At 65.8% G+C, this 56,014-nt stretch carries 56 protein-coding genes and 3 pseudogenes; 30 read left to right on the top strand and 29 right to left on the bottom strand.

The annotated features are described in order from the left end of the window. Positions 1-1,154: 1,154 nt before the first annotated feature. Genes QM841_RS09505 through QM841_RS09485 form a run of 5 tightly spaced genes read left to right on the top strand, consistent with a single transcriptional unit; the run spans position 1,155 to position 4,747 of the window. On the top strand, positions 1,155-1,805 hold the full coding sequence (locus QM841_RS09505; RefSeq protein WP_283331807.1) for a hypothetical protein: 651 nt from the start codon (positions 1,155-1,157) through the stop codon (positions 1,803-1,805). 6 nt (positions 1,806-1,811) lie between these two features. Further along, positions 1,812-3,344: an SRPBCC family protein gene (locus tag QM841_RS09500; RefSeq protein ID WP_283331805.1), complete on the top strand. Its 1,533-nt coding sequence runs from the start codon at positions 1,812-1,814 to the stop codon at positions 3,342-3,344. Then, complete coding sequence (gene gvpJ / locus QM841_RS09495; RefSeq protein ID WP_280783769.1) at positions 3,341-3,724, top strand: gas vesicle protein GvpJ; 384 nt, start codon at positions 3,341-3,343, stop codon at positions 3,722-3,724. Before QM841_RS09500 ends, gvpJ begins: the two co-directional genes overlap by 4 nt. Next, positions 3,724-4,500 carry a GvpL/GvpF family gas vesicle protein gene (locus tag QM841_RS09490; RefSeq protein WP_283331804.1) on the top strand — a complete coding sequence of 259 codons (777 nt, stop codon included), beginning with the start codon at positions 3,724-3,726 and terminating at the stop codon, positions 4,498-4,500. The genes gvpJ and QM841_RS09490 overlap by 1 nt, the downstream gene beginning before the upstream one ends. 4 nt (positions 4,501-4,504) lie before the next feature. Then, positions 4,505-4,747 (top strand): gas vesicle protein GvpG, encoded by a 243-nt coding sequence (locus QM841_RS09485; protein ID WP_283331803.1) that lies wholly within the window; start codon positions 4,505-4,507, stop codon positions 4,745-4,747. A 553-nt stretch (positions 4,748-5,300) separates the two neighbouring features. Here QM841_RS09485 and QM841_RS09480 read toward each other — a convergent pair. The 11 genes from QM841_RS09480 to QM841_RS09430 form a co-directional block, all read right to left on the bottom strand. Then, positions 5,301-6,101, bottom strand: coding sequence for an SDR family NAD(P)-dependent oxidoreductase (locus QM841_RS09480; RefSeq protein ID WP_283331801.1), 801 nt, complete (start codon positions 6,099-6,101; stop codon positions 5,301-5,303). A 25-nt stretch (positions 6,102-6,126) separates the two neighbouring features. After that, positions 6,127-7,149: a sugar ABC transporter substrate-binding protein gene (locus QM841_RS09475; RefSeq protein WP_283331800.1), complete on the bottom strand. Its 1,023-nt coding sequence runs from the start codon at positions 7,147-7,149 to the stop codon at positions 6,127-6,129. Beyond that, positions 7,146-8,159: an ABC transporter permease gene (locus tag QM841_RS09470; protein WP_283331799.1), complete on the bottom strand. Its 1,014-nt coding sequence runs from the start codon at positions 8,157-8,159 to the stop codon at positions 7,146-7,148. The genes QM841_RS09475 and QM841_RS09470 overlap by 4 nt, the downstream gene beginning before the upstream one ends. Next, complete coding sequence (locus tag QM841_RS09465) at positions 8,156-9,154, bottom strand: ABC transporter permease (protein WP_283331797.1); 999 nt, start codon at positions 9,152-9,154, stop codon at positions 8,156-8,158. The genes QM841_RS09470 and QM841_RS09465 overlap by 4 nt, the downstream gene beginning before the upstream one ends. Beyond that, on the bottom strand, positions 9,147-10,700 hold the full coding sequence (locus QM841_RS09460) for a sugar ABC transporter ATP-binding protein (protein WP_283331795.1): 1,554 nt from the start codon (positions 10,698-10,700) through the stop codon (positions 9,147-9,149). Before QM841_RS09460 ends, QM841_RS09465 begins: the two co-directional genes overlap by 8 nt. 258 nt (positions 10,701-10,958) lie before the next feature. Next, positions 10,959-11,741, bottom strand: a complete 783-nt coding sequence (locus QM841_RS09455; protein ID WP_120661805.1) for an SDR family NAD(P)-dependent oxidoreductase — start codon at positions 11,739-11,741, stop codon at positions 10,959-10,961. Between the two features lie 76 nt (positions 11,742-11,817). Next, positions 11,818-12,207, bottom strand: coding sequence for a nuclear transport factor 2 family protein (locus QM841_RS09450; RefSeq protein WP_159922185.1), 390 nt, complete (start codon positions 12,205-12,207; stop codon positions 11,818-11,820). Between the two features lie 49 nt (positions 12,208-12,256). After that, a complete protein-coding gene (locus tag QM841_RS09445; RefSeq protein ID WP_283331793.1) occupies positions 12,257-13,333 on the bottom strand; it encodes a maleylacetate reductase in 1,077 nt (358 codons plus the stop codon). Continuing rightward, entirely contained in the window at positions 13,330-14,226 is an 897-nt protein-coding gene (locus tag QM841_RS09440; RefSeq protein ID WP_283331792.1) for an intradiol ring-cleavage dioxygenase, read from the bottom strand. The genes QM841_RS09445 and QM841_RS09440 overlap by 4 nt, the downstream gene beginning before the upstream one ends. Positions 14,227-14,240: 14 nt before the next feature. Continuing rightward, positions 14,241-14,966 carry an SDR family NAD(P)-dependent oxidoreductase gene (locus tag QM841_RS09435; RefSeq protein WP_283331791.1) on the bottom strand — a complete coding sequence of 242 codons (726 nt, stop codon included), beginning with the start codon at positions 14,964-14,966 and terminating at the stop codon, positions 14,241-14,243. Between the two features lie 44 nt (positions 14,967-15,010). Further along, positions 15,011-15,862, bottom strand: coding sequence for a sugar phosphate isomerase/epimerase family protein (locus tag QM841_RS09430; RefSeq protein WP_283331790.1), 852 nt, complete (start codon positions 15,860-15,862; stop codon positions 15,011-15,013). Positions 15,863-16,118: 256 nt separating this feature from the next. On the opposite strand from QM841_RS09430, the gene QM841_RS09425 reads away from it, so the two are divergent. From QM841_RS09425 to QM841_RS09415, 3 genes are all read left to right on the top strand, one after another. After that, a complete protein-coding gene (locus tag QM841_RS09425; protein WP_283331789.1) occupies positions 16,119-16,769 on the top strand; it encodes a helix-turn-helix domain-containing protein in 651 nt (216 codons plus the stop codon). A 176-nt stretch (positions 16,770-16,945) separates the two neighbouring features. Beyond that, complete coding sequence (locus QM841_RS09420; protein WP_283331788.1) at positions 16,946-17,929, top strand: MFS transporter; 984 nt, start codon at positions 16,946-16,948, stop codon at positions 17,927-17,929. Next, on the top strand, positions 17,926-18,150 hold the full coding sequence (locus QM841_RS09415) for an MFS transporter (RefSeq protein ID WP_283331787.1): 225 nt from the start codon (positions 17,926-17,928) through the stop codon (positions 18,148-18,150). Before QM841_RS09420 ends, QM841_RS09415 begins: the two co-directional genes overlap by 4 nt. A gap of 90 nt (positions 18,151-18,240) precedes the next feature. On the opposite strand, the gene QM841_RS09410 is transcribed toward QM841_RS09415, so the two are convergent. From QM841_RS09410 to QM841_RS09395, 3 genes are all read right to left on the bottom strand, one after another. Next, complete coding sequence (locus QM841_RS09410; protein WP_283331785.1) at positions 18,241-18,921, bottom strand: class I SAM-dependent methyltransferase; 681 nt, start codon at positions 18,919-18,921, stop codon at positions 18,241-18,243. Positions 18,922-19,693: 772 nt separating this feature from the next. Continuing rightward, positions 19,694-19,894, bottom strand: a complete 201-nt coding sequence (locus QM841_RS09400; protein ID WP_280783754.1) for a hypothetical protein — start codon at positions 19,892-19,894, stop codon at positions 19,694-19,696. Between the two features lie 166 nt (positions 19,895-20,060). After that, the gene (locus QM841_RS09395) at positions 20,061-20,609 is read right to left on the bottom strand and encodes an STAS domain-containing protein (protein WP_283331783.1); all 549 of its coding nucleotides are present in this window, start codon (positions 20,607-20,609) and stop codon (positions 20,061-20,063) included. A gap of 394 nt (positions 20,610-21,003) precedes the next feature. On the opposite strand from QM841_RS09395, the gene QM841_RS09390 reads away from it, so the two are divergent. From QM841_RS09390 to QM841_RS09380, 3 genes are all read left to right on the top strand, one after another. Continuing rightward, positions 21,004-21,522 (top strand): MarR family winged helix-turn-helix transcriptional regulator, encoded by a 519-nt coding sequence (locus QM841_RS09390; protein WP_283331782.1) that lies wholly within the window; start codon positions 21,004-21,006, stop codon positions 21,520-21,522. A gap of 5 nt (positions 21,523-21,527) precedes the next feature. Continuing rightward, on the top strand, positions 21,528-22,370 hold the full coding sequence (locus tag QM841_RS09385; RefSeq protein ID WP_283331781.1) for an EamA family transporter: 843 nt from the start codon (positions 21,528-21,530) through the stop codon (positions 22,368-22,370). Between the two features lie 120 nt (positions 22,371-22,490). Then, entirely contained in the window at positions 22,491-22,739 is a 249-nt protein-coding gene (locus tag QM841_RS09380) for a DUF6480 family protein (RefSeq protein WP_005256658.1), read from the top strand. Positions 22,740-22,771: 32 nt separating this feature from the next. Here QM841_RS09380 and QM841_RS09375 read toward each other — a convergent pair whose 3' ends face one another. After that, positions 22,772-25,126, bottom strand: a complete 2,355-nt coding sequence (locus tag QM841_RS09375; RefSeq protein ID WP_283331779.1) for an ATP-dependent DNA ligase — start codon at positions 25,124-25,126, stop codon at positions 22,772-22,774. Positions 25,127-25,719: 593 nt separating this feature from the next. Between QM841_RS09375 and QM841_RS09370 the strand changes: the two genes are divergently transcribed. Continuing rightward, a complete protein-coding gene (locus QM841_RS09370) occupies positions 25,720-26,367 on the top strand; it encodes a superoxide dismutase family protein (protein ID WP_283331778.1) in 648 nt (215 codons plus the stop codon). Positions 26,368-26,554: 187 nt separating this feature from the next. On the opposite strand, the gene QM841_RS09365 is transcribed toward QM841_RS09370, so the two are convergent. Genes QM841_RS09365 through QM841_RS09350 form a run of 4 tightly spaced genes read right to left on the bottom strand, consistent with a single transcriptional unit; the run spans position 26,555 to position 30,550 of the window. Continuing rightward, positions 26,555-27,385 carry a glycosyltransferase family 2 protein gene (locus QM841_RS09365; RefSeq protein ID WP_283331777.1) on the bottom strand — a complete coding sequence of 277 codons (831 nt, stop codon included), beginning with the start codon at positions 27,383-27,385 and terminating at the stop codon, positions 26,555-26,557. After that, positions 27,382-28,386 (bottom strand): glycosyltransferase, encoded by a 1,005-nt coding sequence (locus tag QM841_RS09360; protein WP_283331776.1) that lies wholly within the window; start codon positions 28,384-28,386, stop codon positions 27,382-27,384. Before QM841_RS09360 ends, QM841_RS09365 begins: the two co-directional genes overlap by 4 nt. Beyond that, positions 28,383-29,501 (bottom strand): glycosyltransferase family 4 protein, encoded by a 1,119-nt coding sequence (locus QM841_RS09355; RefSeq protein WP_283331775.1) that lies wholly within the window; start codon positions 29,499-29,501, stop codon positions 28,383-28,385. Before QM841_RS09355 ends, QM841_RS09360 begins: the two co-directional genes overlap by 4 nt. After that, positions 29,498-30,550, bottom strand: a complete 1,053-nt coding sequence (locus tag QM841_RS09350) for a glycosyltransferase family protein (RefSeq protein WP_283331774.1) — start codon at positions 30,548-30,550, stop codon at positions 29,498-29,500. Before QM841_RS09350 ends, QM841_RS09355 begins: the two co-directional genes overlap by 4 nt. A gap of 726 nt (positions 30,551-31,276) precedes the next feature. Here QM841_RS09350 and QM841_RS09345 point away from each other — a divergent pair. From QM841_RS09345 to QM841_RS09335, 3 genes are all read left to right on the top strand, one after another. Next, a complete protein-coding gene (locus tag QM841_RS09345) occupies positions 31,277-31,726 on the top strand; it encodes a hypothetical protein (protein ID WP_280783742.1) in 450 nt (149 codons plus the stop codon). 159 nt (positions 31,727-31,885) lie between these two features. Continuing rightward, positions 31,886-33,160 (top strand): ATP-grasp domain-containing protein, encoded by a 1,275-nt coding sequence (locus QM841_RS09340; RefSeq protein WP_283331773.1) that lies wholly within the window; start codon positions 31,886-31,888, stop codon positions 33,158-33,160. Further along, positions 33,160-35,184 carry a CocE/NonD family hydrolase gene (locus QM841_RS09335; protein ID WP_283331772.1) on the top strand — a complete coding sequence of 675 codons (2,025 nt, stop codon included), beginning with the start codon at positions 33,160-33,162 and terminating at the stop codon, positions 35,182-35,184. The genes QM841_RS09340 and QM841_RS09335 overlap by 1 nt, the downstream gene beginning before the upstream one ends. A 391-nt stretch (positions 35,185-35,575) precedes the next feature. Here QM841_RS09335 and QM841_RS09330 read toward each other — a convergent pair whose 3' ends face one another. Then, positions 35,576-36,508, bottom strand: a complete 933-nt coding sequence (locus tag QM841_RS09330; RefSeq protein ID WP_283331771.1) for an NADP-dependent oxidoreductase — start codon at positions 36,506-36,508, stop codon at positions 35,576-35,578. A 297-nt stretch (positions 36,509-36,805) separates the two neighbouring features. Between QM841_RS09330 and QM841_RS43375 the strand changes: the two are divergent. Continuing rightward, positions 36,806-37,619, top strand: a pseudogene (locus tag QM841_RS43375) (SDR family NAD(P)-dependent oxidoreductase). A gap of 104 nt (positions 37,620-37,723) precedes the next feature. On the opposite strand, the gene QM841_RS09320 reads toward QM841_RS43375, so the two are convergent. Further along, complete coding sequence (locus QM841_RS09320; protein ID WP_280783738.1) at positions 37,724-38,080, bottom strand: glutamate--cysteine ligase family protein; 357 nt, start codon at positions 38,078-38,080, stop codon at positions 37,724-37,726. A 383-nt stretch (positions 38,081-38,463) separates the two neighbouring features. Here QM841_RS09320 and QM841_RS09315 point away from each other — a divergent pair, with 383 nt between their 5' ends. Both QM841_RS09315 and QM841_RS09310 read left to right on the top strand, forming a co-directional pair. Continuing rightward, positions 38,464-38,793: a helix-turn-helix domain-containing protein gene (locus QM841_RS09315; RefSeq protein WP_283331770.1), complete on the top strand. Its 330-nt coding sequence runs from the start codon at positions 38,464-38,466 to the stop codon at positions 38,791-38,793. Positions 38,794-38,923: 130 nt separating this feature from the next. Beyond that, positions 38,924-39,712: a GAF and ANTAR domain-containing protein gene (locus tag QM841_RS09310; protein WP_283331768.1), complete on the top strand. Its 789-nt coding sequence runs from the start codon at positions 38,924-38,926 to the stop codon at positions 39,710-39,712. Positions 39,713-39,767: 55 nt separating this feature from the next. Here the strand turns inward: QM841_RS09310 and QM841_RS09305 are convergent, their stop codons facing one another. Together QM841_RS09305 and QM841_RS43370 are read right to left on the bottom strand one after the other, a co-directional pair. Further along, entirely contained in the window at positions 39,768-40,181 is a 414-nt protein-coding gene (locus tag QM841_RS09305; RefSeq protein WP_280783735.1) for a DUF6292 family protein, read from the bottom strand. Positions 40,182-40,395: 214 nt separating this feature from the next. Continuing rightward, a pseudogene (locus QM841_RS43370) lies at positions 40,396-40,483 on the bottom strand (Hsp70 family protein); the annotation flags it as partial. A gap of 352 nt (positions 40,484-40,835) precedes the next feature. On the opposite strand from QM841_RS43370, the gene QM841_RS09300 reads away from it, so the two are divergent. Both QM841_RS09300 and QM841_RS09295 read left to right on the top strand, forming a co-directional pair. After that, positions 40,836-41,030 carry a hypothetical protein gene (locus QM841_RS09300; RefSeq protein ID WP_283331766.1) on the top strand — a complete coding sequence of 65 codons (195 nt, stop codon included), beginning with the start codon at positions 40,836-40,838 and terminating at the stop codon, positions 41,028-41,030. An 89-nt stretch (positions 41,031-41,119) separates the two neighbouring features. Next, positions 41,120-41,398, top strand: coding sequence for a hypothetical protein (locus QM841_RS09295; protein WP_283331765.1), 279 nt, complete (start codon positions 41,120-41,122; stop codon positions 41,396-41,398). A gap of 200 nt (positions 41,399-41,598) precedes the next feature. Here QM841_RS09295 and QM841_RS09290 read toward each other — a convergent pair whose 3' ends face one another. Next, entirely contained in the window at positions 41,599-42,120 is a 522-nt protein-coding gene (locus tag QM841_RS09290) for a MerR family transcriptional regulator (RefSeq protein WP_280783732.1), read from the bottom strand. 127 nt (positions 42,121-42,247) lie between these two features. On the opposite strand from QM841_RS09290, the gene QM841_RS09285 reads away from it, so the two are divergent. The 6 genes from QM841_RS09285 to QM841_RS09260 all read left to right on the top strand — a co-directional run bounded on the left by QM841_RS09285 (position 42,248) and on the right by QM841_RS09260 (position 46,675). Further along, positions 42,248-42,670, top strand: a complete 423-nt coding sequence (locus QM841_RS09285) for an Hsp20/alpha crystallin family protein (RefSeq protein WP_105419949.1) — start codon at positions 42,248-42,250, stop codon at positions 42,668-42,670. A gap of 67 nt (positions 42,671-42,737) precedes the next feature. Then, entirely contained in the window at positions 42,738-43,061 is a 324-nt protein-coding gene (locus QM841_RS09280; RefSeq protein ID WP_283331764.1) for a hypothetical protein, read from the top strand. Positions 43,062-43,466: 405 nt separating this feature from the next. After that, positions 43,467-43,856 carry a J domain-containing protein gene (locus QM841_RS09275; RefSeq protein ID WP_283331763.1) on the top strand — a complete coding sequence of 130 codons (390 nt, stop codon included), beginning with the start codon at positions 43,467-43,469 and terminating at the stop codon, positions 43,854-43,856. 762 nt (positions 43,857-44,618) lie between these two features. Continuing rightward, the gene (locus QM841_RS09270; RefSeq protein WP_283331762.1) at positions 44,619-45,005 is read left to right on the top strand and encodes a MerR family transcriptional regulator; all 387 of its coding nucleotides are present in this window, start codon (positions 44,619-44,621) and stop codon (positions 45,003-45,005) included. Between the two features lie 426 nt (positions 45,006-45,431). Next, a complete protein-coding gene (locus QM841_RS09265; protein WP_283331761.1) occupies positions 45,432-45,932 on the top strand; it encodes a hemerythrin domain-containing protein in 501 nt (166 codons plus the stop codon). Between the two features lie 32 nt (positions 45,933-45,964). After that, the gene (locus QM841_RS09260) at positions 45,965-46,675 is read left to right on the top strand and encodes a hypothetical protein (RefSeq protein WP_280783835.1); all 711 of its coding nucleotides are present in this window, start codon (positions 45,965-45,967) and stop codon (positions 46,673-46,675) included. Between the two features lie 31 nt (positions 46,676-46,706). Here QM841_RS09260 and QM841_RS43365 read toward each other — a convergent pair whose 3' ends face one another. The 4 genes from QM841_RS43365 to QM841_RS09240 all read right to left on the bottom strand — a co-directional run bounded on the left by QM841_RS43365 (position 46,707) and on the right by QM841_RS09240 (position 49,272). Further along, the gene (locus tag QM841_RS43365) at positions 46,707-46,871 is read right to left on the bottom strand and encodes a class I SAM-dependent methyltransferase (RefSeq protein ID WP_477956192.1); all 165 of its coding nucleotides are present in this window, start codon (positions 46,869-46,871) and stop codon (positions 46,707-46,709) included. A 455-nt stretch (positions 46,872-47,326) separates the two neighbouring features. Continuing rightward, complete coding sequence (locus tag QM841_RS09250) at positions 47,327-47,788, bottom strand: CinA family protein (protein WP_280783834.1); 462 nt, start codon at positions 47,786-47,788, stop codon at positions 47,327-47,329. Positions 47,789-48,419: 631 nt separating this feature from the next. Further along, positions 48,420-48,749 (bottom strand): hypothetical protein, encoded by a 330-nt coding sequence (locus QM841_RS09245; protein ID WP_283331759.1) that lies wholly within the window; start codon positions 48,747-48,749, stop codon positions 48,420-48,422. 100 nt (positions 48,750-48,849) lie between these two features. Beyond that, positions 48,850-49,272 carry an Hsp20/alpha crystallin family protein gene (locus QM841_RS09240; protein WP_283331758.1) on the bottom strand — a complete coding sequence of 141 codons (423 nt, stop codon included), beginning with the start codon at positions 49,270-49,272 and terminating at the stop codon, positions 48,850-48,852. A gap of 834 nt (positions 49,273-50,106) precedes the next feature. On the opposite strand from QM841_RS09240, the gene QM841_RS09230 reads away from it, so the two are divergent. From QM841_RS09230 to QM841_RS09220, 3 genes are all read left to right on the top strand, one after another. Then, the gene (locus QM841_RS09230; RefSeq protein WP_283331965.1) at positions 50,107-51,162 is read left to right on the top strand and encodes an FUSC family protein; all 1,056 of its coding nucleotides are present in this window, start codon (positions 50,107-50,109) and stop codon (positions 51,160-51,162) included. Between the two features lie 896 nt (positions 51,163-52,058). Continuing rightward, positions 52,059-52,205, top strand: coding sequence for a hypothetical protein (locus QM841_RS09225; protein ID WP_283331757.1), 147 nt, complete (start codon positions 52,059-52,061; stop codon positions 52,203-52,205). A gap of 138 nt (positions 52,206-52,343) precedes the next feature. Further along, a complete protein-coding gene (locus tag QM841_RS09220) occupies positions 52,344-53,747 on the top strand; it encodes a diguanylate cyclase domain-containing protein (RefSeq protein WP_283331755.1) in 1,404 nt (467 codons plus the stop codon). A 258-nt stretch (positions 53,748-54,005) separates the two neighbouring features. Here QM841_RS09220 and QM841_RS09215 read toward each other — a convergent pair whose 3' ends face one another. Further along, positions 54,006-54,368 carry a cupin domain-containing protein gene (locus QM841_RS09215; RefSeq protein WP_283331753.1) on the bottom strand — a complete coding sequence of 121 codons (363 nt, stop codon included), beginning with the start codon at positions 54,366-54,368 and terminating at the stop codon, positions 54,006-54,008. A 1,128-nt stretch (positions 54,369-55,496) separates the two neighbouring features. Between QM841_RS09215 and QM841_RS09210 the strand changes: the two are divergent. Next, positions 55,497-56,014: pseudogene (locus QM841_RS09210) on the top strand (nucleoid-structuring protein H-NS); the annotation flags it as partial.

The raw sequence follows: 56,014 nt of genomic DNA, 5'->3' as shown, positions 1-56,014 counted from the left end.
GAAGGATCTCCGGCGTGCAGGATTCGAAGAGTCGGTGTTCACCTCCTTTGTCCATGCGGCCGGGAATTTCCGAGACCGGTCACTCTCGTGCACGGTGAGATGAATATGCAGACACGGGACTCTCGGATATCCGATGTTGGCAAAACTTGTGTAGACATTAGGAGGCCCACCTTCTCGAACCACGCTTCGCGCAAGGCTATTCCGTGTTCGACCGGCCCGATTTCGGGGAGGCAATGTCGACTCGACTGCCCGGTCGCCCGCCGACCGAGCACCCCCCGCAGACCGAGCCCCATCTCACGGCCTAGGATGGCGGTCAGGACAGGGGGACCTGGCCGGTGATCGTGCTGATCAGGGCGGTGGCCCGGACGCCCTCAGGTGAGCCGGGCCACCGCGGCCTGATTACTCGGTCCGATGCCGTCGCCGAAGGCGGCGCTCAGCCACCTACCTCGAACGGGACGATGAAGTCGATTCCTGCAAACCCATAAGAATCCGCGCCTTTCCTGGTGCTGAATCCACGGGATCGTCGATCCCCGCTTGCGATGCCTATCGCGCTCAGAACGAGGAGCGTTTCGCGAAAAGCGAATTTATCACATTATGAATTTAACAACCGCCCATGATGTTCCTGGGCAATCGATTTAGGAAATGGGGGTGACTTCAAAAGTCGGCGCATGTGCTTCTCGCGTGTATTTGCGTGATCCACGACGTGAGAGGGCCGTGGCCGCGCGCGGCCGAGGTCGGGGTGGGCGAGCACTCGACCTCGGTCCGCTCGCGACGGGGCGCCCCGCCGGCCGAAGGGGTTCGGCGGCCGGAGCGGGGCTGGCTGCCCGGTCCGCCTTCGCGGCGCGGGCAGCGTATTCAGCGGGTACCCACAGACAACCGCGGTACACGGGTATCCCGAGGACCGGCAGATCCCACGGTCATTCGGTGCGGTCCTGTCCGATCGTGACGCGGTGACGAAACGAACTGCTCGCCGAACACGACGGCGCGTTCGCCTCCGCCCTCCCGGAACTCGAGGGCTTCGCGCAGATTGAGTGTCGCCAGCCCGGGGTAGTCGGCGGGAACGAAGGCACCACCCACCGACCACGGCCCCCATCCTTTTCGCCGACGCCGGCGCCGAGGTGCACCACATCTTCTCGACAACAAGGGGTTGGGCGATGACAGGCAAGGGTCAGATGGCTATGGCGGTGGGTGCCGGTTACATGCTGGGCCGTACGCACAAGATGAAGCTGGCGTTGATGCTCGCCGGGTTCGGAGCCAGCAGACGTTTTCCCACCGGGTCGCTGGGTGTTCTCAACGAGGGCCGCAAGCTGCTCGCCGATTCTCCCGAGGTCGCCAAGCTCGGTGTGACGGTGCGCAAGGAGTTGATGAACGCGGTGAAGGCGGCCGCGGTGACTGCGGCCAGCCAGCGCATCGACTCGCTCAACACCCGGCTGGAGTCGGGTGAGGACCTGGTCGGCGGCCTCGGCAAGGCTGTGGGCGGGAAGAAGAAGTCCAAGCGGGCCCGTGTCGAGGAACCCGAGGACGAGTACGAGGGCGAGGCGTACGCGGAAGACGAAGGCGAACCCGATGACGAGGGCGACAACGAGACCGGTGACGACGATTCCGAACAGGCGCCCCGCGGCCGGAGGCGGCCGGCCCCGCGCCGCCGCTCGTCGAGTGGCGGTAGTTCCCGGCCCACCCGGTCCCGGTCGCGGTCGTCGAAGGACGACGACGAGGAAGACGATCTGGCCCGAGCCAGGGCCCGCAGGACGCGCGCGAAGGCGACGACCGATTCTGTACCCGTACGACGACGCACCCGGAAGTGATCAGCGATGACCTCGAATCTCGACAGCGCGGCGAAGAAGCTGCGCCAGAACGTGTCCGGTGCGTCCGGTGAGGCCGCATCGCTGTCACCGCTGAAGAAGGCGGCGCAGGGCCTGCTCGGCACCGTGACCGACAAGGCGATGTCCACCGTGTCCGACAAGGTGCAGGGTGCGTCCGGCCGGCTCACCGACTACGCCGAGGGCGGCGGCGGCAGCCTGCTGTCCGCGGTCACCGGCAAAGAGCAGCAGGGTGACGGCAACGGGGACGAGAAGGGCGACGGCAAGTCACTGTTCTCCGGGCTGACCGACAAGGTGAAGGAGACGGCGTCGGATGTGAAGGACGCGGTCACCGGTGGTGGCGGTGGCGGTAAGGGCAAGAAGCTCAAGTTGACCAATATCGTCGAAACGATCGATGTCGGTGTCCCGGTCCAACTGGCGTATAACCAGTGGACCCAATTCGCCGACTTTCCCTCCTTCATGAAGAAGGTCGAGCGGGTGGAGCAGGAGGCGGACGAGAAGCTCGAGTGGAAGGCTCAGATCTTCTTGTCGCACCGGACCTGGGAAGCGTCGATCATCGAGCAGGTCCCGGATGAGCGGATCGTGTGGCGTTCGAAGGGTGCCAAGGGTTTCATCGACGGGGCGGTGACGTTCCACGAGGTGACTCCCGATCTCACCCGCATCGTTCTGATCCTCGAGTATCACCCGAAGGGATTGTTCGAGAAGACGGGAAACCTGTGGCGTGCACAGGGGCGACGAGCACGGCTGGAATTGAAACACTTTGCACGCCATGTCATGACGCAGGCCGTTCTCCATCCTGACGAGGTGGAGGGCTGGCGCGGGGAGATCCGGGACGGCAAGGTAGTCGAACCCGAGGATGCCGAGGACAACAACGAGGAACCAGCTGACGACGAGACCGACGAGTACGAGGAGGAGGAGCCGGAGGAGGAGACCGGCGAGGACGAGGAGGAGGAGGAGCCGGAGGACGAGACCGGCGAGTACGAGGAAGACACCGCCGAGGCGGAGGAGGAGCCGGAGGACGAGACCGGCGAGTACGAGGACGAGGAGGAGCCCGAGGAAGACACCACCGAGGCGGAGGAGGAGCCGGAGGAAGACACCGCCGAGTACGAGGAGGAGGAACCCGAGGACGAGACCGACGAGTACGAGGACGAACCCGAGGAAGACACCGCCGAGGCGGAGGAGGAGCCGGAGGACGAGGAGGAGGAGCCGGAGGACGAGACCGGAGAGGACGAGGACGAGGAGCCGGAGGAAGAGACCGCCGAGGACGAGGAGGAAGAACCCGAGGAGGAGCCCGCGCCGCGCCGGCGTCCCGAGCCGCGGCGGCGTCGTCCCCGGAAGGCCGCAGCAAAGAAGGCCCCCGCGAAGAAGGCCCCCGCGAAGAAGGCCCCCGCAAAGAAGGCCCCCGCAAAGAAGACCACAGCGAAGAAGACCGCAGCGAAGAAGACCACAGCGAAGAAGACCCCTGCAAAGAAGACCGCAGCGAAGAAGGCAACGCCGCGGCGTAGGAGAGGAGCACGCGCATGACCACGGCCGGTGGACCCAGCTCGAGCAGTCTCGCCGACGTCATCGACACCATCCTCGACAAGGGTCTGGTGATCGACGCGTACGTGCGGGTCTCGCTGGTCGGCATCGAACTGCTGACGATCGACGCCCGCGTTGTCGTCGCCAGCGTCGACACCTACCTGCGGTTCGCGGAGGCGGTGAACCGGCTCGAGATCGGCAGCGAGCCGAAGGGGCTGTCCGAGATCGTCTCGGGTGCCACCGAGGGCGGTGCCAAGCACAAGACGAAGGGGGCGCTCGAATCGGCGGGGGAGAAGCTCGGCGGCCTCCTCGGGGGCGGGGAGGAAGAGGAAGAACCAGAGCGAGAACGAGTGTCGCGCAGGTCGACGCGAGGTGACCGGTGATGGCCACCTCGGAGCAGACGAAGAAGACGACCGGCGTGTATGTCTACGGCATCGTCCCGGCCGACGTCGAGGTCGCCGAGGATGCGACCGGGGTCGCGGACGGCACCGTGGAGGTGATCACTCAGGGTGACATTGCCGCCCTGGTGAGCGGCCTGTCGGTGGATCGGGCGCTCGGGGCGCCCGGGGACCTGCGGGCGCATGCGGACCTGCTGGACGGGGTGGCCGGGGTGGCACCGGTGCTACCGCTGCGGTTCGGTGCGGTGCTCAGTGGCGCCGACGCCGTGCAGGAGGAACTGCTCTCGGCGCACGCGGACGAGTTCAGTTCTGCGCTCGAGCAATTGGCGGGCAAGGCCCAGTACATCGTGAAGGGCCGGTACGTGGAGAAGGCGATCCTGCGGGAGATCCTCGACGAGGACGATCAGGCGGCGGCGCTGCGCGAGGAGATCCGCGACAAGTCGGAGGACGCGGGCCGGCAGGCACGGATGGCCTTGGGGGAACTGGTGAGCAACGCGATCGCAGCCAAACGCGAACAGGACACCCGCAGGGTCGTCGAGGCGCTCGACGACCTCGCCTCTTCCGTGAACGTGCGCGAACCCACGCACGAGGAGGAGGCCGTGCAGGTGGCGCTGCTCGCCGACGTCGAGCGTCAGGACGAGCTCGAACAGGTGCTCAGTGAGCTGGTCCAGGAGTGGGACGGGCGGGTGGAGATGAAACTGCTCGGACCGCAAGCGGCATACGACTTCGTGGTCACCCCGAAGCCTGAGGGGCAGGGCTGAAGGCATGGGTCTGTTCTCATTCATCGTCACCTTGCCGCTGCAACCGGTCAAAGGGGTGATCTCGCTGGCGGAGTTGATCCAGCGGCAGGTCGAGCAGGAGTTGCACGATCCGGCGCGTGCCCGCCGGGCGCTCGAGGAACTCGAGGAGGCCCGGGAACGTGGTGAGATCACCGAGGAAGAGGAGATGCAGGCGCAGCAGGCGATCCTCGACCAGATGACGGGCGGTGGTGAATCCATCCCTGACTGAGTAGGGCAAACACGGCAGCACCGAGACCCGATCCGCCGCAACGGCGGAAACGAAAGACGGCTGCCAGCCTTGCCAGAGTGTGAGGGGAAGGCCAGCCGGTTCGGCGCACCGGATCGGTTCCTCGATACTGTCAGGATCGTCACCGCGCGCGAGACCGGTGCTGATGGCGGCGGCAATGGCGCGGGTGCGTCCGTGGTTGTCAACACACTTCTCGTGCAGGTCACGCCTGGCAAGAATCCGACCCTCCCGTCCTCGACCGTCGGTCAGTCGATGCGCTCAGCGAGCCGGTATGGACGAGCAACGTTTGCGTGAACCGTAAATCGTTCAGTCCTGCGGGGTTCCGCGTTCACGCGGACGCGGTCGAAACGACATCGCGGAGTAGCACGGACCGAGCGGACGAGCCGGTTCGCCATGCGCACACAACTTTAGTGAGAGTAGATATCGGGAGGGCGGCGTGGAGCGCAGAACCCAGCCCAGGAAGGTGGCGACACGACGAATCGGGGCCTGTCGATGTTCTGGCAGGCCCCGATTCGGTGCGCGTGTGCGCTGTGGGTCAGGTGATGCTGCGGAATGATCCGCCGTCGACGCCGTACACCGAGGAGGTGACGTACGAGGCGAGGTCGGAGGCGAGGAAGACCACCACGTTGGCCACTTCCTCCGGAGTTCCGATGCGCTGCAAGGGAAGTCCGCGATGTTTCATCTCGACGTCGATGGACTCGTCGCGGTGCACGCCGTGGACGGCGGCGAAGGTGTCGGCGAGGCCGCCCTCCATCAGCCACATCGGCGAGAGGATCGGCCCGGGTGCGACCGCGTTGACTCGCACGAGTGGCCCTTCGCTGATGGCCAGCGAGCTGGTGAACGACAGGATGGCTGCCTTGGACGCGGCGTAGTCCGGTCCGGCGGCGATCGGCTGGCGGCCCAGGTCCGAGGCGTTGTTGACGATGACACCGCGTCCGGCGGCCCGCATGGCCGGCAGCACGTGGGTGGCGGCGCGGACCTGGCTGAGGAAGTTCAGTTCGAGGGTGGAGACCCAGTCGGTGTCGGTGAGGCTGTCGAAGGTTCCCAGGCTGCCGGCGCCGACGTTGTTGAACAATACGTCCACCCGGCCGTCGTAAGGGGCGAGGACCTCGTCGAGGCCGCCGGTCACTCCGGTCTCGGTGCTCAGATCGGCCACGGCGTAGTGCACCTCGGTGACCTGCTCGAGTTCCTTGACGAGGATGTCGAGACCGTGCCGGTCGCGGTCGAGCAGGGCGAGGCGGGCGTTTTCCGCGGCGAAGGCGCGTGCGGATGCGGCTCCGATTCCGGAGCCGGCGCCGGTGATGACGACGACCTTGTCCCCTAGTCCGGTTTCCATCGTGTTTCCTCTCGGGCGTGGGTCGTTAGTTGGTGGCGGGTTCGGAGTACCCCTCGGGCAGGCAGCCGTTGGGGGTGAACTCGTCGAGGTTGTCCTTGGTGACCACCGGCAGCGGCATGTAGCTGACCGGCGGCACGTCCTTGCCTGCGAGGACGTCCATCATGGTGGTCAGGGCGTGGGTGGAGTCCCAGCATGGTGACTGGAACAGTGTCGTCGCCATGGAGCCGTTCTCGAGCAGGGACCGGGCGACCGGGGCATAGTTATGGCCGAGGAGTTTGACCTGTCCGGCCATCCCCGCGGCGTCGAGGGCTTGGGCGGCGCCGGAGGCCATGATGTCGTCCGGGGTGACGAGGGCATCGATCTGGTTGCCGAATCGGCTGATCAGTGAGCTCCCTGCGGTCTGGGCCTGGTTCTTGTCGAAGTTGCCCGGCTGGGAGCCGAGGAGCTTGATGTCGGGGTGGTTGGCCATCTCGCGTTCGAGGCCGATCTGACGGTTGATCGCGGCCGCGTTGCCCGGGGTGCCGCCGATGTAGACGTAGGTTCCCTTGCCGCCGAGCAGCTTCGCGAGTTCCTTGCCCTGGAGTTCGCCGATTCGTTGGTCGTTCGGTCCGGTGAACGCGTGGTACAGGCTGGTGTCGAGGTCCTCGGGGGGCTGGGAGTTGCTGATGTCGACCGGAATTCCTGCCCGCTGGGCCTGGATCAGCATCGGCTGTTCGGCGCCGTAGAGCGCGGGCCAGATGACGATGCCGTCGACCTTCTTGGCGATCGCGATCTTCATCTGCGACGCCTGCACCGAGGCGTCGTAGTTCGAGTTCATCACGAACGCGTTGACGTGGTGTTCTTCGGCTGCCTTCCGCAGGGACGAGACGTAGTTGCGGCCGTACTCGTGGTTGCGGTCCATCGGCACGAGGAAAGCGATGGTCGGCCAGTCCTCGTTGTCGGTTGCCGCGCCGGGAGCGCCGCACGCGGTGCCGGTCAGCACGGTGGCCGCGCAGACGGCGATCGCGAGTGCGGCCCGGCGGAACAGTGAATTCTTGTGCGCCATCATCGTGCCTTTCCTGCTGCGGCAGCTGTGTGGTCCGAGGATGCACCGGTGAGGGGACCGAGCAGCGACGGCAGCCGCAGGGCCCGCACACCCTCCTTGGTCAAGACGATCGCGGCGAACAGGATCGCGCCGATGGCGATGCTCTCGACGCTCGAGTCCAGCCCGCTCATCTGCAGGCCGATGCTGATGCCGCCGAGTGCGACCGCCCCGATGACGGCGCCGATCACGCTGGCGCGGCCACCGGAAAGGCTTGCACCGCCGACGACGGCGGCCGCGATCGCCAGCAGCATCACCGTCGATCCCAGGGTGGGTGAGGCGGCGACCAGGTTGAGGGTGTCGACGACACCGGCGAGGCCGGCAACGCAGCTGCAGATGATGAAGGCGAGGATCTTGCGGGTGTCGATCGAGATCCCACCCGACGCCGCGGCTTCGGCGTTGCCGCCGATGATGTAGAGCTCACGGCCGGTACGCATCTTGGTCATGAAGAACCACAGGGCGGCGGTCGCGGCGACGGCAATGATGATGTCCGGGGTGATCTGCCCGATCAGCGGGACGCTGAATTCCAGGGCCCGGGTGGAGTCCTGCAGCGGCACCGGGGCGCCGTCGGTGATCGCCAGGGCGAGACCTTGCAGGGTGATCAGCATGCCGAGGGTGGTGATGAAGGAGTTGATGCCGACCTTGACGACGAGGAGACCGTTGATCAGTCCCACCACCGCACCGGTGATCAGCGCGAGGGGGATCGAGACGGCGAGGTTGCCGGAGACCTGCGCGGCGACGGCCGCGGTGACGGCCATGGTCGATCCGACGCTGAGGTCGATCTCGCCGAGGACGAGGACCGGGACCAGCGCGATCGCCACCAGCCACACGTCGACGATGCGGGACAGGGCGATGCCGTAGGAGCCGAGTGCGGTTGGCTGTACCGCCAGCAGCACCACGACGACCAGGGCCAGCAGGATCACCGCCCGGAATGCGGTCCAGCTCTTGAACTGGGTCAGAAGAGTGTGGCCGTTCATTTGAGACCTCCACGTCGGCGCAGGATGGCGTCCGCCGCGAGGGTCGCGACGATGATGAAGCCCTGCACGAACTGTTGCCATTGGAACGGCAACCCGGCCAGGGACAGCACACTGAGCAGCACCTGGACGAACGCGACACCGAGGACGGTGCCCAGGATCGACCCGCGGCCGCCGAAGAGGCTGGTGCCACCGATGACAACGGCGGCGAGGGCGTTGAAGTCGTAGCCGGCGGACATCGTCGAGACAGCACTCGAGCTGTAGCCGGCCAGCGCCATGCCCGCCGCGGCGGCCCCGAGCGAGGAGACGGCGAAGGTGAGGGTGAGGGTGAGGGTGGTGTTCAGGCCGGCGATCCGGGCGGCACCGCGGTTGGTGCCGGTGGCCCGCAGCGAGTACCCGAAGCTGGTGGCGGAGAGTAGGTTGTGGGCGAGCACGGCCACGACGGCGAAGATCAGGAACACCACCGGAATGCCGGCGACGGAGGCGTTGCCGATCCACGACAGCAGCGTGGTGTTTCCGGAGTACTGGGCCCCACCGGTGATGTAGTTGAGCACGCCCATGCCGGCGGTGGCGGTGGCCAGGGTGACGATGACTCCGTTGCCGCGCATCAGTCCGGCGCCGATGCCGTTGACGATCGCGAACCCCAGGCACGCCAGGATCACGGCCGGTGCGGCCACGGCGATGCCGTGCGGGCTCAACGCGATCACGACGATGGCGGCGAGGGCGATTTGCGGCACCACCGACAGGTCGATGATCAGGCCCGAGACGACCACGAACGTCATTGCCAGTGCGACGAATCCGAGGAAGGCGCTGTTACGCAGCAGCGTGCCGAGGTTCTGTGCGGACCAGAAACCGTCGAGTCCGACCGCGGCGAACAGCAGTAGTGCGATCAGCGCCCCGGTGACCACGATGGCGGTGGGGTTCTCATCGAATTTGCGCCGCAGGGGCGGCACGTAAGGTGCGACCTTCCCTGCGGGCGCGATCTGGGTGTCAGACATGTGCGGCTTCCTTGCGTTGGTGCGTGGTGTCGTGATGGGTGCCGAGCCGGACGATGGCCTGTTGGTCGGCCTCGGCGGCGGACAGTTCGCCGGTGATCGTGCCGTCACGCAGGACCGCGATCCGGTCCGACAACGACAGCAGTTCCTCGAGGTCGGAGGAGACGACGATGACGGCGGTGCCCTTCGCGGTGAGGTTGCGGACCAGTTCGTGGATTTCGGCCTTGGCTCCGACGTCGACGCCGGCGGTCGGCTCGTCCAGGACGAACAATCGCGGATTGGTGGGCAGCCACCGGCCGAAAGCGACCTTCTGCTGGTTGCCGCCGCTGAGCAGTTTCACGGTGGCCGAGGTGTTGGCGGGGCGCAGGTTGACCTCGCCGGCGAGGCCGGTGGCCATCTTTTTCAGTGCCTTGGTGCGGATCTGTCCGAACCGGCTCAGCGCGGTCAGCGAGGGCAGCGCCAGGTTCTCGCGCACCGACCGGGCCAGCAGCACCCCTTCGGTGCGGCGGTCTTCCGGGACGAAGGCGACGCCGGACCGGACCGCGGAGCGGTAGGAACTGATGGTGCGGCGGTGGCCGTCGTAGCTGAGGGTGACCGATCCGCGGGAGCGGGGTTCGAGGCCGAGGATGGCCCGAACCAGTTCGCTGCGGCCCGAGCCCATCAGACCGCCGAGACCGAGGACCTCGCCGGCACGGACCTCGAGGCTGGTGCCGAACACCCCCGGCGCCCAGAGGTTGTCGACGGACAGCACCACCTCACCGAATGAGTCGGTTTTCTCTTCCCGCTCGTGTTGTTCCTGGTCGAGCAGTTTCTGCCCGACCATGCTTTCGACCAGCCGATCCGTGGTGGTTTCGGCGAGGTCGAGGTGCTCGACCAGGCGGCCGTCGCGGAGCACGGTGGCGCGGCTGCACAGTTCGAAGATCTCCCGCAGCCGGTGCGAGATGTACACGATGGTCACACCCTGATCGCGCAGGGACTCGAGCAGTTCGAGCAGCTGGTCGGTCTCCTGGGGTGTCAGGGAGGCGGTGGGCTCGTCGAGGATGAGGATCTGCGGGTCCAGGCGCAACGCCTTGGCGATCTCGACGAACTGTTGCAGGGTCGCCGGCAGCTGACCGACGAGGGTGTCGGGGTCGATGTTCACGCCCAGCCGCGCGCACAGTGCGGCGGCGATCGAGCGCATGGCTTTGCGGTCGACGAGTCCGTGTTTGGTGGGAGTGGTTCCGACGCAGATGTTCTCGGCAACGGTGAGGTCCGGGCACAGGCTCAGTTCCTGATGGACCAGTGCGATGCCGGCGGCCTTGGACGCTACGGTTCCCCCGGACAGCGGTTGCCCGGAGACCAGCACCTGACCCTCGTTGGGGCTGTAGAGGCCGGCGAGCACCTTCATCAGCGTGGATTTGCCGGCGCCGTTCGCGCCGACGATGGCGTGGCAGGTACCGGAGTCGATGCGGATGCTCACGTCTTTGAGCGCGTGCACACCGCCGAAGTGCTTGCTGACCCCGGTCGCCTCGATGGCAGCGGGTGACGAAGCGGGAATCTGTGAGGTCACGGAGGGCTCCTGATACAGGCTGGGAAATAACGTGGTACTGCGGGGCTCGGGGGTGGAGACGCCCCAGACGGCTTTCATCTTTACTTAAACGTGTGACGCCTACCATAGCATTTAGTTCAGCGTGACTGTCAACACCACGGAATTGCTCGGGTCATATCGATAAATGTTCATTATCGCTAAATACAGACGCGGTGGTAACCGATCGGGTGGATCCCGACCGGTTACCACCGCGGTGTCTGCGCCGAGGCGGCCGCAGGTCTAGAAGAAGACCTGCTCGCCGCCGGTGAGGTTGAGAGCGGAACCGGTGGTGAACGAGGCCTCGTCGGAGGCCAGCCAGGCGACCATCCTGCCCATGTCCTCGAGAGTGCCGAAACGTCCCGTGGGGATCTTGGCGTCGAGGTAGTCCTGCAGCTTCTGCTCGAGCGTAATTCCCTCGCTCTGAGCGATTTCCGCGAACGACTTCTCCATCATCTCGGTGTGCATGCAGCCGGGGCAGATGGCGTTGACGGTGATGTTGTAGGGCGCCAGTTCCAGCCCGAGGGCCTGCGTCATCAAGATGACGGCCGCCTTCGATGCGGAGTAGACCCCCTCGTTGGGGCGGGCGAGCTTGCCGAGCTGGGAGGCGGTGTTGATGATCCGCCCCGACTTTTGCTCTTTCATCACCCGGGCGGCCGCACGGGATCCGTTGAAGACGCCGCCGATGTTGACGTCCATGGTGCGGCGGAAGTCTTCGTCGGTGACGTCGGCGATTGCACCGTAGGTGTAAATGCCGGCGTTGTTGACCATGATGTCCAGGCGCCCGTGCGTCTCGACAGTGGAACCGACCAACTCGTCCACCGACGCCGCGCTGGACACGTCGACCTTGGCGGAGCTGCTCTTCGGGCTGCCGGCGGACTGCAGCGTGGCGGCGGTGTCCTCGGCGCTGTGCAGGTCGGCGCAGACGACGGTGGCCCCGCGCCGGGCGAGTTCGACGGCGATGCCCTCACCGAGTCCGCGGCTGGCTCCGGTGACGATGGCGATCTTGTTCTCGAGGGTGGACATGGGGAATCCAATCTGGTGTTCGGGTGGGGTGAGCTCCGCCGGCACACCGGTGCACGGGGGAGTCGGGTGAGGGGGTTTACGCGGTGGGCACCGGGGTGGGCTGGTAGGCGAGGAATCGCCAGCCCGCATCATCGGTGTACTTCCATACGGCCAGGCACCGGTTACGCAGCTTCTTCTCGCGTCCGCCGGCGGTGATGCTGGCGTTCATCTCACCGATGACGAGCGCGACGTCGTCGACGATCCGGATGAACTCGATCGGGTGGTCGATGTCGTGATAGACGTAGTAGCCCGACCGCACCTTGTCGAGGTAGGAGTCGAGGCTGTCCGTGTCGCCGGAGGAGTGCGAGTAGGCCAGGTCGGGGTGGCTGAGCTCGGCGAACCGGGCCAGGTCCTGGTCGACGATCGCCCGGTACCGGGCGTTTTCGAGATCCCGGATGGTAGTCGTCGCGTCGTGGGTAGCTGTCACGTCGGCTCCTGTGCTGTTCAGGGTGGGTGAGGGTGGGTGTCGTACCGGGTCATCGGCGGGTGGGCCGATCGCCGCGCAGAGCCTGGCCGAGGAGGTGGCGCAGCCCGTCCTCGGTGACCGGGGTCGGGTTCGAGTAGGGGTTGGACAGGACCTCGTCGATGACGGCAGGGAGTTGGGTTTCGCGCACGCCCAGTTCTTCGAGCGAGTGCGGGATCTGCAGTTGCTGTTCGAGGTCCCACAACGCGGTCGACGGATCACCGTCGGTGCCCAGGGCCCGCTGCAAGGCGGCCCGCGCTGCCGGGGCGTGGGATTCGTTGTAGGCCAGCACGTAGGGCAGCACGATCGCGTGCGTCTGGGCGTGCGGCAGGTCGAGGGATCCGCCGAGGACGTGGCAGAGCTTGTGGTGCAGCGACATCGTGGTCGCCCCCAGGCAGGCGCCGCACAGCCATGCTCCGTAGAGGGCTTTCGATCGGGCGTCGAGATCGTTGCCGTCGGCGACTACCGCAGCCAGAGATTCGGCGAAGGCGCGTACTCCCTCTTCGGCCATCAGCGAGATGATCGGCGAGGCGTCCGGGGCATAGAGCGCCTCGACGGCATGCGCGACCGCGTTCAGACCGCTGGCGGCCGAGATCTCCGCCGGCAGCGTGGCGGTCAGCTGTGGGTCGTAGATGACGCTCTGCGGCAGTACCTTCGCGTCGCGCCCGGTCTGCTTGCGCCCGTCGCGGGTCAGACCCCAGATCGGGGTCATCTCCGATCCGGCGTAGGTGGTGGGGATCGCGATGATCGGTAGCCCGTGTTCGAGGGCGATCGCCTTGCCGAGGCCGATCGAGGAACCACCGCCGATCACCACGCAGCTGTCCGCGCCGAGCTCGCGGGCCCGGTCCCGGGCGCGGTCCGCGGTCTCGACCGGCACGTGCATGCGGGCCTGGTCGAAGATGCCGGCACCGCGGTCACCGAGGTGATCCATGACGAGATCGGCCAGGTGGTTCTGCTCGGGGGTGCACAGCACCAGCGCCCGGCTCAGCCCGAGTCGGTCGAGTTCCTCCCCGACCTTGGTCACCGCGCCGACTTCGAAGCTCACCCGCATCGGCAGGGCCTGATAGTGGAAGGAGCTGGTGAAGGTCACAGTCCGGCCGCCTCTCGTACCTCGGATTCGAGCAAGGTCACATCGAAATGGACCGTGCGAAAAGGATTGCCGAACCCGAGCTCGCGGGCCCGTTTCGGGTCATCGACCACCGGGAACTCCCGGATCAGGCTTTCCTTGACCCCGAACACGACATCGGAGTCGATATAGGGGGTGCCGTCGACGAACAGGTGGGTGGTGACCGGTTCGTGGCCGGGTGCGGTGACGATGAAATGCACGTGCGCCGGCCGGTTGGGATGGCGTCCGGTGATCGCCAGCAGTTCCCCCACCGGTCCGTCGTCGGGGATGGGGTAGTACCGGGGAACGATCGAGCGGAACCAGAACTTGCCCTCGTCGTCGGTGGTGAATAACCCGCGCAGGTTCAGTTCCGGCTGGATGCCGGGTTGCTGGACGTCGTAGAAGCCTTCGGCGTTGGCCTGCCACACGTCCACGCTCGCCCCGGCCAAGGGGGTGCCGTCCGCGCTGCGGACCTGCCCGGTCACCAGGCACGGCTCACCACCGTCGTCGAGGGCGATGGTGTCGCCGAGCTCGCGCGGCGGGGAGTCGACCATGTGGAACGGGCCCAGAACGGTCTGCTCGGTGGCGTGATCGAGGGCGCGGTGGTTGATCGTCTCGACCAGCATCGATACCCCGAGGACGTCGGAGAGCAGGATGAATTCCTGACGTACGTCGTTGCAGGTGTGCCCGGTGCGGGTGAGGAACTCGATGCCCTTCTCCCACTCGGACTCGGTGAGCTGGACGTCCTTGACGAAGTCGTGCAGGTGCTGGATCAGGGAGGTCAGAATCTGCCGCAGCCGGGGATCGGTGTCGGCTCCGAGGCTGTCGATCACCACCTCGGCTGAGCGGCCTTCGGTGAACAGTCCACGATCGGTCATCGGTTCAACTCCTTTCACGGTGCGGTGTAGCCGCCGTCGACCGGCAGTTCGATGCCGGTGACGTAGCTGGCCTCGTCGCTGGCGAGGAACAGTGCGCCGTAGGCGATTTCGCGGGGATTGGCGGCACGCTTCATCGGGGTGGCGGCGATCACGTCGGCGGTGATCGCCTCGTCCTGAGCGTCGATCATCGGGGTGCTGGCCAGACCTGGGTGCAGGGAGTTGACCCGGATGCCGTCGTCGACGTACGACAGGGCGGCGTTCTTGCTCATCATCCGCACCGCGGCCTTACTGGCCTGGTAGGCCGAGACTCCGGCGGCGCCGACGATGCCCCAGATCGACGAGACGTTGACGATCGAGCCGGCGTGCTGGGCCTGCATCGTCGGCAGGACCGAGCGCATGCCGTAGAAGACCCCGGTCTGGTTGACCGCGATGATGTTGTGCCAGTCGTTGAGGTCGATCTTGGCGATCGCTTCGTAGGAGCCGACCAGGCCGGCGTTGTTGACCAGGATGTCGATCCGCCCATGCGCGGCGATCACCGAGTCGACGAACCCCTGCCAGCTGTCGAGTTGGGTGACGTCTAGGGGCGTGAAGGTGATGTTCGGGTGATCGAACGGCTCCGGCTCGCGCAGGTCGCCGACCACCACCCTCGCGCCTTCCTCGGCGAACAGTTCCGCCGTGGCGCGGCCGATACCGCGAGCTCCGCCGGTGACGATAGCTACCTTCTGATCCAACCGCGCCATTGCGATGTCCTCTTCTTTCGGTATTCGATCCGTATCAGGCCAGGTCAGCGCAGGTACTTCATCGACGCTTCATAGGCGGCGGGAACGGCCTCGCCGATCGGGAGCTTGCGGTACGCGGCGGACAGGATCTCCACGCCGTAGATTCCGTCGTAGCCGGTCTTACGGATGGCGTCGACGAAGCCTTGGATGTCGAGTTCGCCCTCACCGGGAAGCCGGCGACCGTTGAAGGTGTCGGCGATGAGGTCACCTTCGAACGTCAATGGAGCATCGTCGAGTTCGACGTCGAAGATATACTTCGCCGGGATGTCGGCGAGAGTGTCGAAGTCGACGCCGGCGCGGGCGACGTGCCAAATGTCGATCAACAACCCGCCAGCGGGATGATCGGCCTTGGCGATGAACTCGAGTGCCTGCTGCGGCGTCTTGACGTTCACGAACGGCATCGGCTCGAACACCACCGTGGTACCGGCATTTGCAGCGTCGGTGCAGAGCTTCACGAACTCGGCCGCCATGTGGTCCGCATCGAATTCACCACCGCTGAAGTCGCCGCCGACCTTGATGTGGCGGGCGCCGAGGGCTTCGGCGGCCCGGAACATGTTCGCGCGAATCTCGTCCGCGGCCGCCCGGCGGTCGTCGGTGAGAAACCAGTTCTCCAGGAACTCGAGCTCGAGGTGAGCGATGCCGTTGTCGGCGAGCATGGTCTTGACGGTGGGGAACCCGTACTGCTGCTCGGCGTCTAGAAGATCCAGGTAACCAATGCCCACGCCGGTGAATCCGGCCTTCGCGGCAACCTCGATGCGCTCCTGGAAGCTGTGCGGACTGCGATCGTTCTCAGCGTTGCCGGCGTCGGCGTCACCAGCGGTCGTCCACGTTCCAGCGATCAATTCGATCTTGCTCACTATCAATTCTTCCTTCCAGAGGGGGTTGGATGGGTTGCATCCTGCGACGTAGCGCAGGTTTACGACGATGCCAGACCGACCAACTCAATAATTCATCCTGGCTTAAATCTGTGACTCCAATCATGCAAGTCGTGTAGTGTGAATGTCAACATCGGGCGATGAACTGCGGTGTTGCACCACTGCCGGTGTTAAGCCAGAGTGGATATCGAGCGTCAGACACACAGAACGGGGCACAGTGGTGGAAGAGGAAATCGGCGTGGCCTTGAAGCGGGCCCGCCTGGACAAGAAACTGTCACTGCGCCAGATCGCCGATCAGCTCGGCATCTCCACCAGCCTGCTCTCGCAGGTCGAGAACGGAAAAACCCAGCCGTCGGTGAAAACGCTCTTCGGTCTCGCGACCGTGCTCGAGGTCTCCCTCGACCAAATAGTGTCCGGTCGCAGCGGTCTCGACGTCGAGCTCCCGCAGAACCGCGACGCGGCGGCCGGTATCCAGCGCGCCGCAGACAATCCCGTCCTCGAAATGGAAAACGGGGTCACCTGGCAGCGGCTGGCCACCGGGGGGCGCACCGAGATCGAACCGCTCTACGTCACCTACGAGGTCGGCGCCTCCAGCTCGGTCGACGGCAAACAGATGCGCCACGACGGAGCCGAGTTCGCGTACATCCTCGAAGGCACGCTGCGGCTCCGGCTCGACTTCGACGAACACGATCTGGGCCCCGGCGATTCGTTCTGCTTCGACTCGAGCCGGCCACACCTGTTCTACAACCCGGGCACGGTTCCCGCCCGCGGCGTCTGGTTCGTCTTCGACAGCGCGACCCACACCGCCGACGTCAAATCGCTACTCGACGCGATGCGAACCGCCAACGGCAGCGGCCAGGGCCGCACCCATCTGCCCACGTTCAGGTAAACCCGCCAGCCTGTCCCCCCAACACCCCGGCGATCACCTGCGCCTGATCGCTGCCTGCCGGTGAGTCGCCTGCACCGCCCCCTGAGGGCGACCTCTGGGCTGCGTGGTGCGCGCACCACCTTCCGTGAATAACTGTCCGACGGCGTGCACACCTGTCGCTGCCGAGAGGAACCTCGATGCCCCGAGCCGATACCACCCCGGCCACCGGGACCCGTGCGGCCATGCCGACCTGGCTGGTGCTGCTGATCGCGACTGCCTGCGCAGTGGTGGTCGCCAATCTCTACTACTCGCAGCCCCTGATCGGCGAGATCAGTGCATCGCTAGGCCTACCTGCCCAGTCAGCGGGGCTGATCGTCACACTCACCCAGATCGGCTACGGCGTAGGGCTTCTCCTCGTCGTGCCACTCGGTGATCTCTACGAGAACCGCACCCTGGTAACGGTCCTGCTGGCCGCCGAAACGGTGGTCCTCATCGCAGCGGCCCTCGTGACGGCGCCGATTGTCTTCCTGGTGATCTCCGCACTCATCGGGCTCGCCGCGGTCGCAGTCCAGGTGTTGGTTCCCTTCACCTCGCACTATGCCCCCGAACACCAGCGCGGCCGGGTCATCGGCACGGTCATGGGCGGACTCACGATCGGAATCATGCTGGCCCGCCCTGCCGCGAGCCTGATTGCGAGCCTGTGGTCCTGGCGGGCCGTCTACGTGCTGTCCGCCCTCCTCGTCGTGATGATCGGCGCCGCGATCCGATTCACGATGCCCGCCCGGCGGCCCGAACACACCGCGGGCTACCGCGCACTGCTGGCATCCCTACCTCGCCTCGTGCGCGACATCCCGGTCCTGCGTCGCCGCGCGCTTTACCACGCCTGCCTGTTCGGGTCGTTCAGCCTCTTCTGGACCGTCGTTCCGCTGCTGCTGACCAGCGACGCGTTCGAGATGTCCCAGAGCGGAGTCGCACTGTTCGCCCTCGCCGGAGCCGCCGGAGCCATCGCATCACCGATCGCCGGCAGAATGGCCGACCGCAACCGAACCCGGTCATGGACGCGGATCGCCATCGGCTGCGTCCTGATTGCACTGCTGGCCGCGGCCCTCCCCCCGCCGGATCCGCCCTCGGGCTCTCAATCCTCGTCGGTGCGGCAATTCTGCTCGACTTCGGTGTCATGACCAATGTGGTGCTCGGACAACGCGCCATCTACAGCCTCGGACCCCAACTACGGGCCCGCCTCAACGGCCTCTACATGGCCATATTCTTCGTCGGGGGCGGAGTCGGCTCAGCACTCGGCGGATTCGTCTACGCCCACCACGGATGGACAGCCGCCGCACTGACCGGGGCCGTCCTGCCCGTCCTCGCCCTCGGATACTTCCTCACAGAGCGACACGACTAACACCCGGATGACGATCCCTTGCGGGACAGCACGTCGTCATGAATCTGTCGCATGAGGCGGTCACGATGCGCGTCGGGCGAGTATGAGTGCTCAGCGTTTGGTCAACGGCAGCGGCAGGGGCCCGCGGTCGGCCAGCGCATCGGCGAGAAGCTCTGCCCGGTGGTGCGGCACCAGGCGTGCCTGAAGGAAGTCCCGCACAGCGTCCCGGTCGGGCAGCGTGATGAGCGACGCGTCCCAGGGCTCGGTCTCAGCCGCCCCGAAGGCGGCGGCGACCAGCTGTTGAGCGTCCTCTGCATCGAACGGTGTCGGCTCCGGTTGCCAGAACGGCGCCAACTCCGGGGAATCCACCCTGGAGATCGTGCCGGCGATGAACAGCCCGTCCGGGCGCAACACACGGTAGGCCTCGCGCAGGCCCAGCTCGGGCCGGTCGAGGTGGTCCAAGACGTTGACCGCGACGACGGCGTCGGCTGCGGCGTCCGCGACGGGCAGTGCGATGACATCGCCTCGCGCCACCGGGCAGCGCCGCACCGCCGCTGCTGTCATCGCCGTCGCGGCATCGATGCCGAACACCCGTAACGCGCTGCCGACCGCGGACCGGGCCAATGCCCCGTCACCACAGCCGATGTCCAGCACGCGAGCGGCCCCGGCGTCGAGCAGCAGACGCACGATCCGGGCGTGCAGGTCCGCTCCGGGCCGGACATGGGCCGCGGTGAGACGGACAGGGCGCCGAAACCGGCCAGGGTCGGCGTCATAGTCTCGCGGTGTGGGCACACCTCACATCCTGGCCTTCAGCGCTGCTGCCCGCGCTCGCTTTCGGCGTTGACCGAACGCCGGCCGTGCCGACCAGCACCGCCGTTTTGCTCCGCGATACGGCCCAACGCACTGCACACCCTCCACGTGTGCCCGCAGGGTGCACGTCATGGCCGACCTCTGGCTCCAGACGATTCACAATTCGATTGGATACGGCAGGGCTCGGGGCTCGGGGCTCGAGTGCACTGATGGACGGAGCCCTCTGCTGAACCGGCCCGTTTCCGTGTCGTGGACGGACGGGTAATGCGCGGTCCTGCGCCCCGACCGCGGCAGGTGTTCGAGGCCCGGGTGCGGGGCGGACGGATTCAGGTCCGGCAACCGGACGAGCAGCGAACGCTCCGCACCAACCCTGGTGCCGGCGTCAATGATTGACGCTCCGCGGATCGGGTAATGGTCATCGCCGACGCAGGTGAGAGGCGACCGAGGGCACCGACCGAAGTTCATGTCGATGTGGTCGGTCGTCGTTCTCTGTTTCAGGTGGATTGATGTACGCTCGCCCGGCTAGTGATTGCGAAGCTCGTCGATGAGATACTTCTTGTTCAGCTTCGAATAACCTTCCAATCCAGATCTTTGGCACGCTTCTTCGGGTCGTCGACCGCCCAGTCCTCGGAGGATTGTGACTGTCCGATATTCTTGCGGCCACGACTCGCTGCAGCATTGGAGACGTGGGTCGCCTTCCTTCGTTCGAGTGGCCTGCCCGTGCCCCGGGCACCTCAAACCACGGCGAGGCTTCTCAGGTGGCCAGCCACACACGTCGTCGCGCGACGGCCTTCATCCGCTCGAGCAGGTCGGGGCGCAGGGGGGTGGGCGGGGAAAGTTCCAGATATTCGGCCAGGTATCGGAAGAACGCCGCGGCGTCCATGCCGAAGTCGGCCATGATCGTCTCAGCGGGGCCTCCGCCCAGGGCGCACCACCGAACTTCGAACGCCACCATCCGATTCACCGCAGTGGTTCCCACGGTTATCGCAGTTTCTGCGAGGGTCGTGCCGCGTCCGCTTCCATGTTCCCGACCTCGCTGCCGCCGTCGCCGTGCTCCATGCGATCGAGGTGGTGCTTGATCCATGCGGTCGACCACGCTGGCGGGTTTGAGTACTGGTTCGTCATCGGGCGATGCCTTTCCGGTTGAGCGCTGTAGGGGAGGGGAGGGTCGCGAGAGAGCAATGCAGCGAACGCGATCGGTCGAGGACCGGAAATGTCGGTGTGTGATCTGCGGTGGAAGCAGAGTAGGCGAGTGCTGCGTGGAACGCTTCGGCGACGGTGTCGAAGCAGGGCGCCGCCGTGCTGAGCCCGATTCGGTCCAGGACCGCGTGCAGGCCGGCCGGAGCGGCGACGGTCAGACGGCATCGTTGCTCGGACAATCGGGTGGCGGCGTAGTCGAGTGCAGCCAGTCCGGCGCAGCCGACGAACGGAACGCGCAGAAGGTCGACGACGACGCTGTGGCCGGTGAGCACCGCCTCGGCGAGGCACGCGCTCAGCACCGGGGCGGTGACGACGTCGACGTCGCCGCGCACCCGGAGCACCCCGGGGCCGCCGGTGGGTTCGTCGATGTCGATGCGGAAGCCGTGATCGGCGTTGCTGCACAGGTCGGTCCCGGACAACGATGACCGCGTCAGACCGGGAGAATCGAAGATGGTGCGAAAATTGGCCATGGGTGGCTCCCGGTGTGTGACCGGCCGCGGAACCGAACCAAACCCTGGAATGAAGGGTCTTCGACACACAAGTCGGCGATCCCAAACCGGTGGCGGCGTTGTCTGCCAGGCTGTGATCTCAACCTCTGATCAGAAGATAACGCGTCTTCGCGCGGAAGGAAACCCTGCACACGCGTCGGGGTCCTGCGGTCCGGTGCACGAGGTCGGGAGTGCGCGCACGGTCTCGCCGAACCCGATTTGCGCGGCAGAACTGCGCAAGCCCGCCCGGTCTCGGATAGGTGCATCAGTACGTTGTGGAACAACCGGGTAGGTCTGTGGACCCCTCTCGAGATCGCGACACCGTCCCCGTCGTGAGGTCTGGACGGCCACCCTCACCGAATGGTATGCATGAGTCATGCATGGAAGTCGCACGGCCAACCTCCTCGGGGCCGCGGCGCTGGCTGTGAGCGATCTCGTTCTCACGAGGGTCACCCGCGTCAGCCAGGTCAGCCCGAGCGGTGCTGCCGCGCTGGTGGTCTTGTCGGCCACCCCCGACCTGAGCGTGACAGAACTCGGCCGGCGCGTGGGCCTGACTCAATCGGCCGCGGCACGCATGGTCGAGTCACTCGAGGGCAAGAACTTGGCGCAACGGAAACGCGGTGCGGGACGGGAAAGGGCTGTCGCCCTCACTTCGGAAGGGCAGCGGGCAGCGCGTGCCGCCCTCGGGGCCCGCGGGGATGGACTGGCCTCGCTGCTGGCGGCACTCGACGACGAAGAACGCGAGGCGCTGGCCGGTGTGCTGGACAAATTGTTGGCCCGGATTTACCAGGATGTCCGTGACTCGGAATTGCTCTGCCGGCTCTGTGATCGCCGGGCATGCACCACCGACGCGGTCTGTCCGGTCGGCAACGCCGAAAGAGCGACCGAAAAGTAATCCGGATGGGACCTCTCCTCGCGCTCACCTCGGCACTCTTCTACGGCATCTCGGACTTCACCGGCGGTCTGCTGTCCCGTCGCGCCCATTTCCTGGTTGTCGCGGCCGTGGGTCAGGTCGGTGGGCTCCTGTTCGCCGTCGTCGCTGCCACAGCGGTCGGCTCCTCCGGTGTGCCGGCGCCGGTCGACCTGGCCTGGGGCGCCCTGTCGGGGGTCGGTACCGGAGTGGGGATGTTGTTCCTGTTCCGTGGCCTCAGTCATGGGGCGATGAGTGTGGTGGTTCCGATCAGCGCGGTCTGCGGTATCGCCTTGCCGGTCCTGATCGGAGTCGCCGCTCTCGGTGAGCGCCCGTCCACGCTGTCCTGGCTCGGCATCGTGATCTCGGTTCCCGCACTGTGGCTTGTCGCGGACACCGGTACTCGCGCTGGACCCGCGCTGCCGGCAGCCGCTCTCGATGGTCTCATCGCAGGAATCGGCATTGCCGTGCAGTATATTTCGCTGGCGCAGGCCGGGTCGGGGGCAGGATTGTGGCCCGTTGCCGCCGGGCGGGTCGCGGCGATCCTCACCATCGTGCCGCTGCTGTCGACCGTGGGACGCGCACACATGCGGCGGTCTCTTCACACCGTGCCGGCGGCAGCCGTCACCGGGGCGGCAGCAACACTTGCGCTCATCGCGTATCTGCTCGCCACGAGGGAGCAACTCGCCGTCGTCGCCGTCGTGTTGTCCTCCCTCTACCCCGTCGTCCCCGTCGTGCTCGGTGTCACCGTTCTTCGAGAACGCCTGATCCCGAAACAGTCGGTCGGCCTTCTCGCCGCCGCGTCCGCGGTGGCACTTCTCGCCACCAGCTGACCCCTTGGCGCGAAACTCGGTATACGCGTCCGCCGTGTGGGTGTGGCAAATCCGGGTACCCGCATGTCACAGCCGTCCGCTCGAACGCCGAGCAGCCGTATTCCACGGAGGGCCGTTACTATGACCGCTCAACCTCCGGACCCTGATCCGGCGAACACTCCCGATCTCGAATCGGGCGGCGGTGTCCGACCAGGTTCGACGCCTCCGGACTCCGCCCAGACGTCGGGGTTGTCCGAGCACGAACCGCGCACCAGTTGGTCGTTTCCACCGACAGGCATTGCCACGATGGTGGTCATCGGTGTGATCGTCGTGGTGTTCGTGGCGATCGCGGTCCTGCTGGTGCTCGATATCGTCGGGGTCTTCGACTGAGTTCGGTCTCCCCTTCGGGCGCCGCCCGATGATCATTCCCGCCGCACGTCCTCGGGATTCTTGTCCGTGCGCAGGCCACGCCAGGTCGGGTGCCGGAGAAGGTTCGCCGTGGTCCATTCGGTGAACCCGACCTCGCCGACCAGCCGGGGAGTGACCCAATTCGCGTCCTTGCGTTGGGCGGTCGTCAGGGTGTCGGTGAACGGGCTCGTCTTCCGTGAGAGCCGTTCGAGTTTTCGCGTCAAGGACTCGAGCATCGGTTCGGTGAATCCGGTGCCGACCCTGCCGACGTACCGGAGCCCGTCCGTGTCCGGGATGCCGAGCAGCAGCGATCCCAGCGTGTCGCTGCGTGATCCCTTGCCGCGTCGCCAGCCACCGACGATCACCTCCTGAGTGCGCTGGTTCTTCACCTTGATCCAGGCTTTGCCCCGCCGGCCGGTCAAGTAGGTCGAGTCGTTCTTCTTGCCGACGATTCCTTCCCACCCGCGTCGACGGCTCTCCGCCAACGCCTCGGCGGCATCGCCGCGCAAACGGGCGGGGACGGTGAGACCGGTGCTCGACGCCAATTCCTCCAACACCCGGCGCCGATCCGCATACCCGTGACGCAGCAGCGAGGCGCCGTCGAGGTAGAGCACGTCGAACACGTAGAACTCGGCCGGATACTTCTGCGCGGCAGCGGTGATCGCCGCCGGCTTCTGCAGCCCGGACCGGTTCTGCAGGGCGGCGAAGCTCGTCACGCCCGCCGAGTCGAGGGTGACGATCTCGCCGTCGAGGACGACATCGTGATCGGCCAGTGTGTCCCCGATCGAGGCCAGTTCCGGGTAAGTCGCGGTGAGGTCGCGACCGGACCTGCTGTGCAGGTGGACCTTCCCGTCGGAGATCTCGGCAATCGCCCGTATCCCATCCCATTTCCCCTCGAACGACCAGAGGTCGGCGGGCATGTCGGGGAGATCCTGATCGGATCCGAGTGTCGCGAGCATGGGTTTCAGGTCCCGCGGCATCGGTGTTTCGTCGGCGGGCTTCGACGAGGCGCTCGCGGGTTCCTGGTCGGATTCGCTGTGCGGCAGCGGCCGTTCCTTGTCCTTCTTGATCTTGTGCATCAACCACTGGTCGTCTTTGGTGCGGATCAGCACGTACTGCCCGTGAAGGCGTCGGCCCCGGAGTTCGAACAGAATCTCGTCGCGTTCCCACTTGATGGGGACGTAGGTTCCCTCGTCGAAGATGTCCACTCGGCCGCCGCCGTACTGGTCCTTCGGGATGGTCCCGGAGAACGTGCGGTAGTCGAGGGGATGGTCTTCGGTCTGGACGGCGAGGCGATTCTTCGACGCAGAACGTGGGACGCCTTTGGGTACCGCCCACGAGACCAGTACCCCGTCGCGTTCGAGGCGGAAATCCCAATGCAGGTTGGTCGCGTGGTGCTCGTGGACGACGAAGCTCAGGGCCCGGCCCGAGTCCGCTGATGGTGAATCGGCTGTGGGAGCGGGGACCGGTTCGGGTGTCTTGCCGCGCTTTCGTTTGGATCGGTACGTCCGAAGGGAGTCCAGGGACGCCGAGAGTAGGTCGCCTTCGCTGCGGTATCGGTCGAGTACCTCGTCGAACCGCAATTGACGCAGATCGGTTGCCTCGAGCTCCTTCCATTCCCGTGGCGCGGCGACCGTCGGTTCGGAGCGCCCGCGCAACGAGTACGGAGTAACGGTGGTCTTGGCGACGTTGTTCTGACTCCAGTCGAGGAAGACCTTTCCCCGGCGGTCGGTCTTGGCCATGGTGGCGGTCACCGATTCCGGCGAGTCCTTCTCGAGTCTCTTTGCGAGCGTCCGGGCGAACGGAGAGGGGTCGATGTCGTTCTTCGCGGTGAGCGACGCGTAGACGTGAATACCCTTGCTGCCGCTGGTGACCGGGAACGACGTCAGCCCGGCGTCGTCGAGTTGCTCCTTGACCGCCAGGGCGACACGGGCACAGTCGGAAAGGTCCATACCTTCACCGGGATCGAGATCGAACACCAATCGTGTTGCCGGTCCCGGTTTGCCGTCGACCACCGTCCATTGCGGCACGTGCAATTCCAACGCGGCGAGTTGCCCCATCAGCACCAAACCTGCGGCGGAGTCGATGAGGGGATAGTCGACGCTGCGGTCCTTGTGCTGCACGGTCAGTCGCGGAACCCATTTCGGCGTCGACGAGGGGAGGTTGCGTTCGAAGAAGGAGTCCGAGTCGACACCGTCCGGCCACCGCTTCCGGGTCACCGGGCGTTGCGCCAGGTGCGGCACCATCGCGGGAGCGATCTCCGCCAGGTAGTCGATCACCTCGCCCTTCGTCGTTCCCACGGACGGGTACAGAACTTTGTCGAGATGCGTCAGGTGCAGTCGGTGCCCATCGATCGTCCTGGTCGACATGGGTGTGGTGCTCCCTTCGAAGGTCTCGGATGAATTTTCGTGGGGACATCGTCAGCGGCGACATCGACGACGGCGAAAGGTTGTGTTGGGACCAACCCACCCGGCGCAGCACCGCAGGGCACCGACGGCCTCGGCGACAGCAGCGTCTGTGCTCGACCCCGCAACGACACCAGTTCCGACGTTGCCGGTCGACCCGCCGACGACCTTGAGACCCCGTTCATGACTCACGACGACCGAATACCCTGCCGTACCGCCCCGCCAATCGTCCGGCTGCCTACGGACCGACTGCCGACCCCACCCCGCAGTCCGCTGCGCGGGTCCGAGTCCAACTGATGGCAGCGCCCTGATGAACCAGTCGGTTCCGCGGCCGAGGACGACGATGGGCCGCCGCAACAGAGCAATGTCAGGTGATCGGAACGGCGACCGGCAGGAGTATCGGAGCAACGTCGAAGTGCTGTCTGAGTTGACAGGACGCAGAGAACCGCAGTTCAACCCCGGACGGGGTTGACCCTCTCGGCGAGAACCTGCAGCGTCGGGGGACTGAGCCCTGTCGTGGGTGATTCAGCACCCCACCCTGGGGGTAATGCCGAATCATGCACACACGACACGTAACCCTGATCGTCGGCGTATCCCTCACCGTCCTCGCCGCAGCCGGATGCGGCAACGACGATTCTTCGACGGATGTCTCGGCCACCGTGCAGACGCCCCCCGACTCTGTCGAAACGACGACCACCGGCATGCCTATCTTGCCCGGGTCTGAAGGAGCCTTCCAGTTGCCGAGCGACAGCGCCGGCGACGACAACGCCTTCACCTATGACGAAGCCGCTGTTCCGGTGGGTTCCTCCGTGAACATTGAATCCGAGGAGGAGGGTGGCCGCACCACCGTCACGTTCAACGCAACCGGCCTTGCCCCCAACCGTGACTTCGGTGTCCACGCGCACACGCGACTGTGTGGGCCACAGCCGTCGGATTCGGGGCCGCACTATCAGAACGATGTCGACCCTGCTGCCACGCCGGATGCTCCGTCGTCGGATCCGGCCTATGCGAATCCCCAGAACGAGATCTGGCTCGATGTCACCACCGACGCGAACGGCAACGCACAGGCGTCGACGACCGTCGACTGGGAGTTCCGTGACGGCGAGGCCAACTCGGTGGTACTGCACGCACAGCACACCATGACCGGGGCCGGACAGGCCGGAATGGCGGGTGACCGACTGGCCTGCATCGATGAAGACTTCTGAAAGCATCTGTTGCCTCGCGACCGAGATCCGGATCGATACATGACAACGTGACCGGCCCGCCGTGAGTGCTGCCGGCCTCCCAGCGAACGACTGGGGAATGCGGGTACCCGGATTCGCGACACCCGAATTGGCAACGGCAAGCCTCGCCGTCCGTGGGGGACGATTGCACACCAACGAAATCCCAGACTCACACCGCTTCGACCCACCGCCGGTGGACGGGATCGTAAGTGATCAGCCCCAGTTCTTCGAACGAATGCAACCATCCTTCCATGGGCCATCGGTGCCAGCGTCGATGAAACAGTTCAGCGTTGGCGAGGATGTCAGCGAGGTGCTCGACGGGGGGATCGGACACGGGATGGTATTGGTGGAACGCGTCGGCGCCGCCCACCCAGCGCAAACCCACGCCCGCGGCGGCGGCGGTCTGCGCGAGATCGGTGTCCTCCCCGCCGTAACCGGTGTATTCGGTGCAGAATCCACCGATCCGATTCCAGGTGGCGGCGGTGACGGCGAAGGACAGTGACCAGAACAGGTCGTAATCGGTCCCGGTCAGCACAGTCCCTGCCGGCGGTGCCGGACGCGCCGGATGTGGGCGGCGTCGTTCGTGGACATGGTCGAGGTCGTAGCCCAGCGGTCCGGGTGGCGGCAGATAGGTGACCGGGCCGCACAACAGAGCATGGCGATGGCACCGCTGCCGAGCCGCGTCGACGTACCGCTGGAGCATTTCGGTACCGGCGATGCAGTCCACGTCCAGGAAGACCAGCAGTTCCGCCCCCGCAGCCAGAGCGGCCGCAGCACCGGCGTTGCGGGCGTAGGCCAGCGGGAGTGGGCCCCGATCGTGCTCGATCCACAACGGCCGGGTGGTGCTGCCCTCGGAGGCCACGACGTCTGCCACCGCGGGGTCTCCGATCGCGACAACCACGTGTTCGTCTGCGGCCACTGTGCTGCGTTCCAGAGACCGCAGGTGAAACCGCAAATGGGTGTCTCGGTTCGCGGCGATCGTAATGACCGCGATCCTCACCGCGAAGCCTCGGATTGCTTTGCGAGCGTGTCGATGACCGCCGCGGCGCGTGCGGCCGCCCCCGCGGTTTGCCAACGCGGCCACCGCTGACCACCGCGCTTCAGCGCCGCCTCGATCAGGTGTGGCCACGCGGTCACCGATGGCCACTGCGGCACCGACACTGCTAGCCCCTTGTCTGAGAGTGCCGCCGCGGTGGCCTGTTGTTCGTCGAACGGGCGTGGTTGGGCGATGATGATCGCCGGACGGCGGGCGGCGGCGATGTCGGCCACGGCGTTCTGACCGGCGTGGGAGACCACGACGTCGGCGCCGCTCAACTGTGGCCACGGGTCATCCACCCAGGGACCGCCCGGGACGCCGAGCGCCTGCCACCGGTATCCGGGGTGCCGATGGGCGCACAACCGAATGTCGTCCATCGACAGATTCGATCCGCCGGTGCCGCTGAGCACCAACACCTGGGGACGCCCGGATGGCGGGGTGTCGTCACACTCGCGGCCATCGAACCGGCTGATTCCGCCCACAAAGGTGGTCTTGTGCGCAAATTCTTGGAGCCAGACCGGGTCGTACATCTCTTGCGGCCACGCCGCGATGATGTGCTCGGCAAGCTGATATCCCAGACGATGCGCCGAATCGGTGCGAACTCCCGGCATGGCGATGACCACGACCGGAACCCCCAGAAGCCGGACGAAGGCGGCTACTTCAACCGAGACGTCCACCACCATAAGACTCGGCCTGGCGGATTCGATCCAGGTGGCCACTCGGCTCATCCGCGATGCCAGACCCCGATCGTGCAAGGGCGCCCAGTGCAGTGTCCCGTTGGCCGTCGGATCCAGGGGCGGACCACCGTGGTCGTCCCGGGCGAGGCAGATGACGTCGGCGAAGCACTCCGCCCCGGCCGGCGGCGCAGAGGACAGAGCGGTGACTGCAGTGGCGAGGGCGGAGCAGATACTCGTCGCCCGCACCCGGTGTCCCTGCCCGTGGTGATGAATGTAGTAGCCGATCACAGCGACGCCCTGGTGTGTCGGAACGATTTTCCGCCGCGGTGCGTCCGTGTCAGCCGCCGATAGGTAGCCACGTACGCGTCGACCATGGTGCGTTCGGAACAGTGTTCAGCGGCGCGGATACGGGCCGCCGGACGGGAGAGTCTCACGGTTTCCGGGATCGCCCGCACCAGGGCATCGAGGTCGTCCGGGGGTACCAGTCGGCCGCAGTCGGGGGTGAGCACTTCCGGGATCCCACCCCGGGCGAACGCGACCACGGGCGTGCCGCAGGCGAGTGCTTCGGCGACCACCAGACCGTAGGGCTCGTCCCATACCGGTGTCACCAGCGCCGCAGCCGACCTGCCGATCGCGGTGGCCAACGCGGACTGGCCCAGGTGACCGAGGTAGACGACGTCCCGGTTCAGGAGAGGTTTGATGGAACGTTCGAAGTACTCCTTGTCGCTGATCGGGCCGGCCAGTACGAGAGGAAATCCGGCACGTCGGGCGGCGATGATCGCGAGGTGAGCCCCCTTCTCGGGCACCAGACGGCCGAACCAGATCAGGCGCCTGCCCCCGCTGCCGACCGGCCAATCGGCGAGATCGACCCCATTGGGGATGACATCGATGTCACCGACCGCGTGCCGCCACGAGGCGGCGGTGTGTGCGCTCACCGCCGCGAACTGGGCGCCCTGCCCTGTGCCGACCGTGATGGCCGACTCGAGCCACGGTGTGGGCGGGGTGTGCAGCGTGCACAGAATCGGGGTGGGGACAGTGGCAGCCATGGCCACCGGCAAATAGTGCAGGCTGTGGTTGTGTATCACGTCGAACGCTCCCGCCAGAGGGCCGCCGAGATCGAGCATCAGCTGCAGATAGGCGTGATGTTCGGCCATGAACTCGATCGACGGCATCGATGCATCGGTTCGGGCCGCCGCGCTCATCTCGAGAGTCCGGACTTCGAGGTGCGTGCAGCCCAGTGCCGGATCGGAGTCCGGACCGGCGAACAACGTCACCCGGTGACCGTCCGCGGACAAGGTGCGGGCCAAGTACCACACATGCGATTCGAGACCCCCGGCGAACGGTTGCCGGATCGGGAATCGGCAGGACGCCAGAAGTGCGATCCGTAGCGGTGCCCCGGTCATGACAGTGCCTTCTCGTAGAGGTTGTGGTGTTCGCGGGCCAGCGCTTGCCGCTGCGACGCACGTTCGTCCCACGTCGCCCGCATCGGGTGGCCGCCATGGAGTGCGCGGATGCACCGGTCCAGTGACGGCCCGTCGAAATGGGTTTCGTCGAACCCGAACACCGCGCAGTCCTGCTGCTCGCCGTAGAAACCGCAGTTCGGGGCCGCGACCGCGGTGCCGAGGTCGTAACAGGCCTCGAGCCAACCCGAGTGGGTACCGAAGCGGTACGGAAGAACCGACACCGACAGCGACGACAGATAATCCCACAGTTCCTCGTCCGAGAAATACGGGTGGACTCGGACTTCGACGCGGTCCCGGTCCCCGTAGCGCAGAAGACGCGCACCGGCGTCGGGGGCGTACCAGTGATTCTCGGGATCGAAGATTTCGTCGTGGACGTCGACCTGCAACCGAGCACCCTCGAGACTGAGTACCGTCTCGGACAGTGCATCGAGGACTGGGAACGGATCCATGTTCGCGCGAAGACTTTTCACGTGCACCCCGATCACGAACTCGTCGTCGCCGGGCCGTGGGCGGTCGATCAGCAGGCGCTCCACTACGTGCGGGTGTCCGAGCACCGTGGCCGCACGAGACCACTGTCGATCGATCACCGCCGCGGCTCCCGGGGTGAGGGTGACGACCTGTGCGGCTGCCGGCACCAGCGCATCGAGCAGATCGAGGTGCGGTTCGGGATCGGGTTGGTGCGGGTTGCGCAGATCGTGGACGGTGTACACCAGGGGGATATGGCGAACGGACAATTCGTGGAGAATCGCCTCCATCAGGGCAGGGTCGATGGCGTCGAAGCCGAAGTGGATATGAAACACATCGAATTCCCTGTAGTGCCGGCTGATCCACATCGGGTCGAGCATCAACGGCGGCCACCATCCTCCCGGTACCGTGCGTCCATCTGCGGGGATCGGGTCCGGGAGCCGGACGACGTGATCATTGCTTCTCGGATCAGTGAGATGTCGAACATAGACGTGCGACGCCGGCACCGAGGCGACCCGGATCATCTGCGCTTCCTCTCCATGAGTGTTGGTTGACGAACTTTCCTTGCTTGGAATCCAATGCTGTCGAGGGCGTCCGGGGGACACTGGCGAAGTCGATCTATGCCACAACGGGGATCGACGAACCTTCGTTCCACCACGGAAAGCTCTCCGCCGCGCATGTTGCAGCGAGGCGCTCACCCCACTGGCAACAGGTTCTGTCCGCACCTTCGACAAGTGGCACGGTTGCAGTGCGCAGCGCGGCAGCCCGCTGACCGAGCCGGGGGCAATGCTCGGGGGGATCCGGGACTCGGCGATAGCTGGGGACCTGATCGGGATCGAGGGAATCGGCGGACTCTGTCGGGCACGGCGTAGCTCCTCGCTGGCAATTCAGTGGGATGGAGCCGCATCGCTGCTGTACGGATTCGCTCTTCTCGGTATGCCCAGTCGTTCCCAAAACAAATCAGTCGCCCTGCCGAGGCACGTGCTCGTTGCGGCCGCTCGACGATCAAGGCATCATCCCGGAAGACCCGGTGATCGACGACTTCGGGACACCAGACCTCGCCGAGACGAGCAGGTCAGGGCAGATGCGCCCTGGTGAGGTTTGCGTCGCGCCAGGATGGGCGCAGTGCCAAACCTTGCCCACCCGAGAGATGCGGTTTCGTGTCCGTGTTTCAGGGCATAGCTACAGCAGATGGCAACCACGAACGAAGCCGAGAATACGGCGTTCTGGTTCATCAACGAGGAGTGATCATGGGTACCGAACCAGGCAAACAGCTACACGAAGAACCACAGTCCGAGCGCGGCCCCGAAGGCTCACGCGACGCGGGCCCGGACCAGGCTGGAGCAGGCCAGACGGACCGCAAGCCGGGGTCCCTGGATCAGGAGGAGGTCACCTCCTCCGCGGAGCAGGGCACGAACCCGGCGCCCGCTGGCGGCTCGCTGCCTCCCGGCGGCGCGGAGCCGGCGACACCGCCATACGACGGCCGGACGACCAGCACGAAGGAAGGGCGCCCGGAGCACGACGACCATGTGGACGCCACCGGAATGCAGTCGCCGACACCCGGGGAGACCCCACGCGGCGCGGTGGCCTCTCCGGCCGAGGAGAAGCCCGCTGTACACGCCGCCGAGACCGAGGGCAGCGACTCCGGAGTGGGACCCGCGCATCAGGGAGGCGTCGGCAAGGGCGAAGACAAGAAATGACAGACCCGGCAGCGCCGCTGGGGATGTCTCAGAAGGGGGGCGCTCGTTGCCTGCCCGGCACCCCACCAGGCGCCCCGATATGTGTCTGTGCCGCGTTCCCAGCGGCTGGACTGATTGCGGGTCTGGCGTTATCGAGGGCGTCGGCAGGGAGGGTGAGGTATGCCCGAGAACGTGTTTGTCCTGGGACTGGATCAGCACAACAAGCGGATCCTGGAGCGGATGCCGGACGCGCGAGGGTGCCGGTTTCATTCCTTGCTGTCGTGGGAGGAGATGTTCGGCGAACGCATCGCATTCGATGACCTGCTGAGCTCAGCGCAGTGCCAACTCGATTCCTTCTCCGGATCGGTTGATGCGATCATCGGATTCTGGGATTTCCCGGTCAGTGCGATGCTGCCACTCTTGCGCAGTTGGTGTGGGCTCGCCACAGCCTCGGTGGAGGAAGTGGTGATGTGTGAGCACAAGTACTGGAGCCGGATCATCCAACAACGTGTGATCGAGGAGTACCCGCGGTTCGGGCTCGTCGACCCGTCCAACGACCGCGAACCACCAGCGAACGTGCATTTTCCGATGTGGATCAAGCCGGTGAAGTCCTTCTCCTCCTTACTGGCCTTTAGGGTCACCAACGTCGACGAGTTCCGTCAGGCGTTGGGCAAGATCCGCGAAGGGATCGGCTGGGTCGGTGACCCGTTCGATGCGCTCCTTGCCCGGGTCGAGCTCCCACCCGAGATCGCCGGTGTCGGTGGCAGCTTCTGCGTGGCAGAAGAGGCTGCGGCGGGGCGGCAGGTGACGGTGGAGGGGTTCCGCTACCGTGGCGAAGTCGTCGTCTACGGGGTGGTCGACTCGGTGCGAGCAGCCACCTGCCCGAGTTTCCTTCGCTATCAGTACCCTTCGTCGCTACCCGATTCCGTCTGCATCCGTCTGGCGCATATCACGCGCCGTGTCGTCGAGGCTATCGGACTCGAGCGGATGACGTTCAACGTCGAGTTCTTCTGGGACACAGTCACAGACACGGTCGTGTTGCTAGAGATCAATCCGCGGCACTCACAGTCGCATGCGACGCTGTTCGAGGACGTGGACGGGGCCGCCAACCATCAAGTGGCGTTGCGGCTGGCGCTCGACAGAGACCCCGAACACCCGAGTGGCAAAGGTGCTTTCGCAGTAGCAGGCAAGTTCTTTCTTCGTCGCTACACCGACGGCATCGTCCGTCGAAGTCCACGCCGGGACGAAATCGACGCGATCGAGGCAGTGGTGCCCGGGACCTTGATCGATATTGCCGTCCATGCGGGGGATCGGCTGTCGGACCTGCGCGGGCAGGACAGTTACAGCTTCGAATTAGGCCGCGTCTACATCGGGGCGTCCAACGAGGTGGCGTTGACCCGCAAATTCGCACGTGTGGAAGCGGCGTTGCCCTTCGAGTTCGAGGCGGTCGGCTGATGCGCACGGTGACCGTGTTTCCGTCCATCGTCCGTGAGGACCGGCACGTCTGGATCCCGATGCGCGACGGAGTCCGGTTGGCCGCGCGCATCTGGCGTCCCGAGCGGTCCGACACGGCGCCGGTTCCGGCGATCCTGGAGATGATTCCGTACCGACAGGGTGACCTCACGGCTCGGCGGGACTCGATCCACCATCCCTACCTCGCCGGGCACGGCTATGCCGGGGTGCGGGTGGACTTGCGGGGCAGCGGGAACTCGGAAGGGATTCTCACCGGTGAATATCTGGAACAGGAACTGACCGACGCCGAGGTTGTGCTGGCGTGGCTTGCCGAGCAACCGTGGTGCACGGGTCGGTGCGGGATGATGGGCATCTCCTGGGGTGGGTTCAATGCGCTGCAGGTGGCGGCCCGCCGCCCACCCGAACTCGACGCGATCGTGACAGTGAGTTCCACCGATGACCGCTACACCGATGATGTGCACTACATGGGCGGATGCCTCCTTTCGGACAACCTGTCGTGGGCGTCGACGATGTTCGCGTACAACTCGTGTCCACCGGACCCGGCCGTGGTGGGGGACCGGTGGCGGCAGATGTGGCACCAGCGGCTGACCGGGAGTGGGCTGTGGATCGAGGACTGGCTGCGTCACCAGCGGCGCGACGACTTCTGGCGGCACGGTTCGATTTGTGAAGACTATTCTGCGGTGACCTGTCCGGTCCTCGCGGTCAGTGGGTGGGCCGACGGCTACACCAACTCCGTGTTCCGGCTGCTCGCCCACCTCGACGGACCGCGCAAGGGGCTGATCGGACCCTGGTCGCACAAGTATCCGCATCTGGGAGAGCCGGGTCCCGCGATCGGTTTCCTCCAAGAAGTGGTGCGCTGGTGGGATCACTGGCTCAAGGATGTCCCCAACGACGTCATGGACGAGCCGATGCTGCGGATCTGGATGCAGGAGACCGTTCCGCCACTCACCGCATACGAGGATCGACCCGGCCGTTGGGTGGGCGAGCCGAGCTGGCCCTCACCCGACATCCACTGCAGCGAACATCCCCTCGAACGCAACCGTGTGGGCAATCCAGGGGAGAAGGTAGGGGTCGAGGAACTCACGATCGAATCACCACTGTCGGTCGGCCAGTTCGCCGGAAAATGGTGCTCATACAACGCCCCTCCAGACCTGCCCTACGATCAGCGCGAGGAGGACGGTGGCTCACTGGTTTTCGACACCGACGAGTTCACCGACCGCTACGAAATTCTCGGCTCTCCCACAGTCGAGCTCGAGCTCGCCGCGAGCAAGCCGGTCGCGATGGTTGCAGCGCGCCTCTCGGACGTCGCACCCGACGGCCGAGCAACCCGCATCAGCTACGGCCTACTGAACCTGACCCACCGAAAGAGCAACGAGGACCCCGAACCGCTAGTTCCTGGAGACCATTACACGGTCAGTGTGCAACTCAACGCCATGGCACAGGCCCTGCCAGCAGGGCATCGCCTCCGGGTTGCCCTCTCGACTTCCTACTGGCCACTGGTATGGCCGCCGCCGGAGCCGGTGCGGCTGTCGGTATTCACCGGCTCGAGCAGACTCGTCCTGCCCCTCCGCCCGACCATCAATCGCGATGAATTCCCGTTGCGTCCGTTCGACGATCCGGAAGGGGCTCAACCGATCCCGGTGACGCAACTCGTGCCCGGTGAAGAGCACTGGACCGTCTCACGGGACCTGGTGCGCTATATCTCCGCTCTCGAGGTCGTCAAGGACCTCGGCGTCATCCGTTTCGACAACAGCGGACTCGAGGTCGCGCGACGGGCGTACGAGCGCTACAGCTGGGTTGGTGACGACTTCGGGTCGGTTCGCGGTGAAACGGAGTGGACGGTCACCTTCGAGCGGGAAGACTGGAAAGCGTCGACGACCACCCGCACCGTACTGACGTCCACCGCGGAAAACTTCCGCATCCAAGCCGAGCTACGCGCGTATGAGGGCGGCCGGTGCGTCGCCACCCACGAATGGGACCGCACGGTACCCCGTGACCTCGTGTGAGAAATGCGGCATGTCATCTCAGAAGGCAGCAAACTCTGAATATGATGCTCCGGAACGGTAATCGGCCTGGTCCGCGTCCACCTGATCCCGGATGGCCAACGGTGTGTTATCCGAATTCCTGGGTTCCCTTCGTGACCCTCCACACGACAGCAGGATCCGGCGCATTCTCGGCCATGAAACGCGCTTGCGACATGCACGCTCATGGAGTGCCTGCCCGGCCCATCGACGGAGCACAATCGACCGCGTCCCGGCTCTGATCAGCAGCCTGGCGTCGGATGCCGCTGCTCGCCTTGTCATCGGCATCATGAACGTCCGACCAGAACCTGCCCACCTCAACGCTGTTGTCAATCAGAATCTTTCACCGCGAAATCGGGCCGTGTCCCTCGCCGGGTCACGCCCGCGTGGTCTGTTCCAGGTCGATCACGATCTTACCGAGCACGTGCCCGGACTCCATCGCGCGCAGGGCTTGCGGCGCTTCATCGAAGGGGTAGGTCTGCAAGATCTTGGGGTCGACCTTGCCCTCGGCGACCAGGCGGGCGATGCTGGGAACCCCTGCGGTGCCCGATACCAGGAAGGTGCCACCGAGTTCGTCGACACCGGGATCGACGATGGAGACGATGCGGGCAGGGTTGGTGATCAAAATGGCGACCTGCCGCAGGGGTCCGCCGCCGACAAGGTCCAGGATGGCATCGACACCACCGGGGAGCAGTTCCCGCATCTGCTCGACGACGTCGCCGCTGTCGTACGGCACCAGCGTCGCTCCGAGACTCTCCACCAGCGGCCGCTTGGCCGCGCTCCCGACACCGAAGACCGCGGCACCACGGTCCCGCGCCAGCTGTGCCCCCATCACGCCGACCCCGCCACCGATGCCGTTGATCAGCAGCGTCTGGCCCTCGACGATGTCGAGTCGCTCCAGCACCTCCCAGGCGGTCCCGCCAGCCACCGGAAGCGCCGCCGCCTGCAAGAAACTCAGCTGCGGGGGCTTGTGCGCGGTCGCCTCGGCGAGCAGCACCGCGTGCTCGGCGTAGCTACCGTGCTCCGGTGCGGACCTGCCCATCACCGCGTCGCCCTCGGAGAACCCGGTGACGTCGGATCCGACCGCCACCACGACACCCGACGCTTCGACACCGAGAACCAGGGGGAAGGCCGGGGTGGCTTGCGGGTCGGCCATCGCTCCGCTGCGGATCTTGTAGTCGATCGGATTGACCCCGATGGCCTTGACCCGGATCACCAGCTCGCTGGGACCCGGGGCCGGCTCCGGCCGGTCGAACCAGGTCTCGGTCTCGGGACCGCCGTAGGAGGTGTAGCCGTAGGCCCTGCTCATCCTGGTGTCCTCCCCAACGTTGCGGCACGTATCCGTTCCCATCCTGCCTCTCCCAGCCCTGCGGCCGCAGGCCGATCGCGAAGGCCGGAAATGTGCGTTCGTGGTCCGGGGTGCGCACGGCCACGACGGCCCAGGGACCACCGAGTTGGATGCGCAAGGTCATCGCCAATTCTTGGGCGACGAGCGACGGCGTGGGGGCTACGGCAGCCGCACACTCCTCGAGAGGGTGGCGGGGTGTACGGGTGGGCCGTCGGGGTACTCGAGTCCGCGACCGGAATCCGACGAAAGGCAGGGGACGTGACCGAAAAACCGGACACCACGCAGGCACCGCGACCACTGGCCCTCGTCACCGGCGCTTCGCACGGCATCGGTCTGGAACCGGCGAAGCTGTTCGTGCAGGACGGGTACGACCTCGTCGTGGTGGCGGACTCCGACGCACTCGACTCCGCGGTCGCTGACCTCGCCTGCACGGGAGCGACGATCATTCCCGTGCGCGCCGACCTGAAGACCGAGGAGTGCGTGACCACGGTGTATGCGGCCGTCGGGGAGGACGGCAGGCCTCTGGCCGCGGCGGTTCTCAATGCCGGTGTGGGACGCGGTGGTTCATTCGTCGATACCCGCTCGCCGACACGCTCGCCGTCGTCCACCTCGACGTCCGCTCCACCGTGCACCTGGCCAAATTGGTTTTCGACGACATGACGCGACGGGGCGTGGGCAAGGTGCTCGTCACCTCGTCGGTGGCGTCGACGATGCCCGGCCCCTACCAGGCGGTGTACAACGCCTCGAAGTCCTTCGTGGAGTCGTTCAGCGAGGCGTTGCACAGCGAACTGACGGGCACCGGTGCGTCACCATCACCGCGCTGATGCCCGGGCCGACGGACACCCACTTCTTCGCGCGGGCGAGATTGGGCGACACGGCGCTGGGGCAGGGCCCGAAGGATGATCCCGCCGCGGTCGCGAAGCAGGGGTACGACGCGATGTGGCGGGGCGAGCGGAAGGTGGTCGCCAGTTCCGCGCTGTCGAAGGTGATGGCTACGCTCGGCGCCGCCACGCCGGACGCGGTCGAGGCGGCCGCACACAAGGCCCTCGCCAAACCGGGATCGGGACGGTAGCTCGGCCGCACCACCGCCACGGTGAGCGCCGACAGTCGAATATGCTCCGGGGCAACAAAAATAACCCAACTCTGATGTGCAGATTGGTGGGCGAGGGTGGTCCGTTATGTCGAGCGGGTCCGGCGGTGTGCCTGTTCCGAAGGTGCGGCGTTGCTGGATGGCGCCGGTGCCGCGGGCGAGGACCGCTGGTGGGCCTGGTGCGCCCGGTGGTAGTCGCTGGTGCGACCCAGGGCGGGGCGAAGGTGGTCGAGCAGGCGCAGGATCGGGTCGGTGGCGGGGACCAGATGCCCGGAGACCGGGTCGATGCCGTGCCCGTCGATTCCGTCGCGGGCGGCGCGCCAGTACGCCGCGTGCGTATCCACCGGGCTGGGGGTGTAGCCCCGGAGGAGCGCGGTGGGCGGTGACGACAGACCCTGGATCAGGGTCGCCACTACCGCGGCGTCGTCGTCGGTCGCGGGCACGTCGGCGATTCGGGCTTCGATGGCAGTGGCACGAAATTTCTGTAGTGCTGACTGTAGACTTCCTCCAGTCATCGGCATAATATTGACCGCAGATCGGCGGAGACGACCCCTCCGGGGGCCGCCCCGACAAGACACCGACGGGAGCGGAACTCTTCCAGATGCGGGTTCCGTACCCGGAACCCGCATCTGACGAATGAGACTGTTCATCCGTAGGCGCGGGGTCTCGAGTCGAGAGGCAGGTGTTGCGTAACTCACGAGATCTGAAAGCTGTGCATCGAATGTCGGGGTACCGGCGGCCGCTGACACCGTGGTGAACGCGGGCGGGACCCCGGTACCGCAGGCGCGCAGTCCCGCCCCGACCATGAAGAAGCACCGAGGTATTCGTGGACGAGAACCCTGACCGTGAAACATCGAGGAACGAACTCGACAATGACGACTATCCGGCGTTCAGCATGGGCCGCGCCGTCGACACCCTCGGTGTCACCGCCGCCTTTCTCCGCAGTCTCGACGACATGGGTTTGGTGGTGGCGCAACGTTCTCCGGGTGGGCATCGCCGGTATTCGCGGAACCAACTCCGCCTCGTCTCCCGCGTGCGCGAGCTGGTCAGTAACGGCACCGCCGTGGAAGCCGCGTGCCGCATCGTCTCGCTCGAAGAACAACTCGCCGACGCGCGGCGCGATCTGCGGGATCGGACCGCCGACGACCGTTCCTGACGGCGATGCAGGATCAGGGATTTCGAGTACAGCCAACCGGCGGGCGCCGTGACCGCGCTTTCAATTGGTTAGTCATGAGCACAATGCCTGAAAGAGGTATGTGAGATGGCGTCTGAAAGAGGTATGTGAGATGGCCGCCGAGCTAGTTGGTGACATGTCGGCGACCAATGCATTGGACGTCGTCATCGAGGGGGTGGCAGCACTGCGGGGTGAGGCGGCGACGCAGAATCTCGAGACGGTGCTGGGTCGGCTCGCGAAAACCGCCCTTGTGGCGGTTGCCGATGCGGATGCGGTCAGCGTCACGCAACTCGAAGACGGGGTTCCGCGCACCGTTGCCTCGACCGACCACGCAGTAATCGCCCTCGACGAATGCCAGTACGCCGCTGGGCGGGGCCCGGGCCTGCAGGCCGCGACGTCATTGCGTCCGGTCCGAGTGGCGGGCGCAGATCGCGACCGGTTTCCCGAATTCACCATCGCCGCAGAGAACGCCGGAATTCGGGCGTGTCTGTCGGTACCGGTTCTGCTCGATGATCGAGATCCCGGCGATGTAGTGGGAGCGTTCAACGTCTACAGCTACCGTGTCGAGGCATTCGACCCGTTCGACGAGCGGTTGCTGCGGTTGTTGACTACCGCAGCGTCGGCCGCGATCGGCAATGCGCGGGGTTGGCAGCATGCCAGCACGCACGCCGAACAACTCGCGACTGCGTTGGTCTCGCGGGCGGAGATCGATCAAGCCAAGGGTGTGCTGATGGCCGTTCACGGGTTCACCAGCGATCAGGCGTTTCGGCATCTCAAGCAGATTTCCCAGCGCACGAACACCAAACTCAACCAAGTTGCCCGCAAGTTCATGCAGGACTGCACCACTGATCGCCTGTCGAAGCGCGAACCGGGCGGTGAAGCAGCGGGGGATTCCGTGTAGATCCCGGGTGGGAGATCAGCCAGGCAGGCCTGTTCCGGCCTCGCCGGTTCGATCGTTACCGCTCCCGCGGTTCGGGAGCGGCGGCATCCTCACCGATCCAGTGGACGAGCGTGGGGATCGGAAAGGCCTCCGGGGTTCGGCATTCAAGGTGCAGCAGATCGGCGATGAGTTCGTCCGTTCGGTCGCCGATACGCTCGGGCTGAGGGTGTGACCCGACTCCGAGTCCGGTGATGATCAGGATGCGGTCGATGCGCTGGCCCTCGATGCCCAATGACCAACCGAAATGGTGATTCCAAGCGACCAGGATGCGGCGTCCGCTGTAGTACCGGAACTGCTTCGGTAGCACCACCAGTGCGTCGAACGTGACCGTGTCCCATCGGCGCATCGTTTCGGTGTTCAGTGCGACCGCGACCGCGACCACGTACGCACTGATGTCCGAGGGGTCGGCGGCGCCGGCGCGATGCTTCATCGAAGAACTCTTTCTCTTTCGCGGAACACCCGACCACCGTGGTGACGTCGATGATGCTCCATTGGGCCTGGTCAGCGCGCAAAGAGCGGGGCGATCCCGCCGGTGCGGATGGGTGTGTCGGACCGGTCAAATGTGGGGGATTCGATCTGCCGGTGCGACCGGCAAAATCCGCAACCGCGGCTTTGCGCTGTCGCGCTTGGGATGGTCACAGTCAGGAGGCGACCACCACCGGGTCGCCGCCCCTCCAGCACGCACACCACCGAGTTCGTGGTGCCGAGATCGATCCCGACCGCCCGTGCCACAACTCCCTCCTTACACCCCGGGCGCACCCTCGGCGCACCGCCGAAACCCTCCCGTTGACAGTTCAATTTTCTCTCCGTACAACAACCAGCGTCAAGAAAATATGCCGCAATTGCAGGATGTTTTCTCCTGCCGCGGGAGGACCTACGACGGTGCTGGCTACCGCCCCGCGCAACGCGTGGGTGGGGTCAACCCAAGGCCGGCATTGCGGTAGCCGCCCAGGCAGCCACTCGCCGCCTCGCACCGCCGAGGGCGAGATTTTCTCTCCCAGATGCACGAGGTTTGTGGCAGAATGTAACCGCTCGGACAGGCGCGGGCGGTGGACGCCCGCACATATGGGCGGTGGCGGTGACGATGACAGATGAAACACTGGTGGCGCTGAAGAACTACGAATACCTGATCCTCGAGCACGGCTGCGAGAACGTCAGCCTGGTCTGGCATACCGACTCGCTGGTGTTCGGCGAGGCCGGCTGCGCCGACATCGACATGCTCGCCCAACCCGGTTTCACCCCGGCCACCGAGTGCTTCGCCCGCCGCGAGGACACCTGAGACGGCCGCGGAGCGGAACCGCGGGGCGGACCGGCACCCGCCATCCCCGCGATCGGATGCGATCCCCAGCAGCGAGGAGGTCGATGACGATGACAACTTCACCCCGCATCACCACCGCACACGACGAGATCCGCCGGTGGATTCAGGCCCATCGCGGCGCACCGGCACGCGATGCGACGGGTGCTCTGCGGATCGACTTCCTCGGTGTCACATCCGGACTCGAGCACCTGTCCTGGAACGAGTGGTTCACCGCCTTCGACGAGCAGGGCCTGGCCCTGTGCTATCCGCACCCCCATATTCGCGGCGGAACCAGCGCCTGGTGCGAACTGGTGCCCCGCGCACGGACCGGTGCCGGTTCGGCGAGATGAGCACCTGGCACAGTCACTATCTCGGCCCGGGACCGAACGGAGCTGAGGTGGTGGCGCGACAGCTGTCACAGCAATCTCCGGCGCACATCGCCTGCTGCGGCACACATACGGTGAGCGAGCAGACTCGCCGCCCGTAACCGGTCATGCCCGCGTTGACGAGTGTCCCGGCACGCCGGTGCCGAAACGGTGTGCCGGGTGCGTTAGTGGTGTTCGCGTTCGCCGGCGCTGTGGGTGCGGGTGGGGCCGGCCCGCAGGCGGGGATTCTGCCCGGAGGCTGACCGCCGTCGAGGCCTTCCGGGCTGCGCCGCATCACTCGCGGACCGGTCCTCGTCAGCGTCGACCTCGGGGGCACGGGAGGCACCAGTGTGGTCTGTACTGGTCACGGGATCCTGCTCGGCGCGCAGTTGCGCGTTGTCGGCTTGCAGGCGGCGGTTGTGGCGTTCGAGTTCGTCCGTGCGGTGCTCGAGGTCGAGAACCCGGCCGATACCGACGAGGTTGACGCCGGCCTCGATGAGTTCGGCGATGCGCCGAAGCCGGGCCAGGTCGTAGTCGCTGTAGCGGCGGGTGCCGCCGTCGGTGCGGCCCGGGGTGATCAGCCCGTAGTCCTCGTACAGGCGCAGCGCCGCGACCCCGAACCCGGACAGCTCTGCGGCTACCGAAATGCCGTAAACACCGCGCAGCGACGGTGATTCGGAGTCGTACCGCTCGGATTTTTCGGGCACTTTTGCTCCGATCGGGAATTTTCTCGCACAACCTCTTGTCATGGTCTACGACAGATGCTATACCAAACCTACAGCATCTGCTGGAGTTTACCTGGTGGAATGAAGAGGGTTTCAGGAGGTGGACACGATGTTGATGCGTACGGATCCGTTCCGCGACCTCGACCGTCTGACGCAGCAGTTCCTCGGCACCGCGGCCCGTCCGGCGGTGATGCCGATGGACGCCTGGCGCGAACAGGACCGGTTTGTGGTGGAGTTCGATCTACCCGGTGTCAATGCCGACTCGCTGGATCTGGACGTCGACAAGAATACTCTGACGGTGCGCGCCGAACGGTCCGCGCTCGACGAGAACCGAGAGATGGTTGCAGCCGAGCGTCCGCGCGGGGTGTTCAGCCGGCAGTTGTTCCTGGGGGAGAACCTCGATGCGGACAAGATCGAGGCGAATTACGACGCCGGGGTGCTGCGGTTGACGATTCCGGTCGCCGAGAAGGCCAAGCCCCGCAAGATCGAAATCAGTAGTGGGCATTCGGAGAAGAAGGCGGTCAACGCCTGAGGCACGGTCGACAGGGAGACCGCCAACGCTCGACCGAGGTGACAAGCTCGGGAGGGGTGAATTGTCGATGACATTGGCGAACATGGTCACCGAGTTGAACGCCACCGTAATTCCGGAGCGCAGCGAACGCCAAGTGGTGTGGCCGTGGCACGAGCTCGACTACGCAGTGCTCGAGGCCGATTCGGATCACATCCTCGCCGACGCGCTGACGCCGCAGGCCGTGGTCCTGCTCGCTCGGTTGGCGACTACGCCGGCCGGTCCGCCGCGGTCATCCCCTCCCGCTTCGATGGGGTGGACGGTGTCGGCTCCTCCGGTCCCGGAGATCCAGGCCACACAGCGTTCGCCACCGACACCCGGAAAGTGCCTCCGCAAGAGCATGTTTCGTATGTGATGCAATTCGGAAAGGGGTGATGAATCAGACGAGTGCACCCAGCTCACGGGGTTCGACCGCTGCCGCCTCCTTCACCTGTCAATCCTTCGCGCGCGGCGCGCCGAACCCCGGGCACGCCGCCCGATGCCGCCGATCAACGAAAAGACCATACGACGGCGCCGACCGCGCACCCGACAACAATCCGTGGTGGTTGTGTCGGATGGACCGGGGCGCACGGCCATCAGTGGCGGACGGGGTCTTCGTCGGCCGTTCCGGGCGGGGAGTGCCCAACCCAGACATCTGGAGAATCAGGAAAAGCGCGGGCGGACCTTCCTGTGGTTCGGGCCCGCCCCGTCCTGGTGGTTCCGGCACCCCGAACGCCCGGAACCACCTTTCTCCTGCGCATCACACGAAAGGGGTGAGGTGATGGCCACCGGGCGGGATCCATATCGGGTGCTGGGCCTTTCCTCGTCGGCGTCCCAGGCTGACATTGCCAGTGCCTTCCGGCGGTTGCTGCGTGAACACCACCCCGACACCCGCACCCACCACCAAACCCCCGACCCGGCGGCGGACGAACGCCTCCAGCGCATCCTTTCCGCCTACACTCTGCTGCGCGACCCCGCACACCGCGCCGCCCACGACCGGGCAGTCACCGACCGCGCAGCGGCCGAACCCGGTGTCCGGCCTCCCCGATCGCCGCGGGCTCCGACCCAGCCTGCCACCCCGGTCCACATCCAGGTCGTCGTGCGCGGTACCCCGCCGCGGCGCCCACCCGCGGCCGGGTTGTGGGTGAGTCCGGTGCGATGGCACCACTGACAGGTGCACTTATCCGGCTGAGGCCCGGTCGAACGCCAGACTGGATATACCTTTCCCGGTTGGGCACATTTTCTCCCGAATTGCAGCCCGAACCGCCCGAGCGGCCGGTATGAATCAGCGATTCTCGCAGCATGTTTGGTGGCTCGACCGAGTCCCGCGGGATGCGGAGGGCGGTGGTTTGGACTCGGTGGCGGCGCGGCGGGACAACCGCGCCGGCCACCCCGGTGGTGCCTTCGCGACGGGCGACCGTTCGACCGTCTCGAGCGGAAGGCGAAGAGAATTGTGCCGGCGACATCGCCGTCGAGCGAATCCTCGGCCGGTACGAGAGGGCGGCCAGTCCACGGCGGCCGGTGCGCGGAGATCAACCAGAACCCAGATTTTCTCACTCCCGGTACGTTCGCGAGTGAATGTGCGCGGTCGCCGCTCCGCCCCCGCGGGTGGAGAGGTGGCCCGTCGACATGAAACCTTGCATCTCCGAAATATCTGTAGTGAAGACTGTAGACATTGCGATGTCGCCGTTGTAGAGTTCCTCTTGTCGCAAGGAAAGAGTTCACGAGGTGCGGGAGAGGATGAACTGCCCGCCGAGAAGTACCGCTAGACCAGGATGTGCTGGGTGAGGGTTGATGTGAGTGTGTAAGGCCCCGGCACATCCGGCGGCTGCCGGGCGGCACGAAGAGCCCGACGGCCGGAAGAAGTGCAGTAAATAAGGAAGTGAATCCCGCTCCGGCCCCCGGTGCCTCACGGCGCCGGGGGCCCTGTCCGTTGAAAGGTGTCACCCCCATTCAGGAAGATTCGCCCGACCGTGACCCTGCCGGGAAGTTCGACGACGAGGACTACCCGGCCTACAGCATGGGTCATGCCGCCGAGATCCTCGGCGTGACGCAGGCATTCCTGCGCAGCCTCGACGCCGCGAAGCTGCTCACCCCCGGACGCTCGGAGGGCGGCCATCGCCGCTACTCCCGATACCAGCTGCGTCTCGCCGCGCGAGCCCGCGAACTGATCGACCAGGGCACCGCACTCGATTCCGCGTGCCGCATCATCATCCTCGAAGACCAACTCGCCGAGGCCCGACGCATCAACGCCGAACTCCAGCAGGTCCAGCAGGCCCACGGGCCCTCATCCGGTCGGATCGGCCCCGCCCTGGGATGAGACGGCACCGGCGTGGGTCGCTGAAGGTCGCGTCCTGCCAGCTCGACGTTGACCAACTGACCATCGCCCTGGGAGGCGAGTTGGAGTGGTGAGCGCGTCGTTGGTGACGTAGCCGGTCGAGTCATGGGAGTGCCTTTCTCGGAGGGTAGGAACTCGAATGTCTGTTGCCGAGTGGTACCACTGCATCCCACCGTGAAACAGCCACGGCACTGGGTGCCAGTCACCGTGTGGACCCGCTGCGGCACCGGTCGTTGCAGGCAGGGGTGCGCATGAGTTCTGTCCGTCGGCGTCCCGGCGGAGGTGGTCAGGTCGCGGCGCAGCGGGATGCGGATCTCAGGCCCGTGTTAGCGCGTGGTGTTGGTGGGTAATGCGTAGAGGACGTCACCGCCCGTCCTTTTCCATCCGATTCCCATGTGTGAGGTACCCATGTCGACTGATGCGATCGTGCTTCTGAAGAACGACCACAAGGAGATCCGGAAATTGTTCCGGGATTTCCGCGGTGCGGGACCGAACGCCGAGGTGGAGAAGGGTCGCATCGTGAACAAGATCATCGAAGCGCTGACGGTGCATACCTATATCGAAAACGAGGGGATGTATCCGAAGGTGCGTGAACTCGTCCCGGATCTCGAGGACGACATCCTCGAATCCTACGAAGAGCACCACGTCGCGGACGTGCTGGTCGTCGAGCTGGCAGCGATGAAACCCGACGACGAGCGGTTTGACGCGAAGACCACCGTGCTGATCGAGAGCGTCGAGCACCACATCGAAGAAGAAGAGCAGGAGTGGTTCCCGAAGGTGCGAGAACAGCTGGGACGTAAACAACTCCAGGAAATCGGCGCGAGGTTGCTGGAATTGAAGGAGAAGGCGCCGAGGTCTCCATCCCAACCGTCGGCATTGAAGAAGACTGTCGACGCCGTCCTGAAGTAGGGGGTGTGAGCGCGGACGGACGGCAGCGAACCATGCATCTGGCGGAGCGGACCCTCGATACCGCACGGACGCTGTTTGTGGGGATGCCGTTCCGGGTGGCCGCCGCGATGCGGGGCGGCGTCCGGGTTTTCCATCCGCGTGGCCTGGTCGCAACGGGGCATATCGAACTCGGCTCCCCCTGGTGGACGCTGAAGACCGGAACACCGATCGACGTGGTGGCGAGACTGTCCGGGGGAGTGGGAACTCCGTCGGGAGTACCGGACGTGCTCGGGCTGGCGTTGAAGATCCCGCTCGATCCGCCCGACACCGAATGGGATCTTCTGCTGGCCAGCTCAGGCACCTCGGCGGTGACTCGGATTCTCCCGCTCCCCGCACGGGGGTGGAGCAGCGCCCGGTACAGCAGCCTGATGCCCTATTCGTCGAACGGAACGGACACCCAATGGGTGCTGGCCGTCCCGGTGGGACCCCATCCAGCGACGACCTCACTGGATTCGCTGAGGCAGTCCCTCACCGACGCGCCGCTGCGGTTCCGCTTGGACCTGGTCTCGGCGACCGGGTCGCCCGTTCCGGCTGGGCAGGTGACGCTGACACGGGTGCAGGAGCTGACGGACGACGAGCAACCCACCTTCGACCCGGTACTCCACTGTCCACCGGGGTTGGCGCTGCGCCCCGCATGGCTCGCCGGGGTGCGGGTCGGCGCGTATCGGGGTAGTCGCCACGGCCGCGGCGACCCGTCCTCGTAGATCTCGCCGAGTAACGCTCCGACGACGGCGTCTATGCATGCTGACGGCCGCGGATCACCACGATCTCTTCGCTGCGCTGATCCGCGGTGATGATGCCGCGGGACGCGAGCATGCGGCGACGCGCGGTCAGGACGGGACCGAAGGGAATCTCCCGCCGAGCGATGACGTCGACCCTCAAACCCTGCTCTTCGAGCATGACCTGGGACGTCGGGTGCCTGGGTGCAAATTCGGTCGAGGAGCAACCTGTGGGTGCCGGCATCCCAGGCGCGCGCCATGCCGGAGCCGGGGATTCGGTCTTCCTCAGAGGGCACGTACGGTGGGGGAGAGATCCCCAGGTCGAAGCATTCGCCCCGGACGGGCACGGTGACGCTGCCCTGTAACACCGGATCGTGTGCCCGTGCACGCGAGCGTTGATACGTAAGTACCGCGCGGCGCGAGATGTCGATCGCGGTGACGCTGCCGGCCCCCCAACTCGGCTGCCCGAACGGTGAGCGCTCCGGTACCGGTGCAGATGTCGAGGACACGCGTTTGCGCGTCTGGTGGTCCGCCAGGGTGTCAGCGAACAGCCAAGTATCGTCCTGTGGTGGATAGCCCCGGGTTCGTAGGATCAAGACAACTCCTCATGCCTTCGGGACCGAAACGCCGCACTTATCAGCGCAGTGCGTCTTCGAGCAAGAACAGGGCATGAGCGGTAGTCGCTTCCACCACGTCGCCGGGATCTCCATCGAAGTGCCGCAGCTCGGTGCGAGCGGAACCGTCGACAAAGACCCCGAACCACACGGTCCCCGGTGGTTGTCCGTCCTGAGGTTGGGGTCCGCCGGCACCGGTGACCGCCACCGCAAGATCCGCGCCGAGCAACTCCGCTACTGATGTCGCCATCGCGCGGGCACTGGGTTCGCTGACAACCGGGCCGTCTGGAACCTGCAGTAATCCATGTTTCACCGAGCTGGCATAGGCCACGATGCTGCCTCGATACCACTCGGACGACGACGGCGCGGCACCGAGAACGGAGGAGATTCTCCCGCCAGTCAATGATTCCGCGGTCGCAATGGTGAGTTGCCGGTCGCGCGCCACGACAGAGATCCGTTCCGCACGCTCGTCGCAACTACTCACTCGCCGCGCCCCGGCGGATGCGGTGAAGTCCAGATACACTGGCCATTCCGGCCGCGAGCACAATCACCAACAACATCACATTGATCATCGGACCTCCACCTCGTGCTTCGAGCAGGACTCGTTGCTGACTCTCCCGGACTGCAATTCCTGCGAGTAGTGCACCGCTCGCCTTCGACATTCAGTCGCCGGCGCCGATACTTTTCGGCGGCCCCGCCGGCTACAGGCTGAACCGGGGAGCCTGGCCGTCATCGCGTCCGGACACGACGACGACGTGAGTACCGAAATACCCCGCGACGAGTAGGCGCAATCCCAGAATCGCAATCGCCATACACGGGAGTGCCAGTCGGCAGAACCACTGCGCGCCATCTGACGATGAGCGAGGGGGTGCGGACCGGGCCCCCACAAGCTCGTATCGACGACTCGCGGAGTCCCGGTTCGGCCCGAAGTGCAGGAAGAATTAGGGCCAGTCCGCGAGTTCACGGACTGGACCCGAGGGAGCGCACCTGAAAGCCGCAACAGCCACCGAAGGGTGCTATCAATCAGGTCGACACACTGCGCATGCATATAATTACCCACCACCCTAGGAGCGCACGGCCTCCTTGGTTCTCAACCTTCGGGGCGTGCGTATACGTCAGAGGTTGGGAAGCGCTGCGGCGAGGAAGACGACGCCGGCGGCGATTCCGAAAGTCCCGGTGAGCATGCCGAGGAGCGCTACCAATCCCTTGGACTCGTTCCCTTCGACCCCGGGGTGTCGGTTGGCGGCGATTCCGGCAGCGATGGCGCCGGCACCGAGCAGGATGCCGAATCCGAGCATCCAGAACATCACGTTCGACAGCGAGCCCAGCATGATCGAGAGGTCACTGCAGTATTCGCCGAGAGGACGACGCGGCCTGGTGGGCCAGGATGAGTGTGGCTCGGAATTGTGGCGATCGTGTCGGAACTCGGTCGTGGTGGCAGTCATCTTTCAGGTCCTCAGAGTACGGGCAGTGGGTCGGATGCGTTTGTCCGGCATCGGGTTCGGTCCAGCGGTGTGTCGCTGGACCGAACCCGGGTGCGTGGTATCAGCCTTCGATGGGGGTGCGGTCACCGCATGCGACGGGTGAGCCGCTGCGGGTGATCTCGATGCGCCGCGGTTTCGCTCGTTCGGTGACCGGCAGGATTACGCTGAGAACACCGTTGTCGTAGCTCGCCGAAATGCGGGCGACGTCGATGTTCTCTCCGAGCGACACCTGGCGCCGGTAGCGGCCGCTGAAACGTTCCGATGTCAACCACTGCACACCGTCGTCTGCCTGGCTTCGATGGGCGGTCAGGGTCAATACCCCGGCGTCGACATCGATGTCGATCGAGCCGGGGTCGATGCCGGGCAGATCGGCTCGGGGTGTCGCCTCCCGGGTCCACTGGAGACTCTCGGTGACCCGATCGGCTCTGTCGGCGGGTTGGAGGAATGGGAAATAGGCCTGTTCGGCTTCGAAGGGTGGGATCATCGATCTTGCCGTGAAGCAGACGGTGGGCGTGGCGGTGGGTTTGCTTACTGGGAAAAGCGCGTTACCGTGTAGAGCAGAGGTTGAGTTCACAGCCCGGCAGACAGTGTCCGTCACCGGCTACGATTCTCGGCCTTTCTTTTTGGGTTTCTCGGGTCGGTCCCACCCTGGAGGAACCTCATGACCTATTTCCATTCCGTCGTCGACTCTCCGGAACAGGTGCAGTCCTGGTTTGCGGACACCTGGCGGTGGAACACCACCGCTGCCGGGGCCACCGAATCCCGCATCGACATCGACGAGCCCCCCGGGCGGCCCGGTCGTGATCCGGGAACGTGGACGCCGTCACCGTGCCGGCGTCCCTCGAGATCGCTCGCTTGTCGCCGGCTTCAGCAGGGGGCATCTGACCACGGAAAAATAGACCGATTGGTATTTTAAGTTTGTTGTCTCGTGCGCCGAGCATCGTGGCCGGTCTCCGGCGCAAGGACTCGCCGCGGACCAGACTGCCCACCGACTGTCATCGCGGAGATGTGGCGCATCTTGGAGTCCTCCCGGGAGGTCGAGTCGTCGTTGTTTTCCTCGCCGGAGGGGGAGCGTGGCCGGGACCGGGCGCGGCGCGAAGCGCACCCCAAACGAGTCTGCCCGGCCGAGAACACGAGTGGCACGTCTGCCGTGCAGAACCGAACTGAAATGAGTTGACACCGAGCTGATGACTTCTGTACCTGCTGAGAGTTTGACATGAGATGGTTTCTTCCCGCGCGGACCGATATTCAGACGCAGCGACCGAGTTCGGGTGCATGGGGTACCTGGCTGCGCAGTGCCCTCCAGCAGCCGGGGTTGGTGTCGGCCGTCAAATGCACTGTGGCGGTGCTTATCGCGTGGTGGCTGGCCGATCGAGTGCTGCAGAGTCCCGAGGCCTTCCTCGCGCCCTACGCCGCCCTGTTCATCATCGGCACCACGGTCCGCAGTTCGGTCGCCGCTGCCGCACGTCAGGTCACCGTCGTAGTGCTCGGTGTGCTTGTGGCCGCGCTGGCGACACAGACCTTGCCCGAACTCGCCGCCATCGCAGGTGCGGTCGCAGTCGGTACGATCCTCGGCCGCAGCCGGTGGCTGGCGCCGGACGGGATGTGGGTGGCGATCACCGCGCTGTTGGTGTTGCTGTACGGCACGGCAACAGATGCCACCCTGGTGTTTCATCGTGTCCTCGACGTCACAGTGGGTGTGCTCGTCGGTGTCGCGGTCAACGCTCTCGTCCTGCCTCCTGACAGGCTCTCCACGGCGCGTGATCTGATTCTGCAACGTGCCGAGGAACTCTCCGCCCTGCTCGCCGATCTTGCCCACGGGCTACGGTCCGGGCGCCACGATAGTGATCGAGGGCGGCAACGGGTGTGGGATCTGCACAAGTCGACCGGCGCCGGCGCTGCACTGAGTGAGGGTCGGGAAAGCCTGCGAGGCAACATGCGCAGCGTCGGCTGGGCCAGAGTCGGGGGATCTCGGGTGTACCAGCCGATAGCTACGATTCTCGACGACACGTTGCTGCAGGTGTCAGTGCTGGAGGTCGCAGTCGAGGCACTCACCGCCTCCGAGGATCGGTTGGAAGGTTCCACGGCGCCCATTCCGGATCAGCTTCGGTGCGAAGCAGCAGGGCTGATCGAGGGGTTCTCGGCTGCATTCGACAAACTCACGTGGGATCCTGCCCACCATCGAGAGCCCTATCTTCACGTTGTGCATACAGCTCTGCCCGATGCGCGCTCGCGCCTCGAGTCCTTCAGGGAGACAGTCCAACGGCGCCAACCCTCATCCGGTGCGTTGCAGGCGATCGCCTTGGCGGCGGATGGTCTGTGGGCCGCCCTGACCGTGCTGGATAATTTCGACGAGCAGCGGGAGCATCATTAGTTCCAGGTGCAGTCGACAGGGCCGGCCATGGTGGATGGTGATCGCCCCGTGGGGCGCAGAGATCTGTCACATCAACCGCAGCGGTGGAACAGGGGGTGGGAGTAGCTGACCGTCGTTTCACCGAGGCGGTGCGGCTCGATCAGTTCGCTGTGGTGGGCCCGCCCTCGCGCGTCCGTGGTTCTGTTTCGTATTCGCTGGTACTCCAGTCGACTCACTTCTTCGGCCATCGCCTTTGATCAGTTCATCTAGGACGCGGCGCTGTCGATCGCCGAGAAGGTATGCCTCGGAGGGGTGTGTAGAGACCGAGCCGTGCGGTTGCGTTCCACGCCGCCCGCTGTAATTGGCCGAGGGGGATCGGCAGAACCGCGGCGAAGCGCTCGAGCGTCTGCCGTTGCGGTCGGCCGTGTGTGCCGCCAATAGCCGGGGAACGTGACGTGCGGGAGTCGGATGCCTCGCTGCTCGGCAATGTCGGCTGCCTGTCTGGCACTCACCGGTTGACAGTTCAGCCGCTCGCCTAGCTCGCTCACGGTGGCAGGCGGGCCTCCGAGCATGCGCGGCCTCCGATGCCCGAATCCCAACGCACGTGGTATCCGCCTCCTTGATGGAACCACCGACCCGTTAACGACCCGGGCGATGGAGGTGAGCGCCGATGCCTCCCACCTGCGGGGTTCCTGAAGAGTGGCGGCGCCGTCGCCAAGGCGGGTCTCACGTGGGTACGGCGCCGCTCGTTGTCCGGTAGCCGGTGCATCGTTGCCACGCAGGTCCGGCGTACGCGGGTAGTGGGGACGTAACGCTACTGCGTGTGAATCAGATCACATAAATGCGTGGTTGCTGAATACATCGACGCGGCCGCTCGCGGCGGCGCACCCCAAAAAAGCGACGAAGGCAGACTTCTCATGGCGACACCCACGAACCCGACGTTCTCCGTGTCCACACCTCGCACGCTGCGGCGACCCGGCGTGATGGGCACCGCCGAAATCAAGGCGAGAATCGAAGCCATCTATGCCGACGATCGCCGACCCGTCACCCGCACTGCTCGCTGACACGGTGCCGGTGGAGCACGGACCGGAGATTTGAGTAACGACCAAACGTCGCGCTTCGGTCCTCCTGCTTACGCTCGAACCTGCTTTGCTCATCGACACATCGCCTCGACACCTCGACACCTCGACAGGACAGCCAGGATGGAACCGGCAGCGGCGGACCCTCGTCTATTGCTCACGGTGATCGAACGCGCTCCGGATCTGGTCGCCATCTCGGACTACGACAGCGGTCGCCTGCGCTATCTCAACCCCGCTGGCATGCACCTGATGGGGTTGGCCGACGAGGCCGCGGTCGGGGCGCGCAGGGCGCCGGAGTTCTTCACCGACGTCGGGGTGGTGCAGGCGCCCGAAATGGAATCGGCCCTGCTCGAGCAGGGCCAGTGGGAGGGCAGGTCGGAGTTCCGGCATTTCGTGACCGGGGAACCGATCCCGGTGACCGTGTCGATCTTCGTGGTCCAGCACACCGAGGACCACCGCCCGGCGGTGATCGCCTGCATCGCCCAGGACCTGCGGACGGCGCAGGAGCACGAACAACGCTTGCACACGGCAATGGAGGCGGCGGCGTACCGGGCCCGCGAACAACAAGCCCTCGCCGAGCTGAGTCGGCTCGCCGTGGACGGCGACCTCCACGACGTACTCGCGGGCGCCGCGGACGCGGCCGCCGCGTTGATGGGGGTCAACTGCGCCGCGGTCGCCCGGGCCGGTGAGTCGGGCGGCGTGTTGCGGGTGCTCGCCTACCGGGGGCAACCACCCGCACTGCAGGCCTTCGCCGCTGGTGCCGCTTCCCAACCGGGATATGCGGCGGCGGTCAACGAGACCATCATCTGCCCCGACCGCTACGGGGAGCACCGATTTTCCACCGACACCATGAAGACCCGGGGACTGCGGTCCGGGGTGTGCGTCCCCATCGGAAGCGCCGGGTCGGTGTGGGGTGTGTTGACCGCGCACAGTGTGCGCCCCCGGGAGTATTCCGACCGCGAGGTGATGTTCCTGCTCTCGGTGGCCGCGGTGCTGGCGGCGGCGGTCCGGCGTATCGAGGCGGAGGAGGGGCTGCGGTATCAGAGCGTGCACGATGTGTTGACCGGACTACCGAACCGGGCCCTGGCGCATCGGCGGATCGATGTGGCCTTGGAGGCGGCGCGCCGCAGCGAGTTCGGGGTTGCGGTGTTGCTGGTCGACCTAGACGGGTTCAAGATTCTCAACGACCGGCTCGGCCACGCGGTGGGCGATGACGCCCTGATCCGGTGGGCCGAACGGCTGCAATCGGTGGTGCGCCCCGCTGACACCGTGGCGCGGATCGGGGGCGACGAATTTCTCATCGTGTGCCCGGAGATCGGTTCGGTCGAGGATGCCATTGCAGTCGCGACCCGGGTCACCGAACTGCAGGTCGGCCCCGGGTCGGGCGGGCGTGGTCTTCGGTTCACCGCCAGCGTCGGAATCGCACTCGCCGGTCCGGACGGGACCCGTGAGTCGCTGATCCGGCGCGCGGACGCGGCGATGTATCAGGCCAAGGCCACCGGGAGTGGGTTCGCCGTGGCTCCATGAGCTGAATCGCCTTGCCGCTGAGTCGATTTTATGCTGACGTCGGGATGGTGGCTCGAGAAGGCGAGCGGAGTCTCCGACGCCATCCTGTCCCGCCACATTGCCACCGGCGTCTCGAGCCGGACGAGCCTCCCATGACCGGCGCGAAGACCGCAATGTGTTGACGCCATCGCCGCGGTCATGGAGCGCACCGCGCCCGCCGACGCGTGCCACGCCTGCCTCGCGCGCGTGCGATGAGTGGGCGGGACACGGTGCAGTCGTCTACCGTTTGGCGTAGTCGGCGACGCCGGTCCAGTCGATAACCACGCAGGGCTCATCACCGAGGATCCAGGCGTCATGTCCGGGCGGGCAGACCATGAGATCACCCGGCCCGAACTCCATGTCCTCTCCGTCGTCCATAACGATTTTCATGCGACCCGAGATGACGTAACCCATGTGAGCGGCTTGGCAGCTGTCGGTCTTGGCTATCGGTTTGACGTGTTTGGACCACTTCCAGCCGGGCTGGAAGGTTGCCCTCCCCACAGCGCCGGACGGGACGTTGACGAGTTCGAGCTTGCCCATGTCGTCCTCGAAGGGGCGGGTTTCCTCGGGTGAATTGAGACTCTTGCGGATGAGACCGGACATTGTTGTCCTCCCACGTCGTTGTGGCGGTACCGACCGAGGCGGCGGACCTTCGACCGCTAGATCGGAACCGCGCGCTGAAGCGAATTCCTCGTCCTCTGATTCTGGGCGGGCTCGCTGGCTGCCGCAATATCTAGCCTGGCCACTGGGTGAGTCACTGCCGCCGACACGCTGGTGGCTGCTCGAGGATCGCGGTGTGAACGCTTGGATGGGGACGGATGCGCGGCGTACGGGCCCTACCAGGACATGCCCGGGGTGACCAATTGACGTCGCAGCATGAGTGTGAGACCAGGAATGTGTCCGGCACCACGGCCGTGGGGATGGGTGAGTGGAACTCGCCTTAGAGTGGCTGTCTCGCTGGCGCGGGAAGCGCAGACACTGAACGGCGAACCCACCCGGCGGGTGCCACAATGAGAATGCGGGGGAAGCGGTCGAACACCCACACCCGTCATCGCTAGCACGGACCCATGACCGGAACAAACGGAGCTGCGCCGTCCCGACAGGGCGGTCCCGCCCTGGACGGCATCAATGGCCAAGGCCAAGGCCAAGGTGAGGCAGAAGCTGGACGGAGTGCTCGGGCTCGGGTCACAGCCGACCTGGTCAGCGGGCACCGTCGAGGTACGACGCCAGGTTCGCTAGGGAGGAGGCGATCCCGGCCTCGTGCCCCTTGGCCGATGCCGGGTGGCACGTCAGCGGCGGTGACGGTCACCTCGGTCCCGTCACCGGCGGCAATGAGGTGCCAGGTTATCGTCATGGTGCCGCGTACGACGGGTCGTCGGCTTCGAACACCGTCCGCTGTACTACTCGCTTCGGTGGCGTCAGGTCGGTGCGGGAAGTCGTGTTGTGCAACGACATTCCGGCATTGTTCAGACAGGCCCTCGGCCGAGCCGGGCTCGGGGGCGACAGGCGTGAAGGGGAGATGGTGGGTGAGAACGAAGCATCAACGGGTGCATGCAGTTTGGTGCCAAAATGGCGATCTGTGTCAGTCGCACTATTTGCCGACATGCACCGCACACTCTGCCGGTCGCTCATTGACTCACATTCACGATTAGTCTGTGCGGTGATGGATACGTCCGAGAAGGCCGCCCGTGCGTCGGCGGCCGTGACTGCGGAAGGCAAGCGGAGTTGGCAATGAACGTTATCAGCGGTGCCGCGCGCGCCGCCAGAAATGCAGTCGGGGTTCTTCGGGACGCGGGTGAGGGCGCCTGGTCCTTTACGAGCAGCAAGCTGCGGCGACGGACGCAAACATCTGAGGAAGCCAGAGCCGGACTCGAGGTGGAACCCCAGCTCACTACCGAACCCGAGTCGGAGCCGATCACATCCGAGGCGCCGACCGCGAAGAAGGCTGCGGCCAAGGTACCTGCGAAGAAGGCTGGTGCCGCCAAACCGGCCCGGTCCGAGGCGGCGCCCGCCAAGCGAGGCGCCAAAGCAATCGCGAAACCGCCGCCGTCCGAGGTGGTGCCCGCGAAGAAGGCTGCTGCCAAGGTACCTGCGAAGAAGGCTGGTGCCGCCAAACCGAGCCGGTCGGAGACGCCGGCCGCCAAGCGAGGCGCCAAAGCAATCGCGAAACCGCCGCCGTCCGAGGTGGTGCCCGCGAAGAAGGCTGCTGCCGCCAAACCGGCCCGGTCCGAGACGGCGCCCGCGAAGAA

Origin of the sequence: Rhodococcus sp. IEGM 1307 (assembly GCF_030056915.1) — a bacterium.
GTDB lineage: Bacteria > Actinomycetota > Actinomycetes > Mycobacteriales > Mycobacteriaceae > Rhodococcus_F > Rhodococcus_F opacus_D.
Note: the sequence above shows the minus strand (reverse complement) of the source record. Positions and strands in the feature narration are given on the sequence as shown.

Excerpts from the sequence above, each read along its gene's own strand:
- QM841_RS09505 (WP_283331807.1), top strand. The coding sequence starts at position 1,155 with ATGACAGGCAAGGGTCAGATGGCTATGGCGGTGGGTGCCGGTTACATG.
- QM841_RS09500 (WP_283331805.1), top strand. The coding sequence starts at position 1,812 with ATGACCTCGAATCTCGACAGCGCGGCGAAGAAGCTGCGCCAGAACGTG.
- gvpJ (WP_280783769.1), top strand. The coding sequence starts at position 3,341 with ATGACCACGGCCGGTGGACCCAGCTCGAGCAGTCTCGCCGACGTCATC.
- QM841_RS09490 (WP_283331804.1), top strand. The coding sequence starts at position 3,724 with ATGGCCACCTCGGAGCAGACGAAGAAGACGACCGGCGTGTATGTCTAC.
- QM841_RS09485 (WP_283331803.1), top strand. The coding sequence starts at position 4,505 with ATGGGTCTGTTCTCATTCATCGTCACCTTGCCGCTGCAACCGGTCAAA.
- QM841_RS09480 (WP_283331801.1), bottom strand. The coding sequence starts at position 6,101 with ATGGAAACCGGACTAGGGGACAAGGTCGTCGTCATCACCGGCGCCGGC.
- QM841_RS09475 (WP_283331800.1), bottom strand. The coding sequence starts at position 7,149 with ATGATGGCGCACAAGAATTCACTGTTCCGCCGGGCCGCACTCGCGATC.
- QM841_RS09470 (WP_283331799.1), bottom strand. The coding sequence starts at position 8,159 with ATGAACGGCCACACTCTTCTGACCCAGTTCAAGAGCTGGACCGCATTC.
- QM841_RS09465 (WP_283331797.1), bottom strand. The coding sequence starts at position 9,154 with ATGTCTGACACCCAGATCGCGCCCGCAGGGAAGGTCGCACCTTACGTG.
- QM841_RS09455 (WP_120661805.1), bottom strand. The coding sequence starts at position 11,741 with ATGTCCACCCTCGAGAACAAGATCGCCATCGTCACCGGAGCCAGCCGC.
- QM841_RS09440 (WP_283331792.1), bottom strand. The coding sequence starts at position 14,226 with ATGACCGATCGTGGACTGTTCACCGAAGGCCGCTCAGCCGAGGTGGTG.
- QM841_RS09435 (WP_283331791.1), bottom strand. The coding sequence starts at position 14,966 with ATGGCGCGGTTGGATCAGAAGGTAGCTATCGTCACCGGCGGAGCTCGC.
- QM841_RS09420 (WP_283331788.1), top strand. The coding sequence starts at position 16,946 with ATGCCCCGAGCCGATACCACCCCGGCCACCGGGACCCGTGCGGCCATG.
- QM841_RS09415 (WP_283331787.1), top strand. The coding sequence starts at position 17,926 with ATGACCAATGTGGTGCTCGGACAACGCGCCATCTACAGCCTCGGACCC.
- QM841_RS09400 (WP_280783754.1), bottom strand. The coding sequence starts at position 19,894 with ATGGTGGCGTTCGAAGTTCGGTGGTGCGCCCTGGGCGGAGGCCCCGCT.
- QM841_RS09395 (WP_283331783.1), bottom strand. The coding sequence starts at position 20,609 with ATGGCCAATTTTCGCACCATCTTCGATTCTCCCGGTCTGACGCGGTCA.
- QM841_RS09390 (WP_283331782.1), top strand. The coding sequence starts at position 21,004 with ATGCATGGAAGTCGCACGGCCAACCTCCTCGGGGCCGCGGCGCTGGCT.
- QM841_RS09385 (WP_283331781.1), top strand. The coding sequence starts at position 21,528 with ATGGGACCTCTCCTCGCGCTCACCTCGGCACTCTTCTACGGCATCTCG.
- QM841_RS09380 (WP_005256658.1), top strand. The coding sequence starts at position 22,491 with ATGACCGCTCAACCTCCGGACCCTGATCCGGCGAACACTCCCGATCTC.
- QM841_RS09375 (WP_283331779.1), bottom strand. The coding sequence starts at position 25,126 with ATGTCGACCAGGACGATCGATGGGCACCGACTGCACCTGACGCATCTC.
- QM841_RS09370 (WP_283331778.1), top strand. The coding sequence starts at position 25,720 with ATGCACACACGACACGTAACCCTGATCGTCGGCGTATCCCTCACCGTC.
- QM841_RS09355 (WP_283331775.1), bottom strand. The coding sequence starts at position 29,501 with ATGACCGGGGCACCGCTACGGATCGCACTTCTGGCGTCCTGCCGATTC.
- QM841_RS09350 (WP_283331774.1), bottom strand. The coding sequence starts at position 30,550 with ATGATCCGGGTCGCCTCGGTGCCGGCGTCGCACGTCTATGTTCGACAT.
- QM841_RS09345 (WP_280783742.1), top strand. The coding sequence starts at position 31,277 with ATGGGTACCGAACCAGGCAAACAGCTACACGAAGAACCACAGTCCGAG.
- QM841_RS09340 (WP_283331773.1), top strand. The coding sequence starts at position 31,886 with ATGCCCGAGAACGTGTTTGTCCTGGGACTGGATCAGCACAACAAGCGG.
- QM841_RS09335 (WP_283331772.1), top strand. The coding sequence starts at position 33,160 with ATGCGCACGGTGACCGTGTTTCCGTCCATCGTCCGTGAGGACCGGCAC.
- QM841_RS09330 (WP_283331771.1), bottom strand. The coding sequence starts at position 36,508 with ATGAGCAGGGCCTACGGCTACACCTCCTACGGCGGTCCCGAGACCGAG.
- QM841_RS09310 (WP_283331768.1), top strand. The coding sequence starts at position 38,924 with ATGGCCGCCGAGCTAGTTGGTGACATGTCGGCGACCAATGCATTGGAC.
- QM841_RS09305 (WP_280783735.1), bottom strand. The coding sequence starts at position 40,181 with ATGAAGCATCGCGCCGGCGCCGCCGACCCCTCGGACATCAGTGCGTAC.
- QM841_RS09300 (WP_283331766.1), top strand. The coding sequence starts at position 40,836 with ATGACAGATGAAACACTGGTGGCGCTGAAGAACTACGAATACCTGATC.
- QM841_RS09295 (WP_283331765.1), top strand. The coding sequence starts at position 41,120 with ATGACAACTTCACCCCGCATCACCACCGCACACGACGAGATCCGCCGG.
- QM841_RS09285 (WP_105419949.1), top strand. The coding sequence starts at position 42,248 with ATGTTGATGCGTACGGATCCGTTCCGCGACCTCGACCGTCTGACGCAG.
- QM841_RS09280 (WP_283331764.1), top strand. The coding sequence starts at position 42,738 with ATGACATTGGCGAACATGGTCACCGAGTTGAACGCCACCGTAATTCCG.
- QM841_RS09275 (WP_283331763.1), top strand. The coding sequence starts at position 43,467 with ATGGCCACCGGGCGGGATCCATATCGGGTGCTGGGCCTTTCCTCGTCG.
- QM841_RS09265 (WP_283331761.1), top strand. The coding sequence starts at position 45,432 with ATGTCGACTGATGCGATCGTGCTTCTGAAGAACGACCACAAGGAGATC.
- QM841_RS09260 (WP_280783835.1), top strand. The coding sequence starts at position 45,965 with ATGCATCTGGCGGAGCGGACCCTCGATACCGCACGGACGCTGTTTGTG.
- QM841_RS43365 (WP_477956192.1), bottom strand. The coding sequence starts at position 46,871 with ATGCTCGAAGAGCAGGGTTTGAGGGTCGACGTCATCGCTCGGCGGGAG.
- QM841_RS09245 (WP_283331759.1), bottom strand. The coding sequence starts at position 48,749 with ATGACTGCCACCACGACCGAGTTCCGACACGATCGCCACAATTCCGAG.
- QM841_RS09240 (WP_283331758.1), bottom strand. The coding sequence starts at position 49,272 with ATGATCCCACCCTTCGAAGCCGAACAGGCCTATTTCCCATTCCTCCAA.
- QM841_RS09225 (WP_283331757.1), top strand. The coding sequence starts at position 52,059 with ATGGCGACACCCACGAACCCGACGTTCTCCGTGTCCACACCTCGCACG.
- QM841_RS09220 (WP_283331755.1), top strand. The coding sequence starts at position 52,344 with ATGGAACCGGCAGCGGCGGACCCTCGTCTATTGCTCACGGTGATCGAA.
- QM841_RS09215 (WP_283331753.1), bottom strand. The coding sequence starts at position 54,368 with ATGTCCGGTCTCATCCGCAAGAGTCTCAATTCACCCGAGGAAACCCGC.